This is a genomic window from Streptomyces sp. NPDC001070 (genome assembly GCF_053598835.1).
Map to the genome: position 1 here is coordinate 113956 of NZ_JBSFLB010000019.1, position 54283 is coordinate 168238.

General features: G+C 70.2%; 55 protein-coding genes and 1 pseudogene (1 of these 56 cut by a window edge). 31 read left to right on the top strand and 25 right to left on the bottom strand.

The genetic code is table 11. From position 1 onward, the window contains the following. The 5 genes from ACWDAS_RS23515 to ACWDAS_RS23535 form a co-directional block, all read left to right on the top strand. On the top strand, window positions 1–325 hold the 3' end of the coding sequence (locus ACWDAS_RS23515) for a hypothetical protein (RefSeq protein ID WP_450394100.1). 767 nt of this gene lie to the left of the window's left edge; 325 of the gene's 1092 nt are visible here — the last part of the coding sequence; the start codon falls outside the window, past its left edge; the stop codon is at window positions 323–325. Between the two features lie 147 nt (window positions 326–472). After that, window positions 473–871 carry a hypothetical protein gene (locus ACWDAS_RS23520; protein WP_450394103.1) on the top strand — a complete coding sequence of 133 codons (399 nt, stop codon included), beginning with the start codon at window positions 473–475 and terminating at the stop codon, window positions 869–871. A gap of 312 nt (window positions 872–1183) precedes the next feature. Then, a complete protein-coding gene (gene sigJ / locus ACWDAS_RS23525) occupies window positions 1184–2128 on the top strand; it encodes an RNA polymerase sigma factor SigJ (RefSeq protein ID WP_450394106.1) in 945 nt (314 codons plus the stop codon). 110 nt (window positions 2129–2238) lie between these two features. Continuing rightward, window positions 2239–3453 carry an NAD(P)/FAD-dependent oxidoreductase gene (locus tag ACWDAS_RS23530; protein ID WP_450394109.1) on the top strand — a complete coding sequence of 405 codons (1215 nt, stop codon included), beginning with the start codon at window positions 2239–2241 and terminating at the stop codon, window positions 3451–3453. 287 nt (window positions 3454–3740) lie between these two features. Continuing rightward, window positions 3741–4271, top strand: a complete 531-nt coding sequence (locus ACWDAS_RS23535) for a hypothetical protein (RefSeq protein WP_450394112.1) — start codon at window positions 3741–3743, stop codon at window positions 4269–4271. 88 nt (window positions 4272–4359) lie between these two features. Here the strand turns inward: ACWDAS_RS23535 and ACWDAS_RS23540 are convergent, their stop codons facing one another. Further along, entirely contained in the window at window positions 4360–4656 is a 297-nt protein-coding gene (locus ACWDAS_RS23540) for a helix-turn-helix domain-containing protein (RefSeq protein ID WP_450394115.1), read from the bottom strand. A 561-nt stretch (window positions 4657–5217) separates the two neighbouring features. Here ACWDAS_RS23540 and ACWDAS_RS23545 point away from each other — a divergent pair. The 12 genes from ACWDAS_RS23545 to ACWDAS_RS23600 all read left to right on the top strand — a co-directional run bounded on the left by ACWDAS_RS23545 (window position 5218) and on the right by ACWDAS_RS23600 (window position 17119). Beyond that, window positions 5218–6243, top strand: coding sequence for a sigma-70 family RNA polymerase sigma factor (locus ACWDAS_RS23545; RefSeq protein ID WP_450394119.1), 1026 nt, complete (start codon window positions 5218–5220; stop codon window positions 6241–6243). Between the two features lie 308 nt (window positions 6244–6551). Beyond that, window positions 6552–7457 carry an ABC transporter ATP-binding protein gene (locus ACWDAS_RS23550; protein ID WP_450394120.1) on the top strand — a complete coding sequence of 302 codons (906 nt, stop codon included), beginning with the start codon at window positions 6552–6554 and terminating at the stop codon, window positions 7455–7457. Next, window positions 7454–8224: an MlaE family ABC transporter permease gene (locus ACWDAS_RS23555; protein WP_450394122.1), complete on the top strand. Its 771-nt coding sequence runs from the start codon at window positions 7454–7456 to the stop codon at window positions 8222–8224. Before ACWDAS_RS23550 ends, ACWDAS_RS23555 begins: the two co-directional genes overlap by 4 nt. Before the next feature lie 5 nt (window positions 8225–8229). Beyond that, the gene (locus tag ACWDAS_RS23560; protein WP_450394124.1) at window positions 8230–9042 is read left to right on the top strand and encodes an MlaE family ABC transporter permease; all 813 of its coding nucleotides are present in this window, start codon (window positions 8230–8232) and stop codon (window positions 9040–9042) included. A 3-nt stretch (window positions 9043–9045) separates the two neighbouring features. Continuing rightward, window positions 9046–10302 carry an MCE family protein gene (locus ACWDAS_RS23565; RefSeq protein ID WP_450394127.1) on the top strand — a complete coding sequence of 419 codons (1257 nt, stop codon included), beginning with the start codon at window positions 9046–9048 and terminating at the stop codon, window positions 10300–10302. Further along, entirely contained in the window at window positions 10299–11336 is a 1038-nt protein-coding gene (locus tag ACWDAS_RS23570) for an MCE family protein (RefSeq protein WP_450394130.1), read from the top strand. The genes ACWDAS_RS23565 and ACWDAS_RS23570 overlap by 4 nt, the downstream gene beginning before the upstream one ends. 44 nt (window positions 11337–11380) lie before the next feature. Then, the gene (locus ACWDAS_RS23575; protein WP_450394273.1) at window positions 11381–12361 is read left to right on the top strand and encodes an MCE family protein; all 981 of its coding nucleotides are present in this window, start codon (window positions 11381–11383) and stop codon (window positions 12359–12361) included. Then, complete coding sequence (locus ACWDAS_RS23580; protein WP_450394133.1) at window positions 12358–13500, top strand: MCE family protein; 1143 nt, start codon at window positions 12358–12360, stop codon at window positions 13498–13500. The genes ACWDAS_RS23575 and ACWDAS_RS23580 overlap by 4 nt, the downstream gene beginning before the upstream one ends. Further along, window positions 13497–14786, top strand: a complete 1290-nt coding sequence (locus ACWDAS_RS23585; protein ID WP_450394136.1) for an MCE family protein — start codon at window positions 13497–13499, stop codon at window positions 14784–14786. Before ACWDAS_RS23580 ends, ACWDAS_RS23585 begins: the two co-directional genes overlap by 4 nt. After that, on the top strand, window positions 14783–15973 hold the full coding sequence (locus ACWDAS_RS23590; RefSeq protein WP_450394139.1) for an MCE family protein: 1191 nt from the start codon (window positions 14783–14785) through the stop codon (window positions 15971–15973). Before ACWDAS_RS23585 ends, ACWDAS_RS23590 begins: the two co-directional genes overlap by 4 nt. Further along, the gene (locus tag ACWDAS_RS23595) at window positions 15946–16449 is read left to right on the top strand and encodes a hypothetical protein (protein ID WP_450394142.1); all 504 of its coding nucleotides are present in this window, start codon (window positions 15946–15948) and stop codon (window positions 16447–16449) included. Before ACWDAS_RS23590 ends, ACWDAS_RS23595 begins: the two co-directional genes overlap by 28 nt. A 13-nt stretch (window positions 16450–16462) precedes the next feature. Then, the gene (locus ACWDAS_RS23600; RefSeq protein ID WP_450394144.1) at window positions 16463–17119 is read left to right on the top strand and encodes a hypothetical protein; all 657 of its coding nucleotides are present in this window, start codon (window positions 16463–16465) and stop codon (window positions 17117–17119) included. Between the two features lie 182 nt (window positions 17120–17301). Here ACWDAS_RS23600 and ACWDAS_RS23605 read toward each other — a convergent pair whose 3' ends face one another. The 3 genes from ACWDAS_RS23605 to ACWDAS_RS23615 form a co-directional block, all read right to left on the bottom strand. Beyond that, the gene (locus ACWDAS_RS23605) at window positions 17302–17469 is read right to left on the bottom strand and encodes a hypothetical protein (RefSeq protein WP_450394147.1); all 168 of its coding nucleotides are present in this window, start codon (window positions 17467–17469) and stop codon (window positions 17302–17304) included. Window positions 17470–17583: 114 nt separating this feature from the next. Further along, window positions 17584–19896, bottom strand: a complete 2313-nt coding sequence (locus ACWDAS_RS23610; protein WP_450394150.1) for an FdhF/YdeP family oxidoreductase — start codon at window positions 19894–19896, stop codon at window positions 17584–17586. Window positions 19897–19932: 36 nt separating this feature from the next. After that, entirely contained in the window at window positions 19933–20451 is a 519-nt protein-coding gene (locus tag ACWDAS_RS23615) for an SRPBCC family protein (protein WP_450394275.1), read from the bottom strand. A gap of 438 nt (window positions 20452–20889) precedes the next feature. Between ACWDAS_RS23615 and ACWDAS_RS23620 the strand changes: the two genes are divergently transcribed. The 3 genes from ACWDAS_RS23620 (at window position 20890) to ACWDAS_RS23630 (ending at window position 24495) form a co-directional block, all read left to right on the top strand. Then, a complete protein-coding gene (locus ACWDAS_RS23620) occupies window positions 20890–21873 on the top strand; it encodes an aldo/keto reductase (protein WP_450394153.1) in 984 nt (327 codons plus the stop codon). Window positions 21874–22492: 619 nt separating this feature from the next. Next, the gene (locus tag ACWDAS_RS23625; protein ID WP_450394156.1) at window positions 22493–22723 is read left to right on the top strand and encodes a hypothetical protein; all 231 of its coding nucleotides are present in this window, start codon (window positions 22493–22495) and stop codon (window positions 22721–22723) included. Window positions 22724–22755: 32 nt separating this feature from the next. Further along, the gene (locus ACWDAS_RS23630) at window positions 22756–24495 is read left to right on the top strand and encodes a SpoIIE family protein phosphatase (RefSeq protein WP_450394158.1); all 1740 of its coding nucleotides are present in this window, start codon (window positions 22756–22758) and stop codon (window positions 24493–24495) included. A gap of 54 nt (window positions 24496–24549) precedes the next feature. Here ACWDAS_RS23630 and ACWDAS_RS23635 read toward each other — a convergent pair whose 3' ends face one another. Further along, window positions 24550–25554 (bottom strand): SPFH domain-containing protein, encoded by a 1005-nt coding sequence (locus tag ACWDAS_RS23635; protein WP_450394161.1) that lies wholly within the window; start codon window positions 25552–25554, stop codon window positions 24550–24552. A gap of 3 nt (window positions 25555–25557) precedes the next feature. Next, the gene (locus ACWDAS_RS23640; RefSeq protein ID WP_450394164.1) at window positions 25558–25989 is read right to left on the bottom strand and encodes an NfeD family protein; all 432 of its coding nucleotides are present in this window, start codon (window positions 25987–25989) and stop codon (window positions 25558–25560) included. Between the two features lie 433 nt (window positions 25990–26422). Between ACWDAS_RS23640 and ACWDAS_RS23645 the strand changes: the two genes are divergently transcribed. Then, on the top strand, window positions 26423–26902 hold the full coding sequence (locus tag ACWDAS_RS23645) for a TspO/MBR family protein (RefSeq protein ID WP_450394166.1): 480 nt from the start codon (window positions 26423–26425) through the stop codon (window positions 26900–26902). Window positions 26903–26972: 70 nt separating this feature from the next. Here ACWDAS_RS23645 and ACWDAS_RS23650 read toward each other — a convergent pair. Further along, a pseudogene (locus tag ACWDAS_RS23650) lies at window positions 26973–27434 on the bottom strand (SRPBCC family protein); the annotation flags it as partial. A gap of 53 nt (window positions 27435–27487) precedes the next feature. Here ACWDAS_RS23650 and ACWDAS_RS23655 point away from each other — a divergent pair. Continuing rightward, on the top strand, window positions 27488–27844 hold the full coding sequence (locus ACWDAS_RS23655) for a hypothetical protein (protein WP_450394169.1): 357 nt from the start codon (window positions 27488–27490) through the stop codon (window positions 27842–27844). A 309-nt stretch (window positions 27845–28153) separates the two neighbouring features. Here the strand turns inward: ACWDAS_RS23655 and ACWDAS_RS23660 are convergent, their stop codons facing one another. After that, on the bottom strand, window positions 28154–28654 hold the full coding sequence (locus ACWDAS_RS23660) for an SPW repeat protein (RefSeq protein ID WP_450394171.1): 501 nt from the start codon (window positions 28652–28654) through the stop codon (window positions 28154–28156). A gap of 580 nt (window positions 28655–29234) precedes the next feature. Here ACWDAS_RS23660 and ACWDAS_RS23665 point away from each other — a divergent pair. Together ACWDAS_RS23665 and ACWDAS_RS23670 are read left to right on the top strand one after the other, a co-directional pair. Further along, window positions 29235–29915: a DUF4142 domain-containing protein gene (locus tag ACWDAS_RS23665; protein ID WP_450394173.1), complete on the top strand. Its 681-nt coding sequence runs from the start codon at window positions 29235–29237 to the stop codon at window positions 29913–29915. 35 nt (window positions 29916–29950) lie between these two features. Continuing rightward, window positions 29951–30877, top strand: a complete 927-nt coding sequence (locus tag ACWDAS_RS23670; RefSeq protein ID WP_450394278.1) for a class F sortase — start codon at window positions 29951–29953, stop codon at window positions 30875–30877. Window positions 30878–31053: 176 nt separating this feature from the next. On the opposite strand, the gene ACWDAS_RS23675 is transcribed toward ACWDAS_RS23670, so the two are convergent. From ACWDAS_RS23675 to ACWDAS_RS23690, 4 genes are all read right to left on the bottom strand, one after another. Continuing rightward, window positions 31054–31527 carry a hypothetical protein gene (locus ACWDAS_RS23675; protein WP_450394176.1) on the bottom strand — a complete coding sequence of 158 codons (474 nt, stop codon included), beginning with the start codon at window positions 31525–31527 and terminating at the stop codon, window positions 31054–31056. Between the two features lie 42 nt (window positions 31528–31569). After that, window positions 31570–32091 (bottom strand): hypothetical protein, encoded by a 522-nt coding sequence (locus ACWDAS_RS23680; protein ID WP_450394280.1) that lies wholly within the window; start codon window positions 32089–32091, stop codon window positions 31570–31572. A gap of 148 nt (window positions 32092–32239) precedes the next feature. Further along, complete coding sequence (locus ACWDAS_RS23685; protein WP_450394179.1) at window positions 32240–33373, bottom strand: SRPBCC family protein; 1134 nt, start codon at window positions 33371–33373, stop codon at window positions 32240–32242. A gap of 4 nt (window positions 33374–33377) precedes the next feature. After that, entirely contained in the window at window positions 33378–34292 is a 915-nt protein-coding gene (locus ACWDAS_RS23690; RefSeq protein ID WP_450394182.1) for a histone protein, read from the bottom strand. A gap of 491 nt (window positions 34293–34783) precedes the next feature. Here ACWDAS_RS23690 and trhA point away from each other — a divergent pair, with 491 nt between their 5' ends. The 3 genes from trhA (at window position 34784) to ACWDAS_RS23705 (ending at window position 37953) form a co-directional block, all read left to right on the top strand. Next, window positions 34784–35440, top strand: coding sequence for a PAQR family membrane homeostasis protein TrhA (trhA, locus tag ACWDAS_RS23695; RefSeq protein WP_450394185.1), 657 nt, complete (start codon window positions 34784–34786; stop codon window positions 35438–35440). 391 nt (window positions 35441–35831) lie between these two features. Then, a complete protein-coding gene (locus ACWDAS_RS23700) occupies window positions 35832–36287 on the top strand; it encodes an SRPBCC family protein (RefSeq protein WP_450394187.1) in 456 nt (151 codons plus the stop codon). 343 nt (window positions 36288–36630) lie between these two features. Beyond that, on the top strand, window positions 36631–37953 hold the full coding sequence (locus ACWDAS_RS23705) for a PP2C family protein-serine/threonine phosphatase (RefSeq protein ID WP_450394189.1): 1323 nt from the start codon (window positions 36631–36633) through the stop codon (window positions 37951–37953). A 71-nt stretch (window positions 37954–38024) separates the two neighbouring features. Here the strand turns inward: ACWDAS_RS23705 and ACWDAS_RS23710 are convergent, their stop codons facing one another. The 5 genes from ACWDAS_RS23710 to ACWDAS_RS23730 form a co-directional block, all read right to left on the bottom strand. Beyond that, window positions 38025–38633 (bottom strand): alkaline shock response membrane anchor protein AmaP, encoded by a 609-nt coding sequence (locus ACWDAS_RS23710; RefSeq protein WP_450394191.1) that lies wholly within the window; start codon window positions 38631–38633, stop codon window positions 38025–38027. Window positions 38634–38653: 20 nt separating this feature from the next. Further along, window positions 38654–39331: a DUF6286 domain-containing protein gene (locus tag ACWDAS_RS23715; RefSeq protein ID WP_450394194.1), complete on the bottom strand. Its 678-nt coding sequence runs from the start codon at window positions 39329–39331 to the stop codon at window positions 38654–38656. Between the two features lie 67 nt (window positions 39332–39398). Continuing rightward, window positions 39399–39665 (bottom strand): Asp23/Gls24 family envelope stress response protein, encoded by a 267-nt coding sequence (locus ACWDAS_RS23720; protein WP_450394196.1) that lies wholly within the window; start codon window positions 39663–39665, stop codon window positions 39399–39401. Window positions 39666–39802: 137 nt separating this feature from the next. Continuing rightward, a complete protein-coding gene (locus ACWDAS_RS23725) occupies window positions 39803–39994 on the bottom strand; it encodes a hypothetical protein (RefSeq protein ID WP_450394198.1) in 192 nt (63 codons plus the stop codon). Between the two features lie 92 nt (window positions 39995–40086). Then, window positions 40087–40575: an Asp23/Gls24 family envelope stress response protein gene (locus tag ACWDAS_RS23730; protein ID WP_450394201.1), complete on the bottom strand. Its 489-nt coding sequence runs from the start codon at window positions 40573–40575 to the stop codon at window positions 40087–40089. Between the two features lie 149 nt (window positions 40576–40724). Between ACWDAS_RS23730 and ACWDAS_RS23735 the strand changes: the two genes are divergently transcribed. Further along, window positions 40725–41357, top strand: coding sequence for an RNA polymerase sigma factor (locus tag ACWDAS_RS23735; RefSeq protein WP_450394204.1), 633 nt, complete (start codon window positions 40725–40727; stop codon window positions 41355–41357). After that, on the top strand, window positions 41348–42031 hold the full coding sequence (locus tag ACWDAS_RS23740) for an Asp23/Gls24 family envelope stress response protein (RefSeq protein ID WP_450394207.1): 684 nt from the start codon (window positions 41348–41350) through the stop codon (window positions 42029–42031). Before ACWDAS_RS23735 ends, ACWDAS_RS23740 begins: the two co-directional genes overlap by 10 nt. A gap of 454 nt (window positions 42032–42485) precedes the next feature. Here ACWDAS_RS23740 and ACWDAS_RS23745 read toward each other — a convergent pair whose 3' ends face one another. The 8 genes from ACWDAS_RS23745 to ACWDAS_RS23780 form a co-directional block, all read right to left on the bottom strand. Continuing rightward, window positions 42486–42887 (bottom strand): hypothetical protein, encoded by a 402-nt coding sequence (locus ACWDAS_RS23745; protein WP_450394210.1) that lies wholly within the window; start codon window positions 42885–42887, stop codon window positions 42486–42488. A gap of 843 nt (window positions 42888–43730) precedes the next feature. Continuing rightward, window positions 43731–44333, bottom strand: coding sequence for a TetR/AcrR family transcriptional regulator (locus tag ACWDAS_RS23750; protein ID WP_450394213.1), 603 nt, complete (start codon window positions 44331–44333; stop codon window positions 43731–43733). 212 nt (window positions 44334–44545) lie between these two features. Next, on the bottom strand, window positions 44546–45067 hold the full coding sequence (locus ACWDAS_RS23755) for a hypothetical protein (RefSeq protein ID WP_450394216.1): 522 nt from the start codon (window positions 45065–45067) through the stop codon (window positions 44546–44548). A 118-nt stretch (window positions 45068–45185) separates the two neighbouring features. After that, window positions 45186–45539: a DoxX family protein gene (locus ACWDAS_RS23760; RefSeq protein WP_450394219.1), complete on the bottom strand. Its 354-nt coding sequence runs from the start codon at window positions 45537–45539 to the stop codon at window positions 45186–45188. A gap of 118 nt (window positions 45540–45657) precedes the next feature. Further along, a complete protein-coding gene (locus tag ACWDAS_RS23765) occupies window positions 45658–47700 on the bottom strand; it encodes an acetoacetate--CoA ligase (protein WP_450394221.1) in 2043 nt (680 codons plus the stop codon). Beyond that, entirely contained in the window at window positions 47697–49334 is a 1638-nt protein-coding gene (gene mhpA / locus ACWDAS_RS23770; RefSeq protein ID WP_450394224.1) for a bifunctional 3-(3-hydroxy-phenyl)propionate/3-hydroxycinnamic acid hydroxylase MhpA, read from the bottom strand. The genes ACWDAS_RS23765 and mhpA overlap by 4 nt, the downstream gene beginning before the upstream one ends. Further along, window positions 49331–50269, bottom strand: a complete 939-nt coding sequence (locus tag ACWDAS_RS23775) for a fumarylacetoacetate hydrolase family protein (RefSeq protein ID WP_450394225.1) — start codon at window positions 50267–50269, stop codon at window positions 49331–49333. The genes mhpA and ACWDAS_RS23775 overlap by 4 nt, the downstream gene beginning before the upstream one ends. Next, window positions 50266–51411, bottom strand: coding sequence for a VOC family protein (locus ACWDAS_RS23780; RefSeq protein WP_450394228.1), 1146 nt, complete (start codon window positions 51409–51411; stop codon window positions 50266–50268). The genes ACWDAS_RS23775 and ACWDAS_RS23780 overlap by 4 nt, the downstream gene beginning before the upstream one ends. 136 nt (window positions 51412–51547) lie before the next feature. On the opposite strand from ACWDAS_RS23780, the gene ACWDAS_RS23785 reads away from it, so the two are divergent. Next, entirely contained in the window at window positions 51548–52183 is a 636-nt protein-coding gene (locus ACWDAS_RS23785) for a TetR/AcrR family transcriptional regulator (RefSeq protein ID WP_450394231.1), read from the top strand. A 242-nt stretch (window positions 52184–52425) separates the two neighbouring features. Then, window positions 52426–54240 carry a glycoside hydrolase family 15 protein gene (locus ACWDAS_RS23790; RefSeq protein ID WP_450394234.1) on the top strand — a complete coding sequence of 605 codons (1815 nt, stop codon included), beginning with the start codon at window positions 52426–52428 and terminating at the stop codon, window positions 54238–54240. Window positions 54241–54283 lie beyond the last annotated feature (43 nt).

Here is a 54283-nt window from a genome sequence, read left to right on the forward strand (position 1 = left end):
GGACGAGGCGCGCCCGTACCTCAAGAGCACCACCCGTCCCGACACCGCAGACCGCGCCGTCCGCCGTGTGCCGCGCACCGCCAAATTCTCCGCGCCGGTGCACAGGTGGCTCCTCGGCGGCGCCCTGCTCGCGGCGGCGATCGCCGCCCCCGTCCTCTGGTTCGGCCCCGACCGGCTGCCCTGGGCCCTGACCTGGCTCCTGTGTGCCCTGGCCGCGGCAGCGGTCGTCGTCGTGCCGCTGCGGGGGATCGGCCAGGCGACCCGCGCGCTGCCGGACGGCCCGTCCTGGACGGTGCGCGAGGAGTCGGACCCGGCCATCGCGTGACCCGGGCGGGGGCGGTCCCGCGACGCCCGCCGCCGCTCACTTGGTTGCCGCCGGCACCGCGCCGCGCGGCAGGCGGCATCCGACGCTGCACGGGAGGGCCGCGTGGACGGTGCCGGGCCGGCCACCTCATCCCAGCGGAGGCGGCACATGGGACACGCTGTCGGTGACGTGCTGGATCTGGCCGCCGGTGTCGCGGTCAGCCCGCCTCCCATCGTGGCGATCATCCTCGTCCCGGCGACTCCGCGCGGACGCGTCAACGGCACGTTGTCCAGCCTCGGATGGATGCTGGGACTCGCGGTCCAAGCGGCGGTGGCGATGTCGCGGGCCGACTGCAACCCCATCTCCCGGTGGCGCACAAGACGATTGAGGAAGGCCGCGATCCCGCTCACCGCCGCGACCATCGCCAGCTCGCTCAACGCGATCGCGCTCTCGATGCAGCCGAAGATGCGGAACATGGCCGCATCCAGGACGAAGGCGCTCAGCCCGGTGAGGAGGGTCCCCCGCAAGGACAGCAGCGGGGCGGCCACCAAAGCCGTAGCCGCGTAGAGAGCCGCGGCACTGACAGCGCGGGGCGTGGCCAGGTCCAGTGAGACGGCGAACAGGAGCGGACGGCCGGAAGCAGGCGGCTCCGCGCACCCACCCACTTCCACACTCCCAGCTCTGCCACACGCTGCTCCCGACGTCGACCGGCCCACGGCCGGCACAGGCCAACCACCCGCCCCGCCGTCTCCCCTGATCCGGCAGAAGTGTCGGCGGCCCACCCCGGCCGAGGCGCGACCGGCACCCCGGTGCTGCCGTGGGGCACGGCGCTACGGATGTGCCTCAGCCGTCTCGCACCGCGAGGGCTAAGATCCGGGCATGGCACTGACCGTGCACGACGTGGACCGGTTCGAGGCGTCCAGGCCCCGCCTGGAGGCCATCGCGTACCGCATGCTCGGTTCCGCGAGCGAGGCCGAGGACGCCGTGCAGGAGACGTTCCTGCGCTGGCAGGCCGCGGACGTCGGCCGCGTCGAGGTCCCCGAGGCCTGGCTGACCAAGGTGCTCACCAACCTGTGCCTCAACCAACTCACTTCGGCCCGCTCACGGCGCGAGACCTACGTGGGCCAGTGGCTCCCCGAGCCGCTGCTCGCCGGGGACCCGATGCTCGGCCCGGCCGACACCGCCGAACAGCGCGAGTCGGTCTCGTACGCGGTCCTCGTCCTTCTGGAACGCCTCACCCCGGGCGAGCGGGCGGTGTACGTGCTGCGAGAGGCCTTCGACTACCCGCACCGGGAGATCGCCGAGATCCTCGGCATCACCGAGGCCGCCAGCCAGCAGATCCTCCACCGTGCCAAGAAGCACGTCACGGACGGCAAGGCCCGTACCGAGATCGACGAGGCCGCCGCGCGGCGGATCGTCGAGGAATTCCTCGCGGCGGCCGCCAGCGGCCGGACCGAGCCGCTCGTGCGGCTGCTCACCCAGGACGTCGTGTCCATCGGCGACGGCGGCGGGAAGATCCCGGCCCGCGCCAAGGCATTCGAGGGCGCGCTCGCCGTCGCGAAGTTCATCCGCGGCCTGTTCACACCCGGCAAAGCCAAACAGGCCCTCGTCGGCGGCTCGCCCGAGATCCACGCCGCGACCGCCAACGGCGGCCCCGCCGTCGTGGCCGTCTTCGACGGCCGGGTCATCGGCGTCATGTGCCTGGAGGTCACCGCCGAGGGCATCGCCGGCCTCCGCAACCAGGTCAACCCCGACAAGCTCGAACGCGCCAGCCGGCGATGGGCGGCCGGCGACCATGGCGAACCCGTGTTCCGAGCCTTCTGACCCCCGTGTGTGAGCCACTTCACAACCCGCTCCTGTCAGGAAACGGCGGGCCGCCCGGTTCAAGGCGCGAACCCACCGAAGAGCGCTGAGAAGCAGACAGGAGCCAGGACATGCAGCACCGCATCGTCGTCCTCGGAGCCGGATACACCGGAGCCAGTGCCGCCGGGCGTCTCGCCAGGCGGCTGCACCGCGAAGACGTCGCCATCACCCTCGTCAACGCGGAGCCCGACTTCGTCGAGCGCGTCCGGATGCACCAGCTCGCGGCCGGTCACGACCTCAAGGCCCGGCCCCTCGACGAGATGTTCGCGGGCACCGGGGTAGAGCTGAAGCCGGGGAAGGTCACCGGCATCGACGTCGACCGCAGGACCGTCACCCTCCTCGACGCAGCGAACGGCGCGGTGGAGATCGCGTACGACACCCTCGTGTACGCCCTCGGCAGCGGCTGGAACGACCAGGGCGTCCCCGGCACCGCCGAGCACGCCCACGAGATCGCCGGCCGCGCCGGAGCGCTCCGGCTGCGCGAGCGCCTCGCCGGCCTGGCCGCCGGGCAGCCCGTGGTCGTGGTCGGCGGCGGCCTCACCGGCCTGGAGGCCGCGAGCGAGATCGCCGAGGCCCGCCCCGATCTCGCCGTGGCCCTCGCCGCCCGCGGCGGCCTCGGGGACTGGCTGTCGCCCAAGGCCGTCCGGCACCTGCGGAAGGTCCTTGACCGGCTCGGCGTCACCGTGCACGAGCACGCCACCGTCACCGGCGTGGAGGCCGACCGCGTCATCACCGCCGACGGGACCGCCATCCCGGCCGCGGTCACCGTGTGGACCACCGGCTTCGCCGTCCACCCCATCGCGACGGGCACCACCCTGCAGGTCACCGACACCGGCCAGATCGTGGTCGACGGGACCCTGCGCTCGTACTCCCACCCGGACGTGTACGCCATCGGCGACGCGGCCATGGTGACGGGCCCCGGCGACAAGCCGCTGCGCATGTCGTGCGCATCGGGCGTCCCCACCGCCTGGCAGGCCGCCGACGCCATCGCGGCCCGGCTGACCGGCGGGAAGCTCCCGAACGTGCCGCTGCGCTACTTCAACCAGTGCATCTCGCTGGGGCGCAAGGAGGGCCTGATCCAGTACGTCACCGCCGACGACCGCGCCGTCCGCGCGACTCTGACGGGGCGGTTCGCCGCCGTGTACAAGGAACTTGTCTGCAAGGGCGCGGCCTGGGGCGTCGCCAACCCGACGATGGGCATTCCGACCCGGCGCAGGCGTGTCGTGCGGCAGCCGGCGAGGGAGGGGGCGGGCGCGCCGGGCGCGGCAGTGAAGACGTCGGCCTGACACCCGCAGAGCGTCCATGAAGAGGGGGGCACCGGATCGGTGTCCCCCGGCTCGCCCGCCGGTCCCGTTGCACACGCCGCCACGCGCTGTCGCCCACTGCCGGCGCGCAGGCCGTGAGCCGACCCCGATCCGCCTCGGAGCGCACAGCGCACAGTCCGCAAGCCGAGCGACCAGACCCTGGTGACGGTGTCACTGAGGACGCCCGATCGGGGGTAGGACACACCCGAGGACACTTGGGGGTGGGGACAGTGGAGTGCACCCGTTCTCGCGTCACTTCGACGATCGGAGTGATCATCACCTGGGTCGCGGCGGGCTTGTTCCTCTGGTACGCCGTTGCCCACATCCACGAGACCCCTCACGTGCTGGTCCGCTTCTGGCCCTTCAGCTCCGCGTGGGCCATCTTCACGGTCAGCGCCGCATCCGCCGTATGGGCGGCCCAGGCCGCCTGGGCCTATGCGCAGGCTCGGGCGGAAGCCCCCCCGACCAGGAAAGCACCCGCGGGGACAGGACTCCCGAGCCAGGTCGGCTTCGTCATCGTGGTCACGGTGACCTTCACCATCGGTCCGACGGTGATGCTCACCCACGCGGTGGCCGGATGGGTCGTCCTCGGAGTCGGCGTGATCGTGGCGGCTCTGTACATCACCGTCCTCGTCATCAGCACCATGACCCAGGACCCCGCCGGGAGGGAGGCGGCGGCCGATGCCACGAGAATCACGAGTGACATCGAGCGCCGGGCACGACAGTCCGTTGCCGGGACCGAGACGCCTCCCGCAGACCCCCCTTCGTCCGGCGGGGCATCCGGGTCCGGGACACGCTGAGCCGTTTCCAGCCTGGTCGACGGTGGGCGGGATGCGGGACGAGGTGAAGCCGGCGCCACTGCGGGTGCCGATCAATCATCCGCCCTGATCAGGCTGCATGCTGGTACGCGTGCAGGGTTCCGCCGGGTCGACCTCGTCGCCGGATCTCCAGGTGCTTGAGCCGTCCTGGCTCGGTGGCCGGGTCGGGCAGTGGGCGGAGCGGAGCCGCTTGACCCAGGGCCTGGTGGAGGCGATGGCCGTTGTACAACGACTCGAACTCGCGGAGGGTGCGGGCGAGCGCGTCAAGGACGGCGACGCTGGGGCGATTCTCCTTGCCGCGCTCAAGGCGCACGTAGTAGTCGATGCCGATCCCGGCGAGGGTGGCCACCTGGCCGGTGCGGGGCACCGTGCACGTGTGGTGGCGAGGGGATGAGATGTCCTCTCAAGCCGGCCGAGTTCGACCGCAGCACCGTGCCGGGACGCCGCACACGGCGCAGCGGAGCGAGACTCAGCAGAGCCAGCTCCAGGCGTCGATGACCAGCGTGCGCAGACGCGCTGTCCCTCCGGGCGTCGAGCCCCGCGCCCGCGACAATCATGATTCGCAGCAGGGGATGCGGCACCTCGGCCGCGAGAAGGCGGCATTGGGGTGACTGTCGGACCTTCCGTTCACTGTCCGCGTCATAGCCGACATCACCGTTTCGGATTCCTCTGGGTGACCCGCAGCGAGCTTTCGACGCGGCCCGGAAGACCGCAAGTGACCACCGCCGCGCCTCGGGGCCGGTCCCGGAGTGGACGCAGGAGCCATGAAACAGGGCCCGTTGTAAGGCCGCAGCTTCCAGGACCCGGACGGCCACCTGCGGGGAGGTCATGTACACGGCCCCGGCGGCCGCCGGGGCCTGACCCCTCCCCGTCCGGCGTACTCGGGAGTAGCATCGGCCCATCGGTGTGGAAGCGCGAAGGGGCACTGATGGCGACGGAAATCCATCGCGGCTCGGATGAGCGATGGCAGCTGATGTGGAGCCACCGCGAAGCGCTGATGAGAGTCGCGCGCCGCCGGTCCATGAGCCGGGAGGACGCGGAGGACGCCGTCCACGAGGCGATGCTGCGCGCCATGGAGAACCCGAATGTCGAAGACGAGCGGCTGGGCGCGTGGCTGACGACCGTGACCATGCGGCTGTGCGCGGACCGGTACCGGCAGGTGAACCGTGAGACGGAGGTCGGCACACTCGCGGGCCGCGCGATGCCGGCGCCGGCGACGGTCGAGGAGTCGGTCTGCGATCGTGCCGAGGCGGTCTGGCTGGCCGCGCAGAGCGGCGACCTGCCCGCCCGGCAGGCGGAGGCGCTGCGGCTGAGATCGCAGGACCTGGACGTCGAGCAGGTCGCGTCCCGCATGGGGCTCAGCTACCGGGCGGTCGAGTCGCTGCTCGCCCGGGCACGGCGGGCGTTGCGGCAGACGCTGGCCGCGACCTTCGGTCTCGCGCTGTGGCTGTGCGGGCGCGTGGCCCGGCAGCGTCCGGCGGGCGGCGGCGGTGTCCTGCAGACGGTGGCCGCGGTGTCCACGGCGGCGACGCTCACGGTGCTGGGGCTGGCCGTCCCGTACGCGGGTGACGCGGCCGGGCCGCCGCGACACCCGCCCGCGGCGACGGCGGCGGAGAAGAACGGATCGGAAACGTCCCGCCACGGCCGGCCGGAGCACGCACCGGAGGTGCACGGCCTTGGCGGTCCGGCCGGGGGCCGCGGCGCGGCGTCGGCCTCACCGTCGCCGCGACCCCGCTTGCGCCTCCCGACGCGGGCGGCGGTGCCGGATGTGTCCGCAACCGCCGTGCCCCCGCTGGCGGCGGCCCCCACGGTGCCGGCGGTCCCGGCGGTTCCCTCGGTCGCCGCGCTGCCCAGCCTGCCGACGGTGCCGACGCTCCCCGCGGTGGGCGACGTCCCGGTGACGGTTATCCCGTCGGCGCTGCCGAACGTTCCGGGCGTGCCTGTGCGTCCTTGACCGGGCGTCCCCACCGGGCCCGGTGGGGAGACCCCGCACTTTCGGCGGTGCCGGGCTGTTGCTCACGCTTGCCCATGGTCGTCTGCGTCCCGTGACGGGTATCCGCGCCTTTGCCGGCGGACGCCCCCGGACATCCGTGCGCCCGCGACCGGGCCCGGAGGCCTCTCGAAAAAAACTTTCCCTCCGCCGCGACGGACGCGGCGTCCCCCGCCGTAGAGCACGTGACAGGCCGGGAGCGTGGGCTCCCCCGCTTCCCGTCCGCGCCCCGGTCTGTCACGACGGTGTGGTCGTGGCGGAGGGGATTCCGGATGGGTGTGGAGATCCGTGTCGAGGGGCTGACCAAGTCCTTCGGCCGCCAGGTCATCTGGCAGGACGTCTCGCTCACGCTCCCCGCCGGGGAGATCTCCGTGATGCTGGGTCCCTCCGGTACGGGCAAGTCGGTCTTCCTGAAGACCCTGGTCGGCCTGCTGCGGCCGGACCGGGGATCGGTCCATGTCGCCGGCCGTGACATCACCCGCCTGCGCGAGCGCGAACTCTACGAGGTGCGGCGGCTGTTCGGCGTGCTGTTCCAGGACGGCGCGCTGTTCGGCTCCATGAACCTCTTCGACAACATCGCTTTCCCCCTGCGCGAACACACCCGCAGACGCGAGAGCGAGATCCGGCGCGTCGTCCTGGAGAAGATGGACATGGTCGGCCTCATCGGCGCGGAGGAGAAGCTGCCCGGGGAGATTTCGGGCGGTATGCGCAAGCGGGCGGGGCTCGCCCGTGCGCTGGTCCTGGACCCGGAGATCATCCTCTTCGACGAACCCGACTCGGGGCTGGACCCGGTCCGCGTGGCGTACCTCAACCAGCTGATCGTGGACCTGAACGCGCAGACGGACGCGACCTTCCTGATCGTCACGCACGACATCGCGTCGGCGCGCCAGGTGCCCGACAACATCGGGCTGCTGTTCCGCCGCGAGCTGGTGATGTTCGGCCCGCGGGAGAAGCTGCTGTCCAGTGACGAGCCGGTCGTGCGGCAGTTCCTGGGGGGCCGGATGGAGGGCCCGATCGGGATGGCGGAGGAGAAGGACGCCTTCCAGGTCGAGCAGGAGCTGACGGGGCTCGACGACACAACCGGTGTCGGCGTCGCCCCGCGGCTGCTGCCCAGCGCCGGCATCGGCCGGCCGCCCCGCTGGGCCGCCATCGCCGAACGGGAGGGGGCGCATCCGTGAGCCTCTCTCCTGTCGCGGGGCTGCGGCACACCGGAGATCTCTTCGCCCTCGCCCTGGACGTGCTGCGGACCCTGCCCCGGCGCCCCTTCCAGGTGCGGGAGTTCATTCAGCAGGCCTGGTTCATCGCGAGCGTCACGATCCTGCCGACCGCCCTGGTGTCCATCCCCTTCGGTGCGGTGATCGCCCTGCAGATCGGCAGCCTCACCCGCCAGTTGGGCGCGCAGTCCTTCTCCGGCGCCGCCTCCGTGCTGGCGGTGCTGCGCGAGGCATCCCCGATCGTGACGGCGCTGCTGATCGCGGGCGCGGGAGGTTCGGCGATCTGCGCGGACCTGGGGGCGCGCAAGATCCGGGAGGAGATCGACGCGATGGAGGTGCTGGGCATCGACCCGGTCCACCGGCTGGTCGTCCCCAGGGTCCTGGCCTCGATGGTGGTGGCGGTGCTGCTCAACGGCCTGGTGTCGGTGGTCGGCGTGGCCGGCGGCTACTTCTTCAACGTCGTCCTGCAGAACGGCACTCCGGGCGCCTACCTGGCCTCGTTCACCACGCTCGCCCAGCTGCCCGACCTGTACGCGGCGGAGCTCAAGGCCCTGGTCTTCGGCGCGATCGCCGCGATCGTCGCCGCGTACAAGGGACTGACCGCCAAGGGCGGCCCGAAGGGCGTCGGTGACGCGGTCAACCAGTCGGTGGTGATCACCTTCATGCTGCTCTTCGTCACCAACTTCGTGATGACCGCCGTGTACTTCCAGATCGTTCCGCAGAAGGGATGAGGAGGATGGCGCTGACCGGCCTCACACACCGCCTGGAGGAGCTGGGCGGCCAACTGGCCTTCTACGGGCGCTCGCTCGCCTGGACCGGCCGTACGCTGCGCCGCTACAAGAAGGAGGTCCTGCGGCTGCTCGCCGAGGTCAGCTTCGGGCGCGGAGCGCTGGCCGTGGTCGGCGGCACCGTCGGCGTCATCGCCTTCCTGTCGTTCTTCACCGGCACCGAGGTGGGGCTGCAGGGCTACGCGGCCCTCAACCAGCTCGGCACCTCGAACTTCGTGGCCTTCCTGTCCGCGTACTTCAACACCCGGGAGATCGCCCCCCTGGTCGCCGGGCTCGCCCTGTCCGCGACCGTCGGCGCCGGGTTCACCGCGCAGCTCGGCGCCATGCGGATCAGCGAGGAGGTCGACGCGCTGGAGGTGATGGCGGTCCCCTCACTGCCGTTCCTGGTCACTACCCGCATGATCGCCGGCTTCGCCGCGGTCGTGCCGCTGTACGTGATCGGGCTGCTCTCCTCCTACCTGGCCGCCCGCACCATCACCACCGGCTTCCACGGGCAGTCGGCCGGCACCTACGACCACTACTTCCAGCAGTACCTGCCGCCCGTCGACGTGTTCTGGTCCTTCGGCAAGGTGATCGCCTTCGCCGTGATGATCATCCTGGTGCACTGCTACTACGGCTACCACGCCAAGGGCGGCCCCGCAGGCGTCGGCGTCGCGGTCGGCAGGGCGGTGCGCACCTCCATCGTCGCCGTGAACGTCCTCGACTTCTTCCTCAGCCTGGCGATCTGGGGAGCCAACACGACCGTACGGATCGCGGGATAGCCCATGTTGTTGAGAAAGGCGAAGCCGCCGGAGCCGGCGCGCGCGGGGACGTCCCCGGTTGCGCTGCGGCTGTACGGCCTGGTCTTCCTGGCCGTACTGGTCCTGCTGCTGTCGCTCGCCGTGGCCGCCTACCGCCAGGCGTTCACGCCGGTGGTGCGCATCACCCTCCAGGCCGACACCATCGGCAACCAGCTGGAGCCCGCCGCCGACGTCAAGCTGCGCGGCCTCATCGTCGGCCAGGTGCGCGACGTGCGGGCCGACGGGACGAAGGCGACCCTCGGCATCGCGCTCAAGCCGGAGCACGTCGCCGACATCCCGGCGAACGTGGAGGCGCGGCTGCTGCCCAAGACCCTCTTCGGTGAGAAGTACGTGGACCTGGTCGTCCCCCGCAGGCCCGCGACGCGCCACATCCGGGCGGGGGACGTGATCACCCAGGACCGCACCAGGGCCGGCATCGAGGTGCAGCAGCTGATGAACGACCTCCTGCCGCTGCTGCGCACCGTCCAGCCCGCCGAGCTCAACGCCACGCTCTCCGCCTTCGCCGACGCTCTGGAGGGCCGCGGCGATCGGATCGGCGGCAACCTCGACCGCGTCCAGCGGTATCTGCACGCCCTCAACCCGCACATGCCGCAGATCAAGGAGGACATCACGCGCTTCGCCGATGTGACCGAGGTGTACGGGGACGCGGCGCCGGACCTGCTGAAGGTGCTCCGCAACACCATCACCACCAGCCGCACCCTGGTCGAGAAGCGGGACACCTTCGCGGCGCTGCTGACCGGGACCACCGCCTTCGCCAGGACCGGGCAGGACGTGCTGAGCGACAACGCCGACCGGATCATCACCCTGAACCGGGTCTCCCGCCCCACGCTGGCGCTGCTGGCCCGCTACTCGCCCGAGTTCCCGTGCCTGCTGGGCGGGGTGGCGAAGGAGGAGCCGCTGGCCGAGAAGGTCTTCGCCGGCGGTGAGATGCACATCACCCTGGAGATCGTCCGGCCGCGTCCCGCGTACCGCCCCGGCGAGGAGCCGCGCTACGCCGACAGGTCCGGACCCGACTGCCGTGGACTGCCCGATCCGCGGGTGCCGGCGCCTGGCCTCCATCTCAACGACGGAACGAGGGCGTCGAGTGCGTCGGCGTCCGAGCAGGACGTCATCGGCGCACTGGTCGCACCGGTCATGGGTGTGCCCGCGGACCGGGTGCCGGCGGTCGCGACCCTGCTCTTCGGCCCCCTGGTCCGCGGGACGGCGGTGAGCGTGGCATGAGGGCGATGGAGACCACCGCACCGCTGATCAAGTTCGGCGTTTTCGCCGCCCTGACGATCCTGGCCACCGTGCTGCTCGCGGCCACCATCGTCAACGTCCGCTTCACCGCCACCGATTCGTACAGCGCGGTCTTCAGCGATGTCACGAGCCTGGAGACCGGCGACGACATCCGCGTGGCCGGGGTGCGGGTCGGCGAGGTCGAGGCCATCCGTACGACGACGGCCGGCGACCGTACGGTCGCCGAGGTCACCTTCACCGTCGACCACGACCGGCCGCTGCTCGCCGGCACGGGGGCCGCCATCCGCTACCGGACCCTGGTCGGCCAGCGCTACATCGCGCTCACCGAGGGCCCGGGGGACGGGACCCGGCTCAAGCCGGGCGGGCGTATCCCGCTGTCCCGGACCCGGCCCGCGCTGGACCTGACGGCGCTGCTCAACGGCTTCAAGCCGCTGTTCGCCGCGCTCAGCCCCCAGGACGTCAACCAGCTCGCGTACGAGATCATCCGCACCCTGCAGGGCGAGGGCGGCACGGTCAACAGCCTGCTGGCCCGCACGGCGTCGCTGACCTCGACGCTCGCCGACCGCGACGAGCTGATCGGCTCCGTGATCGACAACCTCAACGACGTGCTGGGCACCCTCGACCAGCGCAGCGCCCGCTTCTCCGGGCTGCTCACCCAGTTGCGGCGGGTGGTGTCCGGACTGTCCGCCGACCGCACCGCCATCGGCGACTCGCTGGTGAGCATCGGCGATCTGACCGAGGCCACCTCGGGTCTGCTGGAGCAGGGCCGCCCGGCACTGCGCTCCGACATCTCGCAGCTGTCCGACCTGTCCAAGACGCTGAACGACAACGAGAAGACCGTGGAGGGCGTCCTGAAGCGACTGCCGGACAAGCTCGACAAGCTCACCGCGACGGCGTCCTACGGATCCTGGTTCAACTTCTACCTCTGCGACTTCGACGGACGGGTCGTCCTGCCGAAGACCGCCGGGACGCTCACCCCGGAACTCCACGTCCAGCAGGCGAGGTGCGCGGGATGAGAGGCATACCGATCCCCCGGATCAAGCGCGTACGGATCCCCAGGATGAAGCCGTTCCGCGAACGCAATCCGCTCGTCATCGGCGCCATCGGACTCAGCGTGATCACCCTGCTGGTCGTCGCGGCCTTCAACGTCGAGGAGCTGCCGCTGATCGGCGGCGGCGACCGCTACAGCGCGGCCTTCTCCGAGGCGGGCGGGCTGAAGCCCGGTGACGAGGTACGCATCGCCGGCGTCAAGGCCGGCAAGGTCGACACCGTCGAACTCGCCGGGGATCACGTGAAGGTGAGCTTCCGGGTCAAAAGCGACCAGCACCTGGGCGCCGGCACCGGCGCCTCGATCCGGATCAAGACGATCCTGGGAGCCAAGTACCTGGCACTGGAGCCGAAGGGCCCCGGGCGGCTGGCACCCGGCAGCGAGATACCGCGGTCGCGCACGGTCTCCGCGTACGACGTCGTGGCGGCCTTCAGCGACCTCACCACCACCAGCGAGAAGATCGACACCGATCAGCTGGCGACCGCCCTGGACACCATCTCGGGCACCTTCAGGGACTCCCCGGCCGAGGTGAGGGCCTCCATCACGGGACTGTCCCGGCTCTCCCGGACCGTCGCCTCCCGGGACCAGGCGCTGCGCGAACTCCTCGACCACGCCAACGGCGTCACCGGCGTCCTCGCCGACCGCTCCGACCAGCTGGTCACCCTCATGAAGGACGGGGACAGGCTGCTCCGGGAACTCGACCGGCGGCGCACGGCCATCCACGACCTGCTCGTCAGCGCCACCACGCTCGGCACCCAGCTGTCCGGCCTCGTCGACGACAACCGCAAGGCGATCGGGCCCGCGCTGAGCCGTCTGGAGACGGTGATACGGATGCTCCAGCGCAACCAGACCAGCCTGGACCGCAGCATCACGCTGCTCGCGCCTTTCGCCCGGCTGTTCACCAACACCCTCGGCAACGGCCGCTGGTTCGACACCTACGTCCAGAACGTCGTCGCCGTGCCCGTCACCCCCCGGACGGGAGGGTCGCGATGAGCCGCCTGGAAAGGCTCCGCACGCCCCGCCTGGTGCGCGGGCTGGCGCTGGTCACCGCGCTCACGGTGGTCGCGTGTCTCGCCGTCGCCTGGTGGCCGCGGAGCCCGGCCGTGACCGTCACGGCGTACTTCCCGCGCACCGTCGGGATCTACCCCGGTTCGGACGTGCGGGTGCTCGGCGTCCGGATCGGCGAGGTCAAGGAGATCACGCCCGAGGGTGGCCGGGTCCGGGTCGAGCTGAGCTACGACGCGGCGCAGAAGGTCCCCGCCGACGCCAAGGCCGCGATCATCAACTCGTCGGTGGTCAGCGACCGTTACGTCCAGCTGCTGCCGGTCTACCGCTCCGGCCCGGTGATGCGCGGCGGCGCCGTCATCCCCGAGAGCCGCACCGCCGTCCCCGTCGAGCTGGACCGCGTCTTCGACAGCCTCCACACCACGGCGGAGGCGCTCGGCCCGCGCGGCGCCAACGAGGACGGCTCGCTGTCCCGGCTGCTCGGCGTCAGCGCCGACAATCTCAACGGCCAGGGCGAGCGGCTGCACCAGACTGTCGAGGACCTCTCGCTGGCCGTCACCACCCTCTCCGACGGGCGGACCGATCTGTTCGGGACGGTTCGCAATCTGCAGCTGTTCACCGCCGCACTGGCCGCCGACGACCAGAGCGTCCGGTCCTTCAACGACAGCCTGGCCGAGGTCGCCGGGCAGCTGTCGGGAGAACGCGACGACCTGTCGGCGGCGCTCAAGCAGCTGTCGACCGCGCTCGGCGACGTGGCGGTCTTCGTACGCGACAACAAGCACCGGCTCACCACCGACGTGAAGGGGCTGAGCGAGGTCACCCGCGTCCTGGTGACACAGCGGGCCGCCCTGGAGGAGTTCATGGACGTGGTGCCCGCCGGGCTGTCCAATCTGCAGAACGCCTACAACCCGTCCTCCGGCACCCTCGACACCCGCGACGACGCCGAGCAGGCCCAGGACCCGGCGTCCCTGGTGTGCTCGCTGCTGCGTACGGCCGGCGAGAAGGCGGACTGCGCGAGCCTGAAGAAGCTCTTCGACGCCCTGCCCTCCGTGAAGGACACGACGGCGGCGACGGGTACCGGCACGGTCGACAGGACGCTGGGCGGGATCCTGGGGGTGGCCGCATGAGGCGCGTGAAGGCGGTGCTGTGCACCGCGGCCGGGGCGGTGCTGCTGACGGCCTGCGAATTCAACGGGCTGTACGACGTGCCGCTGCCGGGCGGCGCGGCGGGGCACGGGCACGCCTACCACGTCACGGTGGAGTTCCGGGATGTGCTCGACCTGGTGCCGCAGTCCGCGGTGAAGGTCAACAACGTCACGGTGGGCGCGGTCGAGAAGGTCGAGCTCGACGGCTGGCACGCCCGCGTACGCCTGCGGGTCGCCGACTCCGTCAAGCTGCCCGGAAACGCGGTGGCCGAGCTGCGCCAGACCAGCATGCTCGGCGAGAAGTACGTCGCCCTGCAGGCCCCGACCGGTGTCACGCCGTCCGGACGGCTCGGCGACGGGGATGTGATCCCGCTGTCGCGCAGTGGCCGCAACCCCGAGATAGAGGAGGTGCTGTCCGCGCTGTCGGCGCTGCTCAACGGCGGCGGCGTGGCCCAGCTCCACACCATCACGCGGGAGTTGAACAAGGCCCTGACGGGGCGCGAGGACCGGGTCAAGAGCCTGCTCAAGGAGCTGGACACCTTCGTCGGCGGTCTCGACGACCAGAAGTCGCAGATCGTCCGCGCGCTCAAGGGCGTCGACAGGCTGTCCAGGACCCTCAGGGAGCAGCGGGCCACCATCGGCAAGGCGGTCGACTCCATCCCCCCGGCCCTGAAGATCCTCGCCGACCAGCGCCGCGACCTGACCAGGATGCTCACCTCCCTGTCCGACCTGGGCAAGGCCGGCACCAAGGTGATCAACGCCTCCGGCGACGACGTCGTCGCCAACCTGCGCAGCCTGCGGCCGATCCTGACCCGCCTCAACCAGGCGGGCGCCGATCTGCCGAACGCCCTGGAACTCATGACCACCTACCCCTTCCCGCGCAACGTGACCGACGCGATCAAGGGCGACTACGTCAACCTGAAGATCACCGCCGACCTCGACCTGAAGAGCCTCTACGGCAACTTGAGCAAGGGCCCGGGCGGCCCTTCCCGGCCCCCCGGGTCCGGCAAAGGCCCCGGCTCGGGGCCCCTTCCCGAGCTGCCCCCGCTGCCGACTTCCCTGCCGAGCCTGCCCGGTGTGCCGACCGTGCCGGCCGTCCCTCCGGTTCCGACCCTGCCGGTCCCCGGCCCGACGCACACGTCCGGCGGCGGCGCGCTCTGCCCGCCCGTGTGCTTGGGCAGCCAGGCCTCCTACGACCGCGGCACGCCGTCCGCCGCCGGCGTCGACTGGGAGCTGGCCGGCCTCATGACAAGGGGGCTGGGCGCGTGATCACCCGTATGGTCAAGGCCCAGCTGGCCGCCTTCGCCGCGATCACCGCCCTCGGCGTGTCCTATGTGGGCGCCGAGTACGCGGGCCTCGGTGAGCGCGTCATGGACAGCGGCTACACCGTGCACGCCGACTTCGCCGACTCCGGCGGTGTCTTTCCGGGCGCCGAGGTGACCTACCGCGGCGTGCCGGTGGGCCGCGTGCGGGCGCTGCGGCTGAGCGGCGCCGACGGCGTGGCCGTGGACCTGCGCATCACCGGCGCGTCCCGCATCCCCGCCGACACCCTCGCCGTCGTCGCCAACCGATCCGCCGTCGGAGAGCAGTACGTCGACCTGCAGCCGCGCGCCGCCACGGGCCCGTACCTGCGCGACGGAAGCACGATCGCCCGCCGGGACACCCGCACCCCGCTGCCCACCACAGAGTTGATCCTCAGCCTCGACCGCCTCGTCAACTCCGTCGGCAAGAAGGACCTGATGGTGACCGTCGACGAACTCGGCGCCGCCTTCGCCGGCACCGGGCCCGACCTGACGCGCCTGGTCGACTCCGGCAACAGCCTGGTCGACGCCGCCGAGCGCGACCTCCCGCGGACCATCGGCCTGATCGAGAACTCCCGTACCGTGCTGAAGACCCAGGCCGACAAGGGATCGGCGATCCGGTCCTTCTCCCGCGACCTGGCCGGCCTCAGCGCCACACTGAAGGACCGCGACGCCGACATCCGACGCCTGATGGACAACGGCGTCAGCGCCTCCCACGAGCTGAACGCCCTGCTGAAGGCCAACCGTTCCGCGCTGCCCGTCCTGCTCGGCAACCTCGTCAGCGGCGGCCGAGTCGTCGTCGCCCGCCTGCCCGGACTGGAACAGACCCTGGTCACCTTCCCCGCCGTCGTCGCCGGCGGCTTCACCGTCCTCCCCGGCGACGGCACCGCCCACTTCGGGCTCGTCGCCAACGCCGGAGACCCCCCGCCCTGCCGCCAGGGCTACGGCTCCACACAACGCCGCGACCCCGCCGACACCGCACACCGCCCCGCCGACACCCGGGCCCGCTGCACCGCCCCGCGCGGCTCGCCGACCTCCGTGCGCGGGGCCCAGAACGCCCCCAAGGGCAGCGTCTCCATCGGCTCGACCGGCGGCCAGCAGGCCGTCTTCGGAAAGGATTCATGGCAATGGCTGCTCGTCGGCCCCATGGTGTGACCGACCGCCGCGTCCTCGCCGCGCTCGGTGCCTTCGCCGTACTGCTCGCCGTCGTGTCCTGCTGGTACGGCCTGCGGCTCCACCAGCGGTACGCGGACGAGCGCCGCGACCAGGACATCGTCGCCGCCGCCCGGCAGTCGGCGCTCAACTTCACCTCACTCGACTACCGGCACTACGCGCAGGACAGCAAGAACGTCCTCAGTGGCGCCACGGGCGACTTCAAGAGGCAGTTCACCGAGCAGACCGACCAGCTCACCAAGCTGGTCACCGTCAACAAGTCCGTCTCCGAGGGCCAGATCCTCGAAGCCGGCATCGTCCGCGCCGACGACGCCTCGGCCCGCGTCCTGGTCGTCGCCGACAGCAAGGTCACGAACACCGCCGTCCCGAACGGCGAGGCCCGCACCTACCGGCTCCAGCTCGACCTCCGCCGCGTGGACGGACGCTGGCTGACGTCCGACGTCGAGTTCGTCGGCTGAGAGGAGACACATCATGGCGACGAAGATGGCCGCGGCAGCCCGGGCGGCGGCGAAGCGCGTCGAACACGCCGACCGGGTCGAACCGGTGAAAGCGGCCGGCCCGGTGGGACGCGTCCCGCGCGTCGGCGTACCGGACGAACCGAGTGCGCCCAGCGGCCCCCACTCCCACCCCCGTGCCGGTCTCCGTGTTCCCGTCCGCATGCGGGCCGCGGTCCTGCTGCTGCTCCTCGCAGGCGGCCTGGTCGCCGCCCCGTTCCTCGGCCTGGCGTACCGGGAGGCCGAACGCACGCGCCAGGCCCGTTCACAGGCCGTGGCCGCGGCCCGCGAGGCGGCCCCGGTGATCCTCTCCTACGACTATCGGCACCTCGACCGGGACTTCGCCGCCGCCCGCGCGCTCCTGACCGGCGCCTTCCGCGACACGTACGCCAAGACCACCCGTACCGTCGTCACGCCGACCGCCACGAAGTACCAGGGCGTCGTCAGGGCCACCGTCGCCGCCGGCCCCGCGGTCGTCTCCGCGACACCGGTCAAGGTCGTGGTGCTGCTCTTCGTCAACCAGGTCACCGACAGCACCCGCGTCTCCACCCCCCGGCTCGACCTGAACCGCGTCCGGATGACGCTGACGCGCACCGGCGGCGGATGGAAGGTGAGCGCCGTCGACGCGCTGTGATCGCCGGCGGATGAGTTCCCCGGCCCGCTTGATCGTCTCCCGAATGCGGACATGGGTACCCAGCGGCACACGTTCGCGATGGCGCCGATGTGGGCGTCGTCGGCTCGGAGGTGCGCTTGAGGAGCGCCGCCGGGGCAGGATCTGTACCGGCCGGCAGCGCACTGGGCGACGTCCTGCTCCAGTCAGGTCTCCTGGACCCGGTGCAGGGTGTCACCGGCGGCGAGCCCCTCGATGGTGATCGCCTCCTCGCGAGCGGTACGCCGCGAGGCGCCGCGGGTCGCCGTCGGGCACCCACCCACCGGACGGCCGGGCTGCGACCGCCCGGCGTACCGGGACTTCCTCCGCTTCACCTACGACCTGGGCATTGACCTGTCAGGTCTCCGCCCAACGGTGCTGCGGCACTCACGCTGTCCTCGACTCTTTCGGCACCAGCATCCCGGCCGCGACCAGCAGGAGCCCCCGGGTCACCGCGGTGAGGGGCCCGGGCGGGTGCCGGCGGGCTCCAGACGGACGACGATGCACTTCGAGGTCGGCTGGTTGCTGGTCTCGGCCACGCTCTCCAGCGGCACCAGGACCTGGGTCTCGGGGTAGTACGCGGCGGCACAGCCCGGTGACGTCGGGTAGGGGACCACCGCGAAGCCCTCCGCGCGGCGCACCACATCGTCGGTCCACACGCTCACCAGGTCCACCGACTGCCCCTCGGAAAGGCCGAGTTCGGCCAGATCCGCAGGGTTGACCAGCACCACCCGGCGGCTTCCGCGGATGCCCCGGTAGCGGTCGTTGTCCGTGTAGGGAATGGTGTTCCACTGGTCGTGGGAGCGCAGGGTCTGCAGCAGCAGGTGCCCCTCGGGGGCCTGCGGCATGTCCCAGGCGTTGCAGGTGAACATGGCCTTGCCGGTGGCGGTGGCGAAGACCCCCTCGTTGACCGGGTTCGGCAGCCTGATGCCACCGGGGCGGATCACCCGCCGGTTGAAGTCGTGCAGCCCCGGCAGGATGTGCGAGATCCGGTGGCGGATCGTCCCGTAGTCGGTCTCGAACTGCTTCCACGGGATGTCGGCCTTGCCGTCGAGGGTGTGGCGGGCGAGCCGGCACAGGATGGCGATCTCACTGAGCAGTAGTTTGGAGGCCGGCTCCAGGCGCCCACGGGAGGTGTGCACCTCGCTCATCGAGTTCTCGACGGTGACGAACTGCTCGCCGCAGGGCTGGACGTCGCGTTCGGTGCGGCCCAGGGTCGGCAGGATGAGTGCCGTCCGGCCGCAGACCACATGGGACCTGTTGAGTTTGGTGGAGATGTGGGCGGTGAGGCGGCATCGCCGCATGGCCTCCTCGGTGACGTCGCTGTCCGGCGCGGCCCGGACGAAGTTGCCCGCGAGGGCGAGGAAGACCTTGATGCGGCCCTCCCGCATGGCCTTGATCGAGTTAACCGAGTCCAGACCGTGGGCGCGCGGCGGGTCGAAGTCGAATTCCTGCTGCAGCGCGTCCAGGAACGAGTCCGGCATCTGCTCCCAGATGCCCATCGTGCGGTCGCCCTGCACATTACTGTGCCCGCGCACCGGGCAGGCCCCGGCTCCGGCCCTGCCGAGGTTGCCGCGCAGCAGCAGGAAGTTGACGATCTCCCGGATGGTGGGGACGCCGTGCCGCTGCTGCGTCACTCCCATGGCCCAGCAGACGATGACGCGCTCGCTGCGCAGCACCTCGTCCCGGACGTCCTCGATCTCCTCGCGGGTCAGTCCGGTCGCGGGGAGGATCTGGTCCCAGGTGATGGTGCGGGCGTGCCGGGAGAACTCCTCGAAGCCGCTGGTGCTGGAGCGGATGAAGTCTTGGTCGAGGACGCTGCCCGGCCGGGCGTCCTCCGCCTCAAGCAGCAGCCGGTTCAAACCTTGGAACAGCGCGAGGTCGCCGCCGCTGCGGATGTGGAGGAACCGGTCGGCGATCTGGGTGCCGTGTCCGATCAGCCCGCGTGGCTTCTGCGGGTTCCTGAACCGCAGCAGTCCGGCTTCCGGCAGCGTGTTCACCGCGATGATGCGGGCGTCGTTGCGCTTGGCCTCTTCGAGGGCGGAGAGCTGCCGGGGATGGTTGGTTCCCGGATTCTGCCCCACCAGGAAGATCAGGTCGGCGTGGTGCAGGTCGTCCAGGCTCACCGTTCCCTTGCCCGTGCCGAGTGTCTCGTACAGGGCGGTGCCGCTGGACTCATGGCACATGTTGCTGCAGTCGGGCAGGTTGTTGGTGCCGAAGGCCCTGGCGAAGAGCTGCAGGACGAAGGCGGCCTCGTTACTGGCCCGGCCCGAGGTGTAGAAGACCGCCTCGTCGGGCGAGTCGAGCGACTTCAGCTCCGTGGAGATCAGTCCCAGGGCGTCCCGCCAGCTGATCGGTTCGTAGTGGTCCGAGTCCGGCCGCTTGACCATCGGTTCTGTGAGCCGGCCCTGCTGGTTCAGCCACAGATCCGACCGCCGGCGCAGCTCGGAGACGGAATGCGCGCGGAAGAAGTCGGCGGTGATGCGGCGCGTCGTCGCCTCGTCGTTGATGTGCTTGGCACCGTTCTCGCAGTACTCGTTGCGGTGCCTGTGGCCGGGGGCGGGGTCCGCCCAGGCGCAGCCGGGGCAGTCGATTCCGTCCACCTGGTTCATGGTCAGCAGCGTCACCCCGGTCCGCCGGACCGATGTCTCCTCGAGGGAGTACTCCAGCGCGTGCCTCACCGCGGGCACTCCCGCGGCCCACTTCTTGGGCGGAGTCACGCTGAGAGGTTCATCCGGCTCTTCTCCGGGCGCCTTCGTCATGGGGGTGCGTCTCTCGTTCTCTCGTACGCGGTTCACTTACCCGACAGGCCACCGAGGGACCCGGCTCCGTGGGGGTTCCGATTCCACCGGCTGTACATGTCCGTTGTGGATGGACGCGCGCCAGGCCCCGCTCTCTTCGCCCAGACCCTCGATGTACTCCTTGAAGTTGCGGAGTTCGGCCCGGACGACACGGCGTGTGACCCCGAGGGCATCCGTGACGGTGTCCGCGAATCCGCGCCGCGCGGCCTCCATCCGCACGGTGACTTCGGTGCGGTCCGGTGCCCTGGAGCGGAACGAGACCTTGCCCCGGTGGTAAGGGGTCCGTTCCAGGCTCTGCCAGACCAGGAAGGAGTCCGGCTGCTGCTCCACGATCTCCGCTTTGAATTCGCGGCGCACCGGGCCGAGCCCGATGACCCAGAGGGTGACGGCCGGATTGATCTGCTCGACCCTCTTCACCGCGGACATGAACCGCGGAAAGCTCTTGAACTGGGTCCACTGGTTGTATGCGGTACGTACCGGGACCGCGATCTCAATCACTTCTTCGACGGTTTTCATGGCCCACCTTCTCCAGGCGCTGCTTTTCACAGTCTCACCGCCCGGCTGGTACGTCGCCATGCGGGTGGGCCGAGCGTGCCGGCGGCCGCGCGAGGCTCCCGTGACGCTCGCGCGGGTCGCCCCACGGCCTGCGGTCAGGAGAGCGCGCCTGCGCCGACACGGGCGGCCGCTGCTGCCGCCGGTCCCGTCCGCGGGTTCACGCGTTACCGCCGGAGAGCACGAGAGAACGAGTCGGGCCCCCGGCGCTTGGCAGCGGCGGAGGCCCGGCCCTCGGCCGAGGGGCGTCTGGGGGGAGATGGACGATCCTCAAGACCTGGGCCGAGCCTGACCGGAAACGGGCGCGGCCGCCAGTCGGGCGGGCATGTGAGTGACGGACGGCCCCGCGCCGTCCGGTCTTGCGCACCGTGGCGGTCAACACAACTGGGAGAGGGATTCGCAATGCGGACGGTGGACCTCGGCGGTCAGGGACTGCGCGTACCGGTGCAGGGCCTGGGCGCGATGGGGATGAGCGTGGACTACGGGGCGGCGGACGAGCGGGAGTCGGTGATCACGCTCAACCGCGCGGTCGACCTGGGCGTCACGTTCATCGACACGGCCGAGTCCTACGGGCCCTTCGAGAACGAGAAGCTGATCGCCCGCGCACTGGGACACCGCCGGGACGAGATCATCCTGGCGACGAAGTTCGGCCTCGACTTCGCCGACGACGGCACGCCCGGTCCCCTGGACGGACGGCCGGAGCACATCCGCCGGGCGGTGGAGCGTTCGCTGCGCCATCTGAAGACGGATGTGATCGACCTCTACTACATGCACCGGGTCGATCCCGGCACGCCCATCGAGGACACCATCGGGGCGATGGCCGGGCTCGTCACGGCGGGCAAGGTCCGCTACATCGGCCTCTCCGAGGTATCCTCGCAGACCATCCGCCGGGCCCATGCCGTCCATCCGCTCACCGCGGTCCAGTCGGAACTGTCGCTGTTCACTCAGGACCTGCTGGACAACGGCCGCAAGGCGACGATGGACGAACTGGGCATCGGCCTGGTCGCCTCATCGCCGATGGGCCGCGGCTTTCTCAGCGGAGCCATCCGCAGCGTCGATGACCTCGCGCCGGACGACGCGCGGCGCGGTCTGCCCCGCTTCTCGCCGGAGAACATCGCCGCCAACCTGGTCCTGGTCGAGCGTGTGAGGGAGATGGCCGCCGCACGCGGGGCGACCCCAGGACAGGTGGCGCTCGCCTGGGTCAACGCACAAGGGGCCGTCGCGATCCCCGGTACGAAGAGGCAGAAGTACCTCGAGGAGAACGCCGCGGCCGCCGACCTCGTCCTGTCGCAGGACGAACGCGCCACACTCGGCGCCGCCGTTCCGGCCCGGGAAGTCAGCGGGGCGCGCTACACCGCGCAGGCACTGGCGTCCACCAACCGCTGACCGCGCGCGGCAGCGGCCTCCGCACCCGGGGTCAGCCACCGCTTCGCAGAACGACGAGTGGACCAGGGCTGCTGACCACCTGGCCGCACCAGATGTCCCCGGCGCATGCCTCGCCGGCAAGCGCCGGGGACGCTCGGCCGGTCCGAGGCAGCCACAGTCGGTACGGGGCCCCGGCAGGCCCCACGAGGCAGGCACTCACCGGCGGCCATCTGCACGACGATCCCGCAGCCGAGGAGACCCCATGGGCGCAGGTCGGCGGCGAGCGTTGCCGGGCCGCGTTCAGCGCCCGCCTGCTCTCCCCCCACGTCAACCCCTGCCCCGGCGGCAGGTTGCCCAAGGCAGCAGCGGGCTTGTCCGGGTCACCGGCGGGACGGCTCGGGATCGCGCTGCCGGCGCCGGGCAGCGTCGCGCACCAGACGCGCCGCCCGCCACCTGGGAAGCGGCCAGGTCATCGGTCTCGACCATGTGCCGGAGCGGCTGACCCGGGCACGCCGCCACGGGGCCCAGGTCTTCGGCCTGGACGAGTTCGACCACCAGGACGACCTCGTGCAGGCTGTCCGGGACGTCACCGGCGGCCGCGGTCCGGACGCCGTGATCGACGCCGTGGACACGGAGGCGCATGGCAGCACTCCCTCCGGGCAAGATGGTCCGGCAATCCGCGGACCTGCTCCCGCGCACCGGAGCCGGCAGGCTCGTGCAGACCGTCGGTGTCGACCGGCTCGGGGCTCTCCACCTGGCGATCGAGCCGGTCCGGCGGGGCGGCACGATCCCGGTGAGCGGCGTGTACGGCGGCATGTCGCGACCGCGCTCCCGGCGCCGCGCAGTGCCATTGCGGCCTGTCTACGGGTAGGCCAGGCTGGATTGCATATGAGGACGGGGAAGATGGACGCTGTCGTACCGCACACTGGATCGCCCCTACCGGACGCGTCCCGAGCACTGCCTGCTGCCGTGCCCGACGATCTGCTGGAGGGCATGAAGGCGTCTGCCTACGTCGTGGACGGCGACGGACTGATCATCGCGACCAACAGGGCCGCCCGGAGCCTCCTGCAAAGGACCGCCGCGGAACTCCTCGGCCAGGACGCCCATGACCTGCTGCACCGCGACAGCCATGGTCGGCCCTTGCCGCGCTCCGGCTGCCGGATGCGGGACGCCCTCCTCACGGAGAGCACCAGGCACAGTGACCTGGGGTGGTTCGCCCGCGGGGACGGCACCCTGATCGGACTGTCCTGGATCCTGACCCCCTACGCCCTCTGCCTCGGCCTCGAACGGCCGGGGGCCTTGGTGCTGCTATACCGGCGCCAGGAATCCGCGGACTCCCGAGAGCAGGGTGAAGGGCTCTCGTCGGCGCTGACGGAACTCGACCGTCTCGCCCTGCTCGCCGAGACCACCACACAGCTCACCTCGACCCTGGTTGTGGACGAGGCGCTGCACCGCTTGGCCGCCCTGACCGTGCCCCTGCTGGCGGACTGGGCGGTGGTCGACCTGCTCACCGAGAACGACGAGGTGCGGCGCGCGTTGGTCGTCCAACACAGGGACGGCGTTCTGATCGAGCGCACGGACCTCCAGGGGCCGATGCCGCCGCTGCCGCGCGACTCCCCGATGCCGCTGTCGCGGGCACTGCGCGGCGCCGCCTCCAGCGTCGCCGGCCCCTCCACGTACCACGGCCCACCGGACTCCGGCATCGCGGTCGAGCAGCACCGTCTCTTCCGGAAGACGGGCATACACTCCGCGGCCATCGCCCCGATCCGCGGCCCGCGGGACGTGCTCGGCGCGCTGACGCTGGGCCGCGCGGAACGCCCGGACGGCTTCAACGCCAGTGACCTGCCGCTGCTTGAGGACATCACCCGCCGGGCGGGCCTGGCACTGGACAACGCCCGCTTGTACCAGCGGCAGCGCAAGGTCTCCGAGACCATGCAACGTCACCTGCTGCCCCAGATGCCTTCGATTCCCGGATTGCAGATGACGGCCCGGTACGTCCCTGCCCCACAGGCCTCACAGGTCGGCGGCGACTGGTACGACGCCTTCCCGCTCACCGACGGCGCGACCGCACTGGCCATAGGCGACGTCGTCGGGCACGATCTCGACGCCGCCAGCGGTATGGCGCAGGTCCGCAACATGCTGCGCGCCTTCGCCTGGTCGCATCCCGAATCACCCGGAGCTGTTGTCACCCAGCTCGATCAGGCCGTCATGCACATCGCCGAAGTTCCCATGGCCACCATGATCCTCGCGCGGCTCACCAGTGCGGATGACGGGCTGTGGAGACTGCGGTGGACCAATGCCGGCCACCCGCCGCCACTGCTGGTGAACCACGACGGCCGGACCCGCTTCCTCGCTGAGGGACACGGCATCCTGCTCGGCACGGGCTCCACCAGACCCCGCGACGACGCCGTCGTCACCCTGCCCCCGCGGGCCACCCTCGTGCTTTACACCGACGGACTGGTCGAGTCTCCACGGCACTCCATCGACGACGGCCTGGACCAGCTCCGCAAGCACGCCGCTTCCCTGGCCCGGCGTCCCCTGGACTCGTTCAGCGACTCACTGCTGGATCGCGTCCGGCCCCAGGACAACGACGACGACGTCGCCTTCCTGGCCCTGCGCACGCCTGAGCCTGCTCCCGGCTGAGGGCTTGCGCCGTCCCGCGGCCTGGTGAGGTGCCAGCGGCTGCCCGCTGCTCCATCAATGCGCGCCGTCGGCCTCGGCCGCGTCGGCGAGGGCCTCGGCAGCGGCCTGTGCGGCCTGCGCCGCGTCGTCGGCGGCCTGGGCAGCCCTGTCGTCCGAGGATTTCTCGCGGGTGGCCGGCGACTGGGGCAGCACCTCGCTGAACGCGCGGGACACACCCTCGAGTGCGGAGGTGACCTCGCTGGGGATCACCCAGAACGTGCTGCCCGCGCCTTGTGCGAGCTGGGGCAGCATCTGCATGTACTGGTACGCGAGCAGCTTGGGGTCGGGGTCGTTGCGGTGCACGGCCTGGAACACCTCGTCGATGGCCCGTGACTGGCCCTCGGCCCTGAGGATCTCGGCTGTGCGGTTGCCCTCCGCGCGCAGGACAGCGGCCTGCTTGTCGCCTTCGGCGGTGAGTATCTGCGATTGGCGTTGTCCTTCGGCCCCCAGAATCGCGGCCCGCTTGTCCCGCTCGGCCCGCATCTGCTTCTCCATCGCGTCCTTGATGGACTGCGGCGGGTCGATGGCCTTGATCTCCACCCGGTTGACTCTCAGCCCCCATTTGCCGGTGGCCTCGTCCAGCACACCACGGAGCTGGTTGTTGATGGTGTCGCGCGAGGTGAGAGCCTTTTCCAGGTCCATGGACCCGACGACGTTACGCAACGTGGTGACGGTGAGCTGCTCGACAGCCTGAAGGTAGTTCGCGATCTCATAGGCGGCCGCCCGCGGGTCGGTGACCTGGAAGTACAGGACGGTGTCGATCTCCACGACCAGGTTGTCCTCGGTGATCACCGGTTGTGGCTGGAAGGACACGACCTGTTCTCGCAGGTCGATCACCGGATAGACACGGTCGATGTAGGGGATGACGACGTTGAGGCCGGGTTTCAAAGTGCGGTGGTAGCGGCCGAGCCGTTCGACATTGCGAGCGCGGGCCTGGGGCACGATGCGTACCGCCCGCAACACGGTGAAGACGGCGAAGAGCGCGACGATCAGTCCGACGACGAGGAGCGCCGACTCCATGGTTCACTCCCGGGGGTAGACGAGTGCGGTGGCGCCGCTGATCTCGATGACATCGACGGTCGTTCCCGGAGGAATCACCAGCGTCTCGTCATAGGCGCGGGCCGTCCATTCCTCGCCGCCTATACGGACCCTGCCGCCCATGCCTGTCACCTCTGAGACGACATAGGCGCTCCTGCCCACCAGTGCGTCTACGCCGAATCGCTGCGCCTGGGGCTGGTTCAGGTGGCGGAGCACGACGGGACGGACGAACAAGACGGTGCTCGCAGCGACGATGGTGAACACCAGGAACTGCCAGGGCAGCGGAAGTCCGGCCGCCGCGAATCCCGCCGTGACCAACGCAGCCCCACTCAGCAGCCCCAGTGCGGCAGTGAGCGTGAAGATCTCCGCCACGGCCAATACCGCCGCGGCGATGAGCCAGACCAGCCATGGATCCATGGCCCCTCCTGCCGCGTGGAGTGCGGCCGGCCAATGCCCCCTCAGTCGGCGACCGAGTGTTCCCCTCCAAGGCGTCTAACCGTATCAAATGCCTAAAATCAACCTTTAGCCGAATGAGGAGAACGTCGAGGTCGACGTACAGGGCACACCGTCGCTGCCGGCAAGGCGAGAGGACAGCATCGGGCATGCGCCGTCGAGGCCCCCGGCGGCGCACAGCCTCTGGTTTACGGTTGGTGTGCGTGCCCGTTCTCTGTTTCCGGGCGCGGCGGGTACGGGGCCATGTTTGTCCACCCCCCGGGCAACCAAGCCGGCCCCGCCGCCGTGGGTCGACAAGGGAAGGATCGTGGGTGTGAGGCTGATCAGCGAACGCGGCGGGCGACCGCACGTGGAACGACACGGTCGCGTTGGCCGACGGCGACGAAAGCCTGGCTCCGTGACCCGGCTGCGGTGGCACTCCTACGCCGGTGCCGCGATGGCGGTGGCCGCCGCTGCAGCAGTGGGCGCTGCGGCGGTCGACGCGAACAGCGCCTGGTACCGGGGACTGGCCACACCGCGGTGGCAGCCGCCGTCCTGGGCGTTCGGCGCCGTCTGGACACCCCTGTACGCGACCATCGCGTGGTCCGCGGGCCGTTCCTGGAACCAGGCCGGCGAGCGAGAACGTACCCAACTGGTGGCCGCGCTGACGATGAACCTGTCGCTGAACGCGGCCTGGAGCTGGCTCTTCTTCGCCGCCCGCAGCCCCCGGGCCGGCTTGGCGGGCACCCTGCTACTGGACGCCAGCACCCTCCACCTCATTCGCATCACATCCCGTACCGACCGGCACGCGGCGGCCGCGCTCCTGCCCTACTCCGCATGGTGCTGGTTCGCCACCGCCCTGAACGCCAGGATTGCCCGGCACAACCCCCGCCCCTGACCACCGCCACCGCTGTCTCCTGGCACTTCCACGACGCGCTGCCCGCACCGTCGTGACGCGCAGCCGGCGGTCACCGGCTCCCCCCTTCGTCTTCCTCCTCTCCGTCCTCTTCGTCTTCGCCGTATTCCTCCCCCTCGCCTTCGGGGTACTCGTCCTCTGTGTCTTCCTCGTCGGCGTATTCGTCGTCAGCGGAAGTGTCGTCTTCCTCGACGTCTTCCTCTTCTTCGGCGGCCTGTTGCTCTTCCTCGATGGCTTCCTCGTGGGTACGGACCACCTCACCGTCGCGAATTTCGCCGCGCCAGCCGTCCGCTTCCTCGTTGGTCAGGGTCACGTAACGCTGGAAGTGCTTGAAATCGAGACGCAGACGCCGCCCTTGGGCACGCCAGATGTTTCCGGTCTTCTCGAAAAGGCCGGAGGGGTAGTACTCGACCACGAGCACAATCCGAGTGAGGCTGGGCGCCAGTTCGTGGAAGCTGACGCAGCCCCGCGTGGTGCCCTTGGCGCCCTCCGAGGTCCACACGATGCGCTCGTCCGTGCACCATGGACTCCCCGCCGGGCGGGGCGCCGGCGCGAGAGGATTCCCGCATGCCGCACATGACAGCCGAAGAGGCCGCCGACTGCCTCGGCATCGCCGACGAGCACCTCGCCACGTTCGTCGCTATCGTCGACGCGCTGCGCACCCCAGACGCCCGGCGGGCCGAGATCGAGCAGCTGCGCGCCGAGCTCGACGCCGTCGACGAGGTGCTGCACGAGGCAGGGATCGACCATCCGACCGGCGCCCAGGGCGTCCGCGACCTGCACAGTATGCGCGACATCGCACGCGAGGACGCCGACGAGGACGCCCGGGCAGCACGAATCGTCGCCGCTCTCAGACGCTCGAAGAGCAGCCTGCCTGCCGAAGTCCTCGCCGCCCTCGACGAGTACGACGCCGCGTCGCATTGACGGCGCGCACGAGCCGCCGCCGGTGTCCGAGGGCGGCATCACGATCACTCGGTGCCCCGCTCGTCCAGCCTGCCCATCGGTCCGGCGGGCCGCATCCTGGTGAGGCGGCTCCGCCCAGACCTCCGTCTCCCGCCCATGGCCAGGGGTAGCCCTTCACCCCGTGTGCGCTGTCTGACGGGCGGCCGTGGTCAGGCGGATGCGATACTGGGCGCAAGGCTTGAGGACCGCCTATCCCCCCAGACGCGCTGGCGGGTACGGTACGTCCAGGCCGATCGAACCGGCAGACGGACCCGCGCCGGCCGTTCAGTGTCAGCCGCGCCTCATGCCTCCAGGGGTGTGTGACATGCCGTGCTCCCGGGAGCGGGCATCGCCGGGACGCGTTGCTGCCGCAGCGAGGGCGAGTATCAGGCCAATCACACCGACGATCACATTGTTTGTGATGGTACGCCAGGTGCTGACATCTCCCCCGACGCACCAGGGCGAGATGATCGTCCACAGGGCGATGATGGCCGCCGCCCACGCCTTGGAGTGAGTGCGTTCGAAGCCTCGTCCCACGCCTCCCATGAGCAGGGCGTAAGCGATACCGGCTATGAGGTTGTTGACGGCGATCGTCGACAGCGCGTTGAAACCCAACAGAGCGTTGAAGCCCGCGATCCACGGTGAAGCGGCCAGATAGGTGCCAGTGAGCAGGCCCATGGCCTCAATGGCCTGACCGCGATTGGTCGCGGTCGCACGCTCGTAATCGGCGCGAAGTTCAAGCAGATCGGGGTGCTGCTCGATGCCGGATTGCGTGCGGGACATCCAGACCATCTCCCATTTTTCCGGTCATTCCACGTATCCGCCTACCCGGACTCAGGCATCCGAGTCCCGTCGCTTTTCGGCCAGGCACGACGCTCGACGACCTCACCATCGACCGGGGGTCTCGTGCCCTTCCCGCAGCAGCAACCGCCCGGTCTGGACGACGCGCCATTCAGCGCCTCCAGCAGCCCGACGTCGACCCCGGCCAATGCGTCCAGCAGCGGTTCGAGGCGTTCAACGACCTCACCCCGTGCATACCCTTTCACGCTACGCCCACGCTGGGACCGCCGATCTCGCCGGTCAGGTCCTCCAACGGCGGCCCGCCCAGCCGGCCGGCCGGCGCGACGGCCCTGCCGACACACGCCACCACCGATTACCGAAACGTGCGATTGCCAGACCCGGCGATGCGGCCGAGCGTCATTCATCGCCGGTGCATGGCATATCGGCTCGACGGGTGACCTACCGGACTTTGTCGGTACAGCTGGTCGCCGGGGTGGCAGCCATCTGTCCGGGGCGCTGTGCCATGTGCCCCGTTCTGACCACCGGTGTGGTGCCGCATTGCAGGCCCATCGGTTCGAAGGGAGCAGTACCGATGCGTACACGACTGCTTGCTGCCGCCGTGGCGGCGGCGGCACTGTCCGGCATAGCAACGCCCCAAGCGTTCGCCGCAGGACTGACCGACCAGGACGCAACGTTCATGGCGCAGGCCCACCAAGGGAACCTCGCCGAGATCGCGGCTGGGAACGACGCACGGAATCACGCGACGAGCGAGTGCGTGAAGCAAGTTGGCGACGTGCTCGTCCAAGACCACAGCAAGCTCGACGCGGATGTGAAAATGCTCGCGAGCAAGCTGAACGTGACGCTGCCGATGTCGCCATCCACCGAGCAAAACAAGGAGCTGGGCGCGGTGCAGGCGAAGGCGGGCAGCCCCGCCTACGACGCGGCATGGCTCAGCACCCAGGACGTCGCGCACCGCAAGACCCTCGCCTTGATCGACCAGGAAATCAAGGCGGGGAGCAACGCCGAAGTGGTGGCAGCCGCCCGTAGCGCCCGTCCGGTGGTGGCAATGCACCTGGAAATGGTCAGCGGCGGCGCCTGCCACGCCGCCTCGGGCACCGGCACGGTCCACGCTGGATCCGGCGGCCAGCTCGCCGCTGCGCAAGGCTCGGCCGCCACCGCGGGGATGGCCGGCATGGCAGGAGGCGCACTTCTCACCGCCAGCGGAGCGGCCTGGCTCCTGCGCATCCGCCGCCGAACGGCCGGAAAGAGCTAGAACCCGTGGAACGCCACCGGTCGGCCGCCGCTCTCATGACACTCTGCGGTCTAAGCACGGCGGTCGCCGGCTGGCTGACGTGGAGCACGCCACAGCTGGGCGTCACCGACACGGGCACTCTGCCCGCCAGCGTGCACCGAGCCGCCTTTGACGACCAAGAGGCGTCGCCACCAACCCGCATCCATGGCCCAGCCGGTCTCGATGCGGCCGTCGTACCTGTCGCCGCCCGGGCCGACGGTGCTCTTGACCTGCCTGAAAACCTCCACACGGGCGGATGGTGGGCACTAGGGGCCGCGGTGGGCGCGGCGACCGGCACAGTCTTGATCGCGGGCCATGTCGACAACCGCAAAGACGGGGTGGGGCCCTTCGCCGCACTGTACGACATACCCGTGGGAGGTCCCATCACAGTGACAGGAGCCGACACCAAGGCACGTACCTATCGGGTCACCGCCCGACGCACCTACCAGCAGGAGCACCTGCCACGTGACCTCTTTACACGTGCAGGCCCCCACCGGCTGGCTTTGATCACGTGCGCCGGTCCCTACAATCGCGCGGCGCGCCGCTACGAACGCAACCTCGTTCTCTACGCAACGCCAACCGAAGAACGCGCCCCCCGCCCGCTTCGCCAAAGCCCGCACGACCGGCTGGGCAAAGCGGCCCCGCCCGCTGTGCGCGACGGGGACGGAAGAAGGACGAGGCCGACGCCGACTCCCCGACCTTGCGCCGCTGGACCTGGGAGTGGTGGCAGTCCGTACTGCAGACCCGCGTGGAGTTCGACGGCGCGATCGCGGCGGGACCGCAACCATTGCAGGCCCACCCGGCCAGACGTGGCACCCACATCATGGACGACCAGATGCGTTCCGGCGGGACAGGCACCTTCAGCGGTACGCGTCCCCGCTGCGGCTGCAAATTCGGAAAAGACCAGGTCAGAGGTGGCAATAGCGCGGCCCCGCCGGGCGTAGCCCTGCGCGAGGAACGGCGGGACCGCACCTCCAGGATGCGACGCATCCACGCTGGCGGCACGCTGAAGACGCCGGGGGGAGGACTTCCAGGAAGCGGCGCGACCTGTTGAAGGAGGAAGGGGGTTGACCTGAGCGGCAACCCTGCGGCCGCGGCGGGCGGCGTCAAGTGGTGGGGTTCAGGTAGTGAGCAGGCGGTTGAAGAAGGACCGGTAGCGCCGGAGTGCGGTGCGTAGGTCCTCGGTGTTCACCTGTTCGCCACGGGTCCATTGGCCTTCCAAGCCCTGTTTGTGTTCGGCGAACGTCGCTGTCAGCTTCTGCATGACGTCGGCGACCAGTTCGTCGGCGGAGTGCACGGCATCGCGCGGTTCGTCGACGAACTCGCCCTGGATCTGCCGCCAACGGTCGCGGAAGTTCTCCTGGTCCTGCGGGTTCAGGAGTTGCGGGGTTTCATCCGCGGTTGCGTCCTGTGCTGGAGCGCCGGCCACGTCGTCGGGGGGCGGTTCGCCGGCCCGTGTGGTGCTCTCACCGGGGTAGGCAGGTGCCTTGGACGCTGCGTCCCGGCGCTCCTGCGGGGGGCCGGAGGGTGCGTGGGTCCCGGCGAGGTCTTCGGTGACCAGGCCGCTCGTACGGGAGGCGCGTTCGCGTTCCATGTTTGCTCCGCCTTTCGATGTGCTGTGCCGGTGCGGACCCTGTCAGGCCCGGGCGTGGTACCGCTCACCGCCGTCGGTGAGCAGTTCGTCGAACAGGGCGCGGTAGTGGACCAGCGCGCCGCGCAGCTGTTCGGTCGTGGCCTGGTGCCGGATGCTGAGACCGTTGACTTCATGGGCGGCCCGGTAGTGCTCCACCGACAGGTCTTTGACCTGCTGTTCAAAGTCCTCGGTCGGGTAGCCGCGCTCGCGCATCAGGGAGCCCACCAGGCTGTCGGCGTCGTGGACGGCACCCTCTGGTCGGTCAACGAACTCTTCTTGCACGCTGGCCCAGTCCCGCGCGTAGCGGTCACGGACGCCGCTCGGCAGGGGCTTGATGTCCAGAGAGTCATGACGCTTGGCACGTGCGGCAAGGTCCCGCTCGTCCTCCCTTCGACTGCCCACGCACGGCGTGCGACCACTCCGATTCGAACCTGGTCGAGTGGCGCGGCGGCCCAGCGGTCTGGTGACGCGGGGGGCGAGTTCGCTCCGGGGCCGTGTCTCCACATGTGCGAAGCCGCATTCCAGGATTCACCTCGCCCCCGGCACAGCCAGGCTGGCCTCGTGGCATGCCGCCTGACCGTGTACCCGCCGTCGGGGAGTGGCGGCCGCCGGGTCCGGCTCGACGATCACATTCAAGGATGCCCGCGACTGCCGCGCCCGCCAGGAGGAGCGATCACGCGCTCTGCTCTTCGTCCTCCTCGCCCTCTTCCTCATCGCCCTCTTCGTCCTCGGGGTACTCGCCTTCCTCTTCCTCTTCGTCCTCGGGGTACTCGCCTTCCTCTTCCTCTTCGTCCTCGGGGTACTCGCCCTCTTCTTCCTCGGGGTACTCGCCCTCTTCTTCCTCTTCGTCCTCGGGGTACTCGCCCTCTTCTTCCCCTTCCTCTTCCTCTCCCTCTTCGCCCTCTTCGTCCTCGGGGTACTCGCCTTCCTCGTCGTACTCGCCGGCCCCCTCCGGACCTTCCTCCTCTTCGGCGGCCTGTTCCTCTTCCTCGATGGCTTCCTCGTGGGTACGGACCACCTCACCGTCGCGAATTTCGCCGCGCCAGCCGTCCGCTTCCTCGTTGGTCAGGGTCACGTAACGCTGGAAGTGCTTGAAATCGAGACGCAGACGCCGCCCTTGGGCACGCCAGATGTTTCCGGTCTTCTCGAAAAGGCCGGAGGGGTAGTACTCGACCACGAGCACAATCCGAGTGAGGCTGGGCGCCAGTTCGTGGAAGCTGACGCAGCCCCGCGTGGTGCCCTTGGCGCCCTCCGAGGTCCACACGATGCGCTCGTCCGGCACCTGTTCCTGCGTCGTGGCCTTCCACCCGCGGGTCGACGGGCCCACCTTGACCTTCCAGTCACTGTCCGCCTCCTTGCCCCGTGACGCACTGCGGACGCCCTTGGTGAAACTGCTGAACTTCTCGTACTGAGTCCAGTGGTCGTAGGCGAAACGCAGCGGCACACCTACATCCAGCACTTCGACCATGTTCATGACCTTGGTAGTGCCGGACTTGCGGCCCTTGCCGCCTCCGCCGCCGAACACCCCCTTGACCTTGTCGACGACGTTGTCCTTCACGCTCTTCGCCTTCTCGCCGATCAACGCCTTGATCGGCGAATCGCCTTGGAGCATCCGCAGACCCGCCTTGGGGAGGACGCCGCCGCTCTCCGCCACACCCGTGAGGCCACTGGTGATGTCACCCAGTTTGTCGCCGGCCTTGCCCGCCAGGTGCTCCACCTGGGCGCCCAGGAAGCCCTTGAACGCACCGCGCAACTGGTCCAGCCCCGAGCCCTGCTCGCTTCCGGTGTCAGGTGCCGTGTCGACCATGGGTCTACCTCCGCCGCCGTGGGGATGCCTTACTTGCCGTCGTCTTCTTGGCTGCCGTCTTCTTGGCTGCCGTCTTCTTCGCGGCGGTCTTCTTCGGCGGAGCCGTGGACTTCCTCGCCGCTGATGTCTTCTTCGCGGGAGCTGTCGTCTTCTTGGCCGCCGTCTTCTTCGCGGGAGCCGACTTCTTCGCGGGAGCCGTCTTCTTGGCCGCCGTCTTCTTCGCGGGAGCCGCCTTCTTGGCAGGTGCCTTGCGAGCAGTGGCCTTCTCAGGACGACGCTCACGTCCGCGAGCGCGCCGGGCGCCCCCGTCGTGGTCCTCGTCCGGCTTCCGTGCTGCGCGACGCCGCCGGGGCGCGGGCTTTTCCGGCTCTTCCTCTTCTTCCGGCTCTTCTTCTTCCTCCCTCGGCTCCTCTTCAGGTTCTTCTTCCTCGTCCTCTTCGTACTCGCCCTCGGCTCCCTCCCCCTCTCCTTCGGGCTCTTCCTCCTCCGGCTCCTCCTCTTCCTCGTACTCGTCCTCCGGCTCTTCTTCTTCCTCGTCCTCTTCGTACTCGCCCTCGGGTTCCTCCCCCTCTCCTTCGGGCTCTTCCTCCTTCGGCTTTTCCTTGCCCTTGCCTATGCGCTCGGTGCGCTGGTGCAAGGAGTCGGCCAGATCGGCGAGTTTGCGGTCGGCCACTGCGCTCAGCGCCTTGCGCCCTGCTTCGAGGGCCTCGCCGCGGAGCTGCTCGTTGAGGTCGGCGAACTGGGGAAGCTCGCGCAACCTCTTGACCCCCTCCGTCAGCAGCTGTTGCGGTTCCAACCCGAACCGACGGCCGGCCAGGTAGGTCGCCATCCCGAAGGCGACCCGCCCCTTCTTCGTCCGGCCAAGGACATATCCGCCGAGAACCGCGGCGGCAAGAGCGATCTTGGGTACATCAGCCATCAGATTTCCCTTCGAACAGACTGCCGAGCAGACGCTCCGACTGACGCCCACCGGCCCGAAAAGGTGGGGGGGGGGCTCCCTCGCATCGGCGAAGCGGCCGAAAGGGGTAGCGGGCACTGGCCGCGCTGTGAGTTCCGCTCTTTCAAGTCTGGGTGGTGACGTCAGCGGACGCATGCGGGGAGCAGAACGAGAAGGAGCCTCCGCAGCCCCTCGGCGCGATGCCGAACTGATTACGCCACATGATCGACGCAGGCCGTCCGCGGTTCGTGTCGCCGTGCCGGTCTCACGCGCCGACGTGGACGGGCCCCTAGCATGGGTGTATGCGCGCAAATGACGCCCAGCGGCCCCAGGGCCAGCCGGACTTCACGGCCCGCGCCAGGCCCACCGGTAAAGTTCCTGGTCACACCGCAAACGGAACGCACGAACACGCGAACGGCCTCGCCGAGGCAGCAAGATACGGAGCCGCAGGAGCCGCCCACCAGGTCGGCAACATGGTGGATGCTGTCGCCGAGGCGATGGAGCCGCTGAAACCGAGGCTCCGCGGCTGGTTGCACGCCGGAATGTTCCCCGCCTCGCTGATCGCCGGCATCACCCTCATCTGCCTCGCACGCACACCCCAGACGGCGCTCGCCTGCGGCATCTACTCCGCCTCCGCGTGGCTGCTCTTCGGCACCAGCGCGGTCTACCATCGCGGCACGTGGGGCCCTCGCGGGGAGGCGGTCCTGCGGCGTATGGACCACGCGAACATCTTTGTGATCATCGCCGGCACCTACACACCCCTGACCGTGCTCCTGCTTCCCCAGCACAGGCGAGCCGTGCTGCTGGGGCTGGTATGGACCGGTGCCCTGGCCGGAGTCGTCTTCCGGGTGTTGTGGGTGGGAGCCCCCCGCTGGCTCTACACCCCTTGCTACCTTGCACTGGGCTGGTCCGCCGTCTTTTTCCTGCCGGACTTCATGCACGTCGGCGGGGTGGCCGTGGTGACCCTGATCGTCGCCGGCGGGCTTCTCTACACCGCAGGCGCAGTGGTGTACGGAACGAAGCGACCCGACCCCTCTCCGCGCTGGTTCGGATTCCACGAGGTCTTCCACACCTTCACCCTGGCCGCTTTCACGACCCACTACGTGGCGATCGCCCTGGCTGCCGTATAACCGCCTCGGGCGGTCGGGCGGCGCCCGGCAGCACGCTGCCACCGGGTCCGCTCGAGTCGCCCACCACGACCTTGCGAGTCGGGACGGATGCCGGCGAACCACAGGAGTTCCAGGAACTCAGGGGGCCGCCCCTCCACCATCGTTTGACCTGCGGTTCCCGGCGTGCGCGGCGGGGCGCGTGGAGCGTAGCGTGGAAAGTGTCCGGCCGGGGGCGTGTGAGTTCCCCATGAGGCCCGGGCCCCAACGGGGCGGGTGCACGCTGACTGCAGCGTTGCCCCCACTCGCGTGCCCCGGCCGAGGCCGCGCTGACAGCACTTGGGTGTACGCCTTCACGCAGGAGTGGACCCTCGGGCCCGCTGACCAGCAGTGACGAGCCCTACGGGAGGAGTTCATGGCCGTACAGCACCGTTTGGTGGGCGGATCTCCAGAGGAGGTGTGGGCCGTCCTCGCCGACGGTTCGCGCTACGGCGAGTGGGTCGTTGGCCCCTCGCATTCCCATCAAAGCGACGGCCAGTGGCCGCACGTCGGGTCTTGTATCGAGTACGGCGTGAACGTGGGACCCCTGGTGGCGGAGGGAAAGCCGATTGTGCGCATCTGCCGGCCGCCCCGACAACTGGAACTGGAAGCCGATGCCGGGTGGCTCGGCACCGCTCGCATCGCGATCGAGCTCCGCCCGTGGGGGGAGGACACCCTGATCATCCTCGACGAACATCCGCTGCGCGGCCCTGGCGGGTTCCTGCACAATGCGGCGCTTGACGCACTGATCCAGCTCCGGCACCGCAGCATGCTCGGCAGGCTGGCCGACGCCGTGGAAAGCAACGTCGGCGAGCGGGCGAAAGCGAGCTGACCCGCAGGCAGTCGAGAGGGTCAGGTTCAAGCGAGGGGCCAGCAGTACGCGCCCGGCTCGCCTGCGCTCATCCGTACTCGCCGCGTCATCAACCTGTCTCTGTCCGAAGGGATGAACGCGAACCTCGATACGGCCGCACCGACGCCCCGTAGCAGCAGTTCGTCTTCCGTAACCTCCCTGGCACGGGACGTTCTGAGCCGCGGGACTCTTTTGGGCGGTCCTTCTTCGAACGTCGAATGGCGGCACCCCTGGTGACTACCGTTGTCAAGTGTTCCGATGACGGCCTGAGTTCATTCCGGCGCCGTCTGATCTACCGGAAGCAGTCTTGGCGGAAGGGAAGGGTATGCACGAGGGCATAGCGTTCCCTGGCGGGTTGCGGCCCGATGGCCTGCCTGCGGCACTGTCCGATCGACGGCGGCTCGCGGCGCTGGAGGCGACCGGGTTGCTGGACACCGGCCCGGAGGCTGCTTTCGACGACATCGCCCAACTGGCGGCCACGGTGACCGGTTGTGGCCGCGCCTTCATCACGCTGGTCGACGAGCGCCGATCATTCTGGCTGTCCTGTGCCGGGGTGGACGCCGAGGAGGCTGCGGAGCGGCAGAATCCGGTCGGGGAGAGTTTCTGCTCCTTCCTTGTCGGCCTGGGCGGGGACCCGTTCGTGGTCGAGGACGCCGCTGCCGACCCCCGTACGAGCGGTCATCCGTCGGTCACACGGATGAAGATCGGGGCCTGGGCGGGGCACCCGATCCTCGCCCCGGGCGGGGAGGTCCTCGGCAGCATGTGCGTGGTCGATGAGAATCCGCGCGTCTGGCGGCCCGAGGAACTGAGCGCGCTGGGCACGATGGCCCGCGCCGTCAGCAATGAGATCAACCTCCGCACCTCGCTGACCACCGCCCAGGACGCCCTGGAGACCGCCAACGCCCTGGCCCGCAGCCTCCAGGACAGCCTGCTGCCGCCGGTACTGCAGAAGGTGCCCGGCCTGGAGACGGCCGCCACCTATCTGCCCGCAGCCGGCGGCAGCACGGTGGTGGGCGACTTCTACGACCTGTTCCACGCCAAGGGACCCTGGTGGTGCACCGTGATGGGCGACGTGTGCGGGAAGGGCACCGAAGCGGCCAAGGTCACCGCCCTGGCCCGGTACACCCTGCGCGCCGAGGCCACCCAGCACATCTCCCCCGCCTCCGTCCTCGCACACCTCAACTCCGCCCTCATCGAGCAGCGCCAGGGTGAACGGTTCCTGACCGCCGTGTACACCACCTTCCGCACCACACCCGCGGGCGTCGCGGGGCGGCTGTGCACCGCGGGACACCCCCCGGCCCTGATCCGCCGCGCCAACGGCCGCGTCCAAGAGGTCGGCCGGCGCGGAAGCCTGCTCGGCGTCCTCGCCGACGTGAACCTCACCGACGTCCCCTTCCGACTCGCCCCCGGAGACGCCCTGCTCTTCTACACCGATGGCGCCACCGAGGCCCGCGCCCGCCGCACGGACTCTTCCGGTGCCCGGCCGCAGTTCGGCGAAGACGCCTTGGCCGCCGCCCTCGCCGACTGCCGGAAAATGGATGCGCAGGGCATCGTCACCCACCTCGGCGACCTCATCGCCGAGCACACCGCGGACTGGGCCAGCGACGACACCGCTCTCCTCGCCCTACGCGTCCCCCCGCGTCCCTGACCCGCACAAGACATACGGCGGGCCGCCTCGGCAGCGCCGTTCACGTACTCAGGGCACCGGATGACGGCGCTCTATTCGACGCGGCGCGCTTGGTGCCGGCCGACGTCGAAGCGCGCCCGGGTGGGCAGGTCGGTCAACCCGGTGCAGTCGCGTGCCTTCGCCACGGGACCGTGACACAGCGCCTGCAGGACAGGGGCGGGCGCGCCGTGATCGGTCAGCGTGAGCGCCACGTGGAGTCGGGGGTGCGCGGGGCGTCCGGTGATGTGGGCGCTCGCGTGCTCGACGTCGGTCAGGGCACCGGCTTCGGCGCTGACGGCGTCACTGAGGGCGCTGCCGCGCAGATCGACGCCTTCGGGCGGAGGGGTTCCGCCCAGGTGTACTGACCCGGGCCGGTGGCGACGCACCTGGGTGAGCAGCCACAGGGCGGCCAGGACGGTTGCCAGGGTGAGGCCGGCGATGACGGCGGGCCACCACCACCAGCCTTGGTCGCTCCAGCGGATACGGTCGGCGTCGCTGAGCAGGACGTCGTTGTGCGTGGTCAGCGGCCAGTCGGCGGGCGGGACGAGGTGAAGCCGGCGGTAGAAGTCCAGTCCGGCGGTGAGGATCAGCAAACCGCCACCCAGCAGCACCAGGCCACTGATGGCCAGGAGGAGGCGGTTGAGCACGGTTCGGCCGTTCATGGCGCGCTCCCGGGGCGGGGTCAACGGGTGTGGTGTCGTATACGGATCGCCAGCCGTGGGGCATGCGCCAGAGCGAGCTGGCGGCACTGGTCCTCCAATGCCTTGCCGAGGTCGTCGCGGACGGTCGCCGGGTCGCGGAAGCGGACGTCCGCGCGTGCGATGACGCGGCGGCGTCCGACCCGGACCCGGGCTCGGCCGACGCCGGGAACCCGCATCGCGGCGTCGCGCAGGATCAGTTCGGCTCCCCGGCGGTCCAGCCACGCCCGAAGCCCGGCACAGCCGTCGGGTGCCCGCAGCGGCAGCAGTCGGCGCAGGCCGGGGGTGAGCGCGAGGACGAGCAGCCACAGGCCGAGGACGACGGCAACAGCGGCGCCGAGCAGCAGCCACAGGTCGTCGACCGGGCGGCTTGCCATCTCGTCGGCGAGGCGTGTGCGCCACGCCCCGGCGCGATGTCCGGCGCGCACCGCGATCACGTCGTACAGCGCCACTGCGAAGGCGCAGAGTGCCACCAGAGCCACCAGGGCGGCTGGGATGCGGCGTGCCGACCACAGGCGGGGGGACCTGGGCCCCCGGCCGTCACGCGGCGGCGGCCTGGTCGCGGGAGCGCGGACGTCGGGGCGGCCCGAGTCTGCGGCTTCCTCGGTTTGGGGCTGCTGGTCGTGACGACCGTGCGGGGCGAGGCCGGATGGGATGGTCATGGTGGCGTCCTTCGTCAGTGCGAGATGCTCGGCGGGTCGTGCGGTGGCGGCACTGGGGCAGCGGGGGTCACTGAACGCGGTCCGGTCCGCCGGCGGTGGCCAGGCGCCGAATGGTCAGCGTGACGTCGCGGACGTCCAGGCCGGTCAGCTGGGCGACCCGTTCGGCGATCTCGCGTTGCAGTTGCCGGCAGGTGACGGCGATGTCAGCGGGGTATGGAAGGTCCACCGACACCGCCAGCTGCGCCGTCCCGCCGTACGTGGTCGCGCGAGCGCCGGATACGGTCAGCGCGGCATGGGCCGGGCCAGTGAGCCGGTGCAGGGCTGTGCGTGCCACTCTTGCCGCGATGCGGGCCACGACCCGGTCGGGTATCACCGTCGCACCACGCGCGGCGGGCGGCAGGGGGCTCTGCCCGTCGCCCCGATACCTGCCGCGGGGGTGCTCGGATGCCGCGGCGCTGTGGGTGGTGGTGCTCACCGCTGCCGCCGGGTGAACTCGTCCCGTTGCCGCCGGGTGAACACGTCGGCGTCGCCCTGCAGGACGAGACCGACGACCAGGCCCACCGCGCCCAGGACTGCTACCAGGAGGAAGGCCCAGAAGCCGCCGAAGTAGCCGGCGAATCCCAGTGCCATTCCGGCTGCCAGACCCACTGTTGCTGTATTCATCGCTCACTCACCTGTCCCACGGGGCGTTCGCTGCCGCCGCCGGTGCGCTCCGTCCTCCCCGGTGGGAGGGGAGCGCCGCCCGCTGCCGGTGGTCATTGGACGCGGCCTTCGGCCGGCTCGACTTCGTCTTCCTCGTCGGGCAGGTTCACGTCGTCGACGACGAGGTTCACCTCGACGACCTCAAGACCGGTCATGCGTTCCACGGCGGAAATGACGCTGACGCGGACCTCTGCTGCCACATCGGGGATGGCGTAGCCGTAGTCGACGACGACATCGAGGTCGAGCGCGGCCTGGCTCTCGCCCACTTCGACCTTCACTCCGCGGGTGACGCCGCTGGTCCCGCCGCCGGGGACGCGTTCGCGCATTGCACCCATGGCTCGGGCCATGCCCGCGCCGAGGTTGTGGATCCCGGGTACCTCGCGGGCGGCAGTCCCCGCGATCTTGGCCACGACGCCGTTGGCGATGGTGGTCTTGCCCCGCGTTTCGGGGGAGGTGTCCGCGCCGGTCGGCCCCTTCAGCATGGTGCCGGTCCCGGTGGAGCCGTTCTGCCCGGTGGAGGAACGGTCTGCGGTGTCCGTCATGGCAGTCGCCTCGATCAGTTGCTGCGGGCACCGGTACGGCGCCCGTCACAGTCTTGGACACATCCGGCAGGCAATTCGTCACGCATATGCGCGAACCGGCATCACCCCTGTGAAGTCGGGAACGCGTAACGCAGGGAGGAGGTGCGGTCATGACGTACAGCGCCGGCCCCTCCGCGCACCGAGCAGCCCGACCCGGCTCACCGCCGGGTCCCCCTCCCCCAGGCCCGGCCGGCGGCCTGCCGTCCGCGCCGGACGATCTGCTGGCGACCCGGGCCGGCGAAGGCGACGAGGAAGCCTTCGCGATCCTGGTGCGGCGGCACAGCCGCCCTCTGCTCGCCCTGGCCTTCCACACGCTGGGCAACCTGCAGGACGCCGAGGACGCCGTCCAGGACGCGTTCATCAGCGCCTGGCGGCGCCTGCCCGAATTCCGGCACGCCTCGGCGTTCAGGACCTGGATGTACCGCATCACCGTCAACCGCTGCCTGAACTCCCTGCGCCACCGGCCGTCGCCGGTACCGTTGAACTCGGTGGCCGAACCCGCCGCCCCCGGTATGCGCAGCTCGCCCGCGCGGGCAGCCGAACAGGACGCCCTCACCGACGCTCTGGCCGGCGCGCTCGGCGCGCTGGAACCGCAGCAGCGGGTCTGCTGGATCCTGCGGGAGCTGCACGGGCTCCGCTACGCGGAGATCGCCCACGTGACCGGCGCCACCGAGCAGACGGTTCGCGGGAGGTTGTACCGAGCACGACGAACCCTGAAGGAGGCACTGGGCCCATGGCGCTAGACGACCATCACCCCCGGCCTCCGGCCCCCGGCCGCCGGCAGGCGTCGGCAGACGGGCTCCCGCTCGACGAGGTCCGCCTGCATACCGGCGACGAGGTGCTCACCTGCGGGCGAAGTCTCAGCCACGCCTGGGAGCAGGCCCGGGATATGGGCCTGTCCGCTGACCCCCACGTCGCCGGTTGCCCCTACTGCCGCGACGCCGTCGAGGGACTGGCCGCGCTGGACGCGGCGACGACGGCCCTGCGGCAACAGGAACCACCCAGCCCGCAAGACCTCGTCGCCCGCGTCATGGACATCGTCCGGAACGAGGTACGGCTGGGGGCGATGCTGCCCCTGGGCGACCCCACGCGCACCCTGCGGATCGCCGAACACACCGCGGCCACCGTGCTGCGGCGCGCAGCGGACTCGGTTCCCGGCGTCACCGCCGCCAGCTGCCGCATCACGCGAGCCGGCCCGGGCACCGGCGTACGCGTGGCCATTACCCTGGCTGCCGGTCTGGACCGTGCTCTGCCCGAGACGGCCGAACTGGTGCGTCGTTCGGTAATGGACACCGCCGACCACACCCTCGGCATGTCGGTGACAGCGGTCGACGTCACAGTAATCGAAGTACACCACGCAGCCTGGTCGCCGAGCCCTTCAGCGGCCTCCCGCAGTGGTCCGGACGGCGCCCCATGACCGGCTGCGATCCTGCCGGCATTCGCCGGATCGCCGCTGAGGCCGCACTGGCGGTCCGCGGGGTGGTCGCCTTGCAGCCCACCCTCGCCAGCCGTCTCGCGCAAGCCGCCTCACGCGCGGTTCCAGGTGCGGCAGACAGCAGGTTCACCCCGCCGCTGTCGGGCATCCGAGTCGTACATGACCCGGACGACTCCGGCTGGCGGGTAGAGGTGCGCTGCGTCCTGGCCGAGGGTCACCGAGCCGTGGACGTCGCCCGCACGGTCCACGACCGGACCCGGGCGTCCCTCATCCCGGTCCTCCGAGCCCATGGGAATTCCGAAGCCCTCGCTGTGACCGTCACGATCACCCGCATCGCGCGCACACCTGGGTGACATTCCGGCGGCCGGCGTTTCCGTCCGTGGATTCCGGCCGGTGCGGCCATCACCGCTGGCTGCAACGGCGGCCGCAGAAGGGTCTACGGATTCCTCTCCCTCTTCCCACGCGAAGACCCGGCCGACGGCTCCTGCGGATCCACCCCGGTGGATTCCGAAGCGTCCTCACTCCCGCTGGGACGCCCGGAGCGGCCACGAGGCCCCGTGTCGTGGATCCCCTTCTTGCCGGACTTCCCAGACCGCTCCTCACCCCTGCGGGAGATGTTTCCGACCGGCGTGCCCTCCAGTGAGTCCTCGATGTCCTTCTGACTCGGCTCGCGGTTCTTCCCGCCCGGCGCGTAGGTGTCCGGGTGGAAGGAGCGATGCGCGCTCGGATTCTCCTCCTGACGGGTCGCATCCACATCCTGAGACCATCCGTGCTGGTCATCACCCTTGAACCGGATCGGACCCTCACCCTGTCGCCCCTGGCTCTGCTTCTTCGTCATGGCAGCTTCCCTTCACCAACCCCCGCGAGGTAATTTGCCCCATTTGCACGCATGCCCAATATTCGACACTCAACCGGATGGGCCCCCACCGGCGCGACGGAGGAACGTCGCCACCGGCAAGCGCCGCGACTGGGCATTCAGAGACCGAACCACGGACTCAGCCTCTGGATCCGTCGCGTACGGCACATCAGACGCTCATCACCCCTTTGGCAGATAACACGCCGGCCGGAGCTTCGTTGAGGGAGGTGTGAGACACGCCCAGGAAGATGCGGAGTGCGGGAGCCGCACCGCGACAGCCGCGGTGACCGCGGCATTCCGTGCCGAGGTGCTGCGCAACGCCTTAAGGGAGCGGGCCGAGCAGGAGATCTTGCAGCGACTCGGGGCTACGGTGAAAGCGGCGCTGTCAGCCGGGGTGGACCGGTGAAGGGATCCCGCACGGGAGACCCGTCGCCGGCCCCGAATGAGGCCTTCGAGGCGTTGCTGACGGGGATTGCGCGGTTTGTAGCGGGTGTGCCGCAGCACGCGGAGCAGGATGCGGCGCGACGTACCGAGACCGCACCGGTGCAGTATCCCTTCGCGCAAGAACGATCATGGGGCCCGCATGCCGTCCGTCCGGCCGTACGGGCCCCAAGCGACGAACCTCCGGGCAGTGAGCAAGGATCCGCCGTCTTGTGAACGACGCGGCACCCGAACGGTCACCGGGTCTCGTTTCGCCAGCGCAGCCGATTGCCGACCACACACAGTGGGCGCCGCCGCGGATCCGCCTGCCGTTCGTGTCCCGGGCTGGTCGCGTCCTCCGGACTATCGGGACCTGGAGTGCAAGGCGCGCAGCACGGTCAGCGATCAGCTGGCACTGGTGCCGAGCGCCGCCAGCACCACCGCGTCGATGTAGCGGTGCATGAAGGCGGCATCGGCCTCCACGTCCTCCAGCAGACGTCGGGCCACCACGGCGCCAAGCATCATGTGCGGCATGAAGTCGGCTGCAGGCACGTCGGCTTTTATCTCCTCGCGGTCGGCGGCTCGCCCCAGCAGTTGTCGCGCTCCGGTCAGCTTGGGCTCGACCAGGTGCTGGCGCATCGCCTCAGCGAGGTCGGGATCAACGGCGAAGGCGTGGGCCAAACCCCGGATCAGCGGGATATCCACGGCCGAGCCGTCGCCGATGCGATCGGCGAGCTCGTGCAGGTCGCCGGGGAGCGAACCGGTGTCGACGTTCTCGACGTGGACGGCCTTCCCGCGCCTGAGCGCGGTCGCGACCAGTTGCGGCTTGCTCCTCCATCGACGGTAGAGGGTCGCTTTGCTGGAGCGGGTGCGGACGGCGACCGCGTCCATCGTCAGCGCGTCGTATCCCACCTCGCGCAGCAGGTCGATCACCGCGTCGTACAGCTCCTGCTCCCGTTCGGGCGTCAGCCGAGTACGGCGCGCCGGTGCGCTCGAGTCCGTGGTCACTTCCGTGCTCCGTCTCTCGTCCCCTGCGAAGCGGCTTCGCATCAAACCGTCAATGGGGATGTAGTGGCGTCCTTTTGTGGTGCTGCAGATCACGTGGGGGGTGCGCCCGGGTGCACCGGGTGCACCGGGTGCGCAGCCTTCGCCCTCTTCCCCAGGCCTACCAGCGCTGCCGGCAAACGGCCTTCGCCGCACACGCCGCTGGGCAGGCGGTCTCAGCGGGGCAGCGGGACAGCCACGGGTTCCGCCTGACCGTCCCATTTCACCCAGACCTCTCCCGGGAGTGGGTGTCCGAATGTGGGAACCATCAGGAACTGCAGCGACTCGCCGGGCCGTACGGTCGCGTTCTCGGGCAGGTTGCGCACGATGGCTGTCGTTCGTCTGCGCTCAAGATGTACCCCGGTAGCGGTCGACGCGCCCCAGTTCCGCAGCAGGTAGGCGTGTGCTCCGCGGCGTTGAAGGTCCCATCCCACCTCGGGGCGGCCCGACGGGTCAGGTGTGGCGAGCGGTTGCAGGGGCGTCGTGGCGTTCTGCGACTGCGCGAGCAGCTTCAGGGCTTGGGCCAGGTTGTCTTCGACGGCGATGGCTCTGCGCTCGGCGGCCTCAACCTGTGCCTGACTGGCGATGTTGGCTTCTTCGCCGATTTGCGCCTGGCGCTTTGCGTCGCGGCGTGTCGCCAGAGAGATGAACAAGGTGATCACGATGCCGACCCGGGTGGCGACGTTTCCAGTTTGCATGTCGGTACACCAAGGCGGTGATGTTCCGCCTTCCTTCTCACGGTTACTGATGGTCAGGACGTGGTGTCGTTAGCGCCTGAGGAGCCATGGAGTGGGTGAGGGGGGCGCCGCGCCGGGTTCACGACATGGTCCCGGCGAGAAGCGCGAGGTACCAGGCGATCAGTGCCGCGCCAACCACTGCGGGAATGAGCTTGGGCAGCCTGTCGCCATTGCGGACATGCGTTGCCACAGCGCCGGCGAGAAGCAGTAGCAAACCGGTGGCGGCCAGGGCTCCGAACAGCGGCACGACGGGGCCGAGGGTCACGCCGACGGCGCCTGCCAGTTCCAGGGCTCCGATGACGCGGTAGCCCGTGGTGCTGAAGCCGGCGTGCGCGGCCATCTTGGGCATGGGGCCCAGGGCCAGCATCTTGGCCATGCCCAGCAGGGCGAAGATCAAAGCGATGAGGCAGAGCAGGACGGTGGGGAGATTCACGCGAGGGCCTTACCGGTGTGGGGGCGGGTGGATGCGGGCGTGTGCTCACCGGGGGAAGCGCGCTGCTGCGGGCTTGGGGGTCGGCCCTGCTGGTCTCCGGCGCGGCATGTCGAGGACGTCATCGGCTGCTCCCGGCGTCGTGGTCCGTGGGTGTGATGAGGCCGCGCTGCCGGCGGCGTTCGGCGCCCAGGCGGGCGAAGCAGGCGACCAGGTCGGGGTTGTCGACGGCGGCGGGGTTGAGGACCTGCTCGACCGGGGCGCCCTGGAGGATGCGTTTGACGGGGACCTCGAGTTTCTTGCCGGTCTTGGTGTGCGGGATGGCCGGCACGGCGAGGATCTCGTCGGGGACATGGCGCGGTGAGGCGCCGGCGCGGATCGCGTCACGGATCTTCTCGCGCAGGGTGTCGTCCAGGGTCACGCCGGGCGCGGGGACGACGAACAGGGGCATCCAGTAGCCGCCGTCGGGTTCCTCCGCGCCGATGACGAGGGCCTCGGTGATCTCGGGGAACCCTTCGACGATGTCGTGGATGTCGGCGCTGCCCAGGCGTACGCCGTTGCGGTTGAGGGTGGCGTCGGAGCGGCCGTGGACGATCACCGAGCCGTGGGAGGTGAGGGTGATCCAGTCGCCGTGCCGCCACACGCCCGGGTAGGTGGCGAAGTAGGCGTCGTGGTAGCGGCTGCCGTCGGGGTCGTTCCAGAAGTACAGCGGCATGGACGGCATGGGCCGGGTGACGACCAGTTCGCCGACCCGGTCGCGGACCGGGGTGCCTGTGGCGTCGTAGGCGGCCAGTGCCACGCCCAGGTTGGGGGCGGACAGCTCCCCCGCCCACACGGGGCTGGTGGGGGCGCTGCCCGCGAAGCCGGAGACGACGTCGGTGCCGCCGCTGGTGGAGGCCAGCTGGACGCGGGACCCCACGTGGTCGCGGACCCAGGGGTAGGCGGAGGCGGGCAGGGCGGAGCCGGTACAGCCGATGACGCGGATGGCCGACAGATCGTGCACGGAGGGTTCGATGCCGAGCTTGGCCATGGCCAGCAGGTACTGGGGGCTGGTGCCGAAGACGGTGACCTTGTGGCGGGCCGCCAGCTCCCACAGGATGCCCGGACGCGCATGCGGCGCGGGGCTGCCGTCGTAGGTGCAGGTGGCGGCGCCGGTCAGCAAGGTGGAGACCACCAGGTTCCACATCATCCAGTGGGTGGTCGTGTACCACATGAGGCGGTCGCCGCGGCCGAGGTCGGAGTGGAGGGCGAGGGTCTTGAGGTGTTCGAGCAGGACCCCGCCGTGCCCGTGGACGATGCCCTTGGGCAGGCCGGTGGTGCCGGAGGAGAAGACGACCCACAGGGGGTGGTCGAAGGGCAGCGGGGTGCAGGCCAGTTCCTCGGTGCGGCCGGCGGCGTCCTGCCATGGCACCGAATGACCTGTGTGCCTGTCCTCGGGCCAGACCAGGCCCACGTGGCTCACGAGCACCGTGCCCTTCAAGGAGGGCAGGGCGCGGGCCAGTTCGAGGGAGGCGGCGCGGCGGTCGTGCGTGGTGCCGTTGAACAGGTAGCCGTCCGCGGTGATGAGCACCGCCGGTTCGAGCTGGGTGAAGCGGTCGGCGGCGGCCTTGGGAGCGTAGTCCTGGCCGCACACCGACCACACCGCGCCCAGGCTGGCGGTGGCGAGGAAGCCGATGACGGCGTGGGGGGTGTTGGGCAGGTAGCCCACCACCCGGTCGCCCTGCCGCACGCCCAGGTCGCGCAACGTGGCCGCAACGGAGGCGACTTGGGCACGCAGCTGCGAGCCGGTGATCTCGTAGCCGGTTCCGGTCTCGTCCAGCGCGATGATCGCGGGAGCGTCCGGGTGCAGGTCGCGCAACGCGTGGTGGGTGTAGTTGAGGGTGGCGCCGGGGAACCAGCGGGCGCCGGGCATGGTCTCCGCGGCCAGCACCTGCTCGTACGGCGTTGTCGCATCGATGGCGAAGTACTCCCACACCGCGGCCCAGAACCCTTCCAGGTCGGTGACGGACCACCGGTACAGGGCCTGATAGTCGGTGGGGTCCTGGGCGCCCTCGCCCTCGGCGCCTTGGTACCGGGCGGCCCGCCGGGCGAAGTCCGCGATGCGGCTGCGGGCGGCCGCCTGCGGTTCGGGGGTGAAGAAGGGGCGGGGGTGCGGGGTGGTCATGAGGTGGCGCTCCTTGGCAGGGGGACGGCCGGGCCGTCCGCGGCAGGCGGGGCCGTGCGCAGCAGCGGTGCCCAGGCGGTGGTGCCGGTGAAGTTCCCGGTGCCGGCGGGGACGGTGTCCATCACGATGCGGTCCGGGCGCAGCAGGACGGCGTCTGCCCGGCCGCTTGCCAGCCAGGAGGCCAGGGTGCCGTCGTCGCCCAGGGCGTCGGCGTGGAGGGTGTGTGCACCCAGTGCGGTGGTCACGGCCGTCATCTGGGGGGTGGGCGGCACGGTGGTCAGGAGGGCGAAAGAGGTGCCCAGGAGATCGTCGAGGCGCCCGCGTCTGCCTTCGTGCAGCACCCAGGGTTGCGGGCTGTAGGTTCCGGCCAGGACGCGGCCGGTCAGTCGGCGGCGGCGCCGTACCAGGGGTCCGGCTTTCAGGGCGGGGCTCAGGTCTCGGCTGATGGTCCGGGTCACGCCGGGGATGCGGCAGGCGGCGCCCACCAGGGTCCGGCGGATCGCCGCGGCGTGGTCCTGGCCGCCGGTCATGGCCCAGCCGACGGTGACGGCGAGGCGGATCATGTGGCGGGCGTGCGGTTTGCGTTCGTGCTCGTAGGTGTCCAGCAGTGCTTCGGGGGCTTCGTGCCGGAGGACGCGGGCGAGTTTCCAGGTGAGGTTGTGGGCGTCGCGCAGGCCCGCGCACAGGCCCTGTCCGATGAAGGGCGGGGTGAGGTGGGCGGCGTCGCCCAGCAGGAAGATGCGTCCTTGGCGCCACCGGTCGGCCAGGCGGGCCCGGAAGGTGTACTGCGCCTGGCGTATCACTTCGAAGTCGCCGTCCCACGGGGCATCGGAGGACAGGTCCACCCACGGGGCGACCAGCTTGCGCAGACGTTGGTTTCCGTCCGGGCCGTCCAGGTGCTCGTCTTCGGGAAGCCGGAACTCCCAGCGGTAGCGGTCCTCGCCGACGCGCATGAAGGTGGCCGGCTGGGTGGGGCAGCAGATCTGCTCGGCGCCCTCCCAGGTGCGCACCTGGCGGCTGGTGCGCACGTCGATGACGTTCCAGCGTTCCTGGAAGCGCAGGTCGTCCCAGGCGGCGTCGATGGCGTCGCGGGTGAGACTGCTCGCGCCGTCGCAGCCGAGGACGGCATCGGCCCACAGGTGCTCCTCCTCGTCGCTGCCGTCGCGGCGGAAGGTGACCCGGACCGGGCCCGTGGGACCGTGGTGTCCGCTGGTGTCCTGGGTGAGGGAGGTGACCTCCGTCCCGGTCCACAGCTCGCACTCGGGGTGGCGGCCCAGGGCGTTGCGCAGCAGGCGTTCCAGCTCGGGCTGGTCGAACATGCTGGTCTGCGGGAAGCCGTGGTGTCCGTGCGGGGACCGCGGGAGTTCGGCGATCAGGCGGTGCCGGGCATCCAGCAGCCGCAGCCCCCGCCCGGGGCGGGAGATGGCGGCGAACTCCTCGTGGATGCCGACACTCTGCAGGATCCTGCGGACCTCGTCGTCCACGACGACGGCGCGTGGCAGGGGGTAGATGTCCTGGTGGCGTTCCAGGACGAGGCTGCGCACGCCGTGGCGGGCGAGGAGGAGGGCGGCCGTGACGCCCACGGGCCCGGCACCGATGATCACCACCGGTCTCCGGGATGCGGTGGCGCTCACTCGGCGTCCGCCACGGGGGTGTGCTGCTCGCCGAGGTCGATCCGCCCGTCGGGGGTGGCGATCGTGGCGGTGATCAGGTCCCCCTGCCGCAGGTAACGGGGGTTCTTGGCCTGGCTGTTGAAGAATGCCTTCCATTTCCGTGCGGGCGGCAGCAGCGCGCCGATCTTCTCGACCGCCTTGGGCGGGGCCTTCAGGGCGGTGCCCCCGGGCGTGCCGGTCAGCAGCAGGTCGCCCGGATCGAGGGTCTGGAAGCGGGCGAGCAGGGTGAGCGCCTGCGCGGGCCGGACGATCATGTCGGCCAGCGTGTGGTCCTGGCGCGGTTCGCCGTTGACCGACAGTCGCAGTCGCAGGTCGAGCAGGTGGGCGAAGTCTTCGGGTTCCAGCAGGGCCAGGTGCGGTCCGGTGGGTGTGAACGTGGGGTACGACTTGCTCTCGTAGAACTGGGTCTTGGTCAGCTGGACGTCTCGGGCGCTGACGTCGTTGGCCAGGACGAGTCCGGCGACATAGCGCGGCAGGTCCCGCTCCTCGACGACGGTGCCCACGGGGAGGGGGGCGCCCAGGACGAGGCCGAGTTCCACCTCGTAGTCGAGGAACTTCACGTGCGCGGGCCGGACGATCGTGTCGTGCGGGCCGCTGACCGAGCCGGACGCCTTGCGGAAGAAGGTGGGCGGGATGTCGCCGGTGAAGCCCGAATCGCGGGCGTGACTACGGTAGTTGACCATCTGGGCGATCACCCGGCAGGGGGTGGTGACCGGAGGAAGCACTACCAGGTCGGCGACGGGCGTGCCGCTTTGTGTGGAGGCGGCGGCCTCGCGGACCGCGTCGCGGTCGGCGAGCAGCTCGGCGGTGGTGGCCGCCTTGGTCCCGATCCGGACGGCACGCTCGTTGCGCACCGCCCACCAGCCGTCGGGGGTGCGCACGACGTTGGTGCTCATGAGTTCATCGCTTTCATCAGGCCCAGCAGGCGTGCGGGGTCGAGTTCGTTGTCGCCGCGCAGCGCCTTGAGGACCTCGCGGAGCTTGGCGGGGGACGGGTTCGTGCCCAGGAAGTCGCGGGTGGCCGACGGGCCCCACTGGGCCAGGCCGCTGGCCGACATCGGCGCCCACCCGGGCTCGACGTCACAGGAGAACAGGTCGCCGTCGGCGAAGTGCTCCAGCATGAAGCGGTCGGGGTCGCGCCAGTAGTCGAACAGCTGGCTGCCCTGGATGTGCCGGCCGATGCCCCAGCTGCGCCGGTAGCCCCGCTCGGCCAGGTACTCCCCACCGGCGGCGATCGCGTCGAGGTCGGTGACCTGGTAGGCGGAGTGGACGTAGCCGGCTCCGGGCCCCAGGTGCATGGCCAGGGTGTGGTGGTCCACGGCCGTACTGCCCTGGTCGCAGCGGATGAACGCCATGGTCGGCCCGCGCTCGCGCTGCCCGTCGAGGAACAGGAAGTCGGACACGATCAGCCCCAGGGTGTCCAGGTACCAGTCCAGGGCGCGGGCGAACACCGGCGTCTCCAGGACCACATGGCCCAGCCGCTGGATACGGGACGGCTCGCGGGGCGGACGCTGGGTGGCGTTCGTACGGCGGTGATCGGTGCCGAAATTCAAGGTCAGCGGGTGCTGCTCGGGCAGCGCGGGCAAAGCTTCGGCGCAGTGGACGACGCGGACCGGCATGCCCGAGGGGTCGGGCAAGGAGACCGACTGTCCGCCGCCGGGTACGTCGGCGTCCTCGACGGTGCCGCCGGTGGCGCGGGCCAGCCGGCCCACGTCGGCTCGCTCGGCCGCGCGGAATGCCGGCCCGATGAAGCGGGAGGCGCGCCCACGGCGGATGACCATGCACGGTGAGCCGGCGAAGGTGCCGCGCAGCCACAGTTCCCGCTCGGTGCGGGCGGCGATCGCGAACCCGAAGTCACGTGCGAACACCTCGGCCCGGTCCAGGTCCGGCTTCTCGAACTCCAGCCACGCCAGGTCCGCCACCTTGATCACGGGATTGCGGGCGCGCCCGGGGTGCTCGCCGCGCAGAGCGCCCCGCTCGCTGTGGAGGTCCTGGTGGGCCGTCGGCGGGCCGGCCTTGTTAACGGGAGTTTCGGACATGGTGCCCTCCAAGCAACACAGCTGTAATGAGGAAATCATCAACTTTGAAGAAGTCGTCGTCAATAGTGTGACGCCAAGGAACTGATGAATACATCAGACATGTGGGACTCATCGCCACGGTTGTTACACTCTCCGTATGCCGACGTCAGCCCTGCCCGGGAACCGCTTCGAGCGGCGCCGCGCCGAGACCCGCCACGCCCTGGTCCGCGCGGCACGCCAGCTCCTCGCGGAGACCGGCGACACCAGCGCCAGCATCCAGACGATCGCCGATCGCGCGGACGTCGGTTTCGGCTCCTTCTACAACCACTTCGAGTCCAAGACGGATCTGTTCGACGCCGCCGTCTCGGACGCTCTGGAGGAGTTCGGGCAGGTCATCGACGAGCGTGTCCAGGGGATCGGCGACCCGGCAGAACTCGTCTCGGCGGGCTTCCGGCTCACGGGACGGATGGTGGACTCCCACCCCGAACTCATGCGGATCCTGCACGACCACGGGCTCGCCCACATCCACTCCGAGCGCGGCCTCGCCCCGCGAGCCCTGCGCGACATCCAGCACGGCTTGGCCTCGGGCCGCTTCACCTGCGCCGACCCGACCATGGCGTTGTCGGCAGTGGGCGGGACCCTGCTCGCCCTGGTGGCGCTGAGGCTGGCCCGGCCCGACGTCGACGGTGCCGAGGCCGCCTCGAACCTGGCAGAGATGGTCCTGCGCATGCTGGGCGTGCCCGCCGACGAGGCCCGCGACATCACCCGGCGCCCCCTTCCCGACCTCGCCTGACGTACGTCGGCCGGGTTGGTCGACAACCCGGGGCCCGGCGTCCAGGAGGACGCCGGGCCCCTGCATGCGTGTACTGAATGGTTGCTTCATGATCGCCAGGGCGGCGTCGACGCCCGCCATAGGCGAACCGAGGCGCGGAAGAAGGGCCGCGATCGCCCCGTCGGGCCGGTCTGATGCCCCTGCGATCGGGAAGAAGTCAAGAAGACGCAGGAGCAAGGGAGGCTGCTGCGATGTGCGGAGCAATGACCCAGCACAGGTCCGTCCGGTACCTGCCGATCGCTGACCATGGCTTGATCGGGGACCTGCGCACGGCCGCCCTGGTGGGCACCGACGGGACCATCGACTGGTACTGCTGCCCCGCCTTCGACTCCCCGAGTGTGTTCGCCGCGATCCTGGACGCGGACCGGGGTGGAGCGTTCGAGCTGTCCCCCGTCGTGCCGGCCGACACCAAACAGTTCTACTTCCCGGACACCAATGTGCTGATCACCCGGTTCTTCACCGAGGACGGGCTGGGAGAGATCCAGGACTTCATGCCCGTGGCGGACACCGGCCAGTGCGCCCGCCACAGGCTGATCCGACGGGTGGTGTGCGTCCGAGGAAGGATCCCGTTCCGGGCCCGGGTGGCTCCCCGGTTCGGTTACGGCGCCCACCCGCACACCGTGCAAATGCTCCCCCGAGCCGCCCTGTTCATCTCCGAGGCGCTGTCGCTGACGCTGACCGCCACGGTGCCGCTGCACAACGACGGCAGCGACGTGTGGACGGAGTTCGAACTCTCCCAGGGGCAGACGACGGTCTTCATCCTCGACCAGGCCGGCGGCGATACCCCTCCGCGCGGCGACCCGCACGCCGGGGCAGAGGCTGAGCAGGAGTTCACCGCCACGGTCGCCTTCTGGCGGGGCTGGCTGCAGCAGTCCCGCTACCGCGGCCGATGGCGGGAGATGGTGCACCGCTCCGCCCTCACACTCAAGCTGCTCACCTACGCCCCCACCGGCGCGATCGTGGCAGCCCCCACCACCAGCCTGCCCGAGCAGATCGGCGGTGGCCGGAACTGGGACTACCGCTATGCGTGGGTGCGCGACTCCGCATTCGCCGTCTACGGGCTGCTCAGGCTCGGCTTCGCCGAGGAGGCCGAGGCGTTCATGGACTTCCTCATGCACCACATCGACCAGCGCCAGGGACCCTCAGGACCGCTGCAGATCATGTACGGCATCGACGGACGCTCCGAACTGCCCGAACACGAGCTCCTCCACCTGGAGGGCTACCGGGGTTCGGCGCCTGTGCGGGTCGGCAACGATGCCGTCACCCAGCTGCAGCTCGACATCTACGGCGCCCTGCTCGACTCCGTGTACCTGTACGACAAGTGGTGCCGGTCCCTTACCAGCGGCCAATGGCGCGCAGTGTGCGGGCTGGTGAACTGGGTCTGCGAGCACTGGGACCAGCCGGACGAGGGCGTATGGGAGACCCGCGGCGGCCGCAAGAAGTTCCTCTACTCCCGTCTCATGTGCTGGGTGGCCATCGACCGCGCCATCCGCATCGCCTGGCACCGCGGCCTGCCCGCCGAGCTCATCCGCTGGGGCCCGGTTCGGGACACGATCTACTGGCGCATTCTGGACCAGGGCTGGTCGCCCGCCCGGCAGGCGTTCGCCCAGTACGAGGGCGGCGACGTGCTGGACGCCGCGGCGCTGATGTTGCCGCTGACCAATTTCATCGCTCCCAACGACCCCCTGTGGCTGTCCACACTCGATGCCCTCGGCCACGAACTCGTCTCCGACTCCCTGGTCTGGCGCTACGACCCCACAGCGAGCCCCGACGGTCTGGAAGGCGACGAAGGCACCTTTTCCATCTGCTCGTTCTGGTACGTAGAGGCTCTCACCCGCGCCGGCCGACTGGACGACGCGCGCCTGGCCTTCGAGAAGATGCTCACCTACGCCAACCACCTCGGCCTGTTCGCCGAGGAGATCAGCCACACCGGACAACAACTGGGCAACTTCCCGCAGGCGTTCACCCACCTCGCCCTGATCAGCGCTGCCTTCAACCTCGACCGCGCCCTCGGCTGACCCGGGCCGTGCACGGGGCCGGCCCACCGTACCCTGCGTGGAC

Excerpts from the sequence above, each read along its gene's own strand:
- ACWDAS_RS23520 (WP_450394103.1), top strand. The coding sequence starts at position 473 with ATGGGACACGCTGTCGGTGACGTGCTGGATCTGGCCGCCGGTGTCGCG.
- sigJ (WP_450394106.1), top strand. The coding sequence starts at position 1,184 with ATGGCACTGACCGTGCACGACGTGGACCGGTTCGAGGCGTCCAGGCCC.
- ACWDAS_RS23530 (WP_450394109.1), top strand. The coding sequence starts at position 2,239 with ATGCAGCACCGCATCGTCGTCCTCGGAGCCGGATACACCGGAGCCAGT.
- ACWDAS_RS23545 (WP_450394119.1), top strand. The coding sequence starts at position 5,218 with ATGGCGACGGAAATCCATCGCGGCTCGGATGAGCGATGGCAGCTGATG.
- ACWDAS_RS23550 (WP_450394120.1), top strand. The coding sequence starts at position 6,552 with ATGGGTGTGGAGATCCGTGTCGAGGGGCTGACCAAGTCCTTCGGCCGC.
- ACWDAS_RS23560 (WP_450394124.1), top strand. The coding sequence starts at position 8,230 with ATGGCGCTGACCGGCCTCACACACCGCCTGGAGGAGCTGGGCGGCCAA.
- ACWDAS_RS23565 (WP_450394127.1), top strand. The coding sequence starts at position 9,046 with ATGTTGTTGAGAAAGGCGAAGCCGCCGGAGCCGGCGCGCGCGGGGACG.
- ACWDAS_RS23570 (WP_450394130.1), top strand. The coding sequence starts at position 10,299 with ATGAGGGCGATGGAGACCACCGCACCGCTGATCAAGTTCGGCGTTTTC.
- ACWDAS_RS23575 (WP_450394273.1), top strand. The coding sequence starts at position 11,381 with ATGAAGCCGTTCCGCGAACGCAATCCGCTCGTCATCGGCGCCATCGGA.
- ACWDAS_RS23580 (WP_450394133.1), top strand. The coding sequence starts at position 12,358 with ATGAGCCGCCTGGAAAGGCTCCGCACGCCCCGCCTGGTGCGCGGGCTG.
- ACWDAS_RS23585 (WP_450394136.1), top strand. The coding sequence starts at position 13,497 with ATGAGGCGCGTGAAGGCGGTGCTGTGCACCGCGGCCGGGGCGGTGCTG.
- ACWDAS_RS23595 (WP_450394142.1), top strand. The coding sequence starts at position 15,946 with ATGGCTGCTCGTCGGCCCCATGGTGTGACCGACCGCCGCGTCCTCGCC.
- ACWDAS_RS23600 (WP_450394144.1), top strand. The coding sequence starts at position 16,463 with ATGGCGACGAAGATGGCCGCGGCAGCCCGGGCGGCGGCGAAGCGCGTC.
- ACWDAS_RS23610 (WP_450394150.1), bottom strand. The coding sequence starts at position 19,896 with ATGACGAAGGCGCCCGGAGAAGAGCCGGATGAACCTCTCAGCGTGACT.
- ACWDAS_RS23615 (WP_450394275.1), bottom strand. The coding sequence starts at position 20,451 with ATGAAAACCGTCGAAGAAGTGATTGAGATCGCGGTCCCGGTACGTACC.
- ACWDAS_RS23620 (WP_450394153.1), top strand. The coding sequence starts at position 20,890 with ATGCGGACGGTGGACCTCGGCGGTCAGGGACTGCGCGTACCGGTGCAG.
- ACWDAS_RS23625 (WP_450394156.1), top strand. The coding sequence starts at position 22,493 with ATGGCAGCACTCCCTCCGGGCAAGATGGTCCGGCAATCCGCGGACCTG.
- ACWDAS_RS23630 (WP_450394158.1), top strand. The coding sequence starts at position 22,756 with ATGGACGCTGTCGTACCGCACACTGGATCGCCCCTACCGGACGCGTCC.
- ACWDAS_RS23635 (WP_450394161.1), bottom strand. The coding sequence starts at position 25,554 with ATGGAGTCGGCGCTCCTCGTCGTCGGACTGATCGTCGCGCTCTTCGCC.
- ACWDAS_RS23640 (WP_450394164.1), bottom strand. The coding sequence starts at position 25,989 with ATGGATCCATGGCTGGTCTGGCTCATCGCCGCGGCGGTATTGGCCGTG.
- ACWDAS_RS23655 (WP_450394169.1), top strand. The coding sequence starts at position 27,488 with ATGCCGCACATGACAGCCGAAGAGGCCGCCGACTGCCTCGGCATCGCC.
- ACWDAS_RS23660 (WP_450394171.1), bottom strand. The coding sequence starts at position 28,654 with ATGGTCTGGATGTCCCGCACGCAATCCGGCATCGAGCAGCACCCCGAT.
- ACWDAS_RS23665 (WP_450394173.1), top strand. The coding sequence starts at position 29,235 with ATGCGTACACGACTGCTTGCTGCCGCCGTGGCGGCGGCGGCACTGTCC.
- ACWDAS_RS23670 (WP_450394278.1), top strand. The coding sequence starts at position 29,951 with ATGACACTCTGCGGTCTAAGCACGGCGGTCGCCGGCTGGCTGACGTGG.
- ACWDAS_RS23675 (WP_450394176.1), bottom strand. The coding sequence starts at position 31,527 with ATGGAACGCGAACGCGCCTCCCGTACGAGCGGCCTGGTCACCGAAGAC.
- ACWDAS_RS23685 (WP_450394179.1), bottom strand. The coding sequence starts at position 33,373 with ATGGTCGACACGGCACCTGACACCGGAAGCGAGCAGGGCTCGGGGCTG.
- ACWDAS_RS23690 (WP_450394182.1), bottom strand. The coding sequence starts at position 34,292 with ATGGCTGATGTACCCAAGATCGCTCTTGCCGCCGCGGTTCTCGGCGGA.
- trhA (WP_450394185.1), top strand. The coding sequence starts at position 34,784 with ATGGTGGATGCTGTCGCCGAGGCGATGGAGCCGCTGAAACCGAGGCTC.
- ACWDAS_RS23700 (WP_450394187.1), top strand. The coding sequence starts at position 35,832 with ATGGCCGTACAGCACCGTTTGGTGGGCGGATCTCCAGAGGAGGTGTGG.
- ACWDAS_RS23705 (WP_450394189.1), top strand. The coding sequence starts at position 36,631 with ATGCACGAGGGCATAGCGTTCCCTGGCGGGTTGCGGCCCGATGGCCTG.
- ACWDAS_RS23710 (WP_450394191.1), bottom strand. The coding sequence starts at position 38,633 with ATGAACGGCCGAACCGTGCTCAACCGCCTCCTCCTGGCCATCAGTGGC.
- ACWDAS_RS23715 (WP_450394194.1), bottom strand. The coding sequence starts at position 39,331 with ATGACCATCCCATCCGGCCTCGCCCCGCACGGTCGTCACGACCAGCAG.
- ACWDAS_RS23725 (WP_450394198.1), bottom strand. The coding sequence starts at position 39,994 with ATGAATACAGCAACAGTGGGTCTGGCAGCCGGAATGGCACTGGGATTC.
- ACWDAS_RS23730 (WP_450394201.1), bottom strand. The coding sequence starts at position 40,575 with ATGACGGACACCGCAGACCGTTCCTCCACCGGGCAGAACGGCTCCACC.
- ACWDAS_RS23735 (WP_450394204.1), top strand. The coding sequence starts at position 40,725 with ATGACGTACAGCGCCGGCCCCTCCGCGCACCGAGCAGCCCGACCCGGC.
- ACWDAS_RS23740 (WP_450394207.1), top strand. The coding sequence starts at position 41,348 with ATGGCGCTAGACGACCATCACCCCCGGCCTCCGGCCCCCGGCCGCCGG.
- ACWDAS_RS23745 (WP_450394210.1), bottom strand. The coding sequence starts at position 42,887 with ATGACGAAGAAGCAGAGCCAGGGGCGACAGGGTGAGGGTCCGATCCGG.
- ACWDAS_RS23755 (WP_450394216.1), bottom strand. The coding sequence starts at position 45,067 with ATGCAAACTGGAAACGTCGCCACCCGGGTCGGCATCGTGATCACCTTG.
- ACWDAS_RS23765 (WP_450394221.1), bottom strand. The coding sequence starts at position 47,700 with ATGACCACCCCGCACCCCCGCCCCTTCTTCACCCCCGAACCGCAGGCG.
- ACWDAS_RS23775 (WP_450394225.1), bottom strand. The coding sequence starts at position 50,269 with ATGAGCACCAACGTCGTGCGCACCCCCGACGGCTGGTGGGCGGTGCGC.
- ACWDAS_RS23780 (WP_450394228.1), bottom strand. The coding sequence starts at position 51,411 with ATGTCCGAAACTCCCGTTAACAAGGCCGGCCCGCCGACGGCCCACCAG.
- ACWDAS_RS23785 (WP_450394231.1), top strand. The coding sequence starts at position 51,548 with ATGCCGACGTCAGCCCTGCCCGGGAACCGCTTCGAGCGGCGCCGCGCC.
- ACWDAS_RS23790 (WP_450394234.1), top strand. The coding sequence starts at position 52,426 with ATGACCCAGCACAGGTCCGTCCGGTACCTGCCGATCGCTGACCATGGC.